This is a genomic window from Kitasatospora sp. NPDC101801 (assembly GCF_044766665.1).
Taxonomy (GTDB): Bacteria; Actinomycetota; Actinomycetes; order Streptomycetales; family Streptomycetaceae; genus Kitasatospora.
Genome location: NZ_JBIWML010000034.1, coordinates 1 through 57,671, shown reverse-complemented (window position 1 = coordinate 57,671; position 57,671 = coordinate 1). Strand labels below are relative to the sequence as shown.

The 57,671-nt window shown below is 72.1% G+C and carries 35 protein-coding genes, 1 tRNA gene, 1 other RNA gene and 1 riboswitch (1 of these 38 running past the window's edge); of the genes, 6 read left to right on the top strand and 31 right to left on the bottom strand.

The window, feature by feature from the left end; genetic code table 11:
- Positions 1-495, bottom strand: the start of a protein-coding gene (locus ACIRPK_RS28425; protein ID WP_403043367.1) for a phosphatidylglycerol lysyltransferase domain-containing protein. The gene continues 2,070 nt to the left of window position 1, outside the view; the window shows 495 of its 2,565 coding nt (coding positions 1-495); it begins with the start codon at positions 493-495; the stop codon falls past the left edge of the window.
- 266 nt (positions 496-761) lie between these two features.
- On the opposite strand from ACIRPK_RS28425, the gene ACIRPK_RS28420 reads away from it, so the two are divergent.
- Positions 762-2,039 (top strand): hypothetical protein, encoded by a 1,278-nt coding sequence (locus ACIRPK_RS28420; protein WP_403043438.1) that lies wholly within the window; start codon positions 762-764, stop codon positions 2,037-2,039.
- 87 nt (positions 2,040-2,126) lie between these two features.
- Here the strand turns inward: ACIRPK_RS28420 and ACIRPK_RS28415 are convergent, their stop codons facing one another.
- Positions 2,127-3,560 carry an MFS transporter gene (locus ACIRPK_RS28415; protein ID WP_403043362.1) on the bottom strand — a complete coding sequence of 478 codons (1,434 nt, stop codon included), beginning with the start codon at positions 3,558-3,560 and terminating at the stop codon, positions 2,127-2,129.
- Between the two features lie 91 nt (positions 3,561-3,651).
- Positions 3,652-3,966 (bottom strand): DMT family transporter, encoded by a 315-nt coding sequence (locus ACIRPK_RS28410; RefSeq protein WP_403043360.1) that lies wholly within the window; start codon positions 3,964-3,966, stop codon positions 3,652-3,654.
- A 35-nt stretch (positions 3,967-4,001) separates the two neighbouring features.
- A riboswitch (guanidine-III (ykkC-III) riboswitch) is annotated at positions 4,002-4,062 on the bottom strand.
- 249 nt (positions 4,063-4,311) lie between these two features.
- Here ACIRPK_RS28410 and ACIRPK_RS28405 point away from each other — a divergent pair.
- Positions 4,312-4,383, top strand: a tRNA-Cys gene (locus tag ACIRPK_RS28405).
- Between the two features lie 179 nt (positions 4,384-4,562).
- On the opposite strand, the gene ACIRPK_RS28400 is transcribed toward ACIRPK_RS28405, so the two are convergent.
- The 9 genes from ACIRPK_RS28400 to ACIRPK_RS28360 all read right to left on the bottom strand — a co-directional run bounded on the left by ACIRPK_RS28400 (position 4,563) and on the right by ACIRPK_RS28360 (position 15,989).
- Positions 4,563-6,056, bottom strand: coding sequence for a WXG100 family type VII secretion target (locus ACIRPK_RS28400; RefSeq protein ID WP_403043358.1), 1,494 nt, complete (start codon positions 6,054-6,056; stop codon positions 4,563-4,565).
- Position 6,057: 1 nt separating this feature from the next.
- On the bottom strand, positions 6,058-6,387 hold the full coding sequence (locus ACIRPK_RS28395; protein ID WP_403043356.1) for a hypothetical protein: 330 nt from the start codon (positions 6,385-6,387) through the stop codon (positions 6,058-6,060).
- Positions 6,388-6,535: 148 nt separating this feature from the next.
- A complete protein-coding gene (locus tag ACIRPK_RS28390; protein ID WP_403043354.1) occupies positions 6,536-7,912 on the bottom strand; it encodes a S8 family serine peptidase in 1,377 nt (458 codons plus the stop codon).
- 1,054 nt (positions 7,913-8,966) lie between these two features.
- Entirely contained in the window at positions 8,967-11,297 is a 2,331-nt protein-coding gene (locus ACIRPK_RS28385) for a xanthine dehydrogenase family protein molybdopterin-binding subunit (protein ID WP_403043351.1), read from the bottom strand.
- Positions 11,294-12,301, bottom strand: coding sequence for a (2Fe-2S)-binding protein (locus ACIRPK_RS28380; protein ID WP_403043350.1), 1,008 nt, complete (start codon positions 12,299-12,301; stop codon positions 11,294-11,296). The genes ACIRPK_RS28385 and ACIRPK_RS28380 overlap by 4 nt, the downstream gene beginning before the upstream one ends.
- Positions 12,298-13,164, bottom strand: a complete 867-nt coding sequence (locus tag ACIRPK_RS28375; protein WP_403043435.1) for an FAD binding domain-containing protein — start codon at positions 13,162-13,164, stop codon at positions 12,298-12,300. Before ACIRPK_RS28375 ends, ACIRPK_RS28380 begins: the two co-directional genes overlap by 4 nt.
- 252 nt (positions 13,165-13,416) lie before the next feature.
- The gene (locus ACIRPK_RS28370) at positions 13,417-15,033 is read right to left on the bottom strand and encodes a beta-N-acetylhexosaminidase (protein ID WP_403043347.1); all 1,617 of its coding nucleotides are present in this window, start codon (positions 15,031-15,033) and stop codon (positions 13,417-13,419) included.
- 51 nt (positions 15,034-15,084) lie between these two features.
- Entirely contained in the window at positions 15,085-15,366 is a 282-nt protein-coding gene (locus ACIRPK_RS28365; protein ID WP_403043345.1) for a DUF3039 domain-containing protein, read from the bottom strand.
- A gap of 44 nt (positions 15,367-15,410) precedes the next feature.
- On the bottom strand, positions 15,411-15,989 hold the full coding sequence (locus tag ACIRPK_RS28360; protein WP_403043433.1) for a YqgE/AlgH family protein: 579 nt from the start codon (positions 15,987-15,989) through the stop codon (positions 15,411-15,413).
- A gap of 263 nt (positions 15,990-16,252) precedes the next feature.
- Here ACIRPK_RS28360 and murA point away from each other — a divergent pair, with 263 nt between their 5' ends.
- Entirely contained in the window at positions 16,253-17,593 is a 1,341-nt protein-coding gene (gene murA / locus ACIRPK_RS28355) for a UDP-N-acetylglucosamine 1-carboxyvinyltransferase (RefSeq protein WP_403043343.1), read from the top strand.
- A gap of 72 nt (positions 17,594-17,665) precedes the next feature.
- Here murA and ACIRPK_RS28350 read toward each other — a convergent pair whose 3' ends face one another.
- The 10 genes from ACIRPK_RS28350 to ftsE form a co-directional block, all read right to left on the bottom strand.
- Complete coding sequence (locus ACIRPK_RS28350; protein WP_057237508.1) at positions 17,666-17,947, bottom strand: HU family DNA-binding protein; 282 nt, start codon at positions 17,945-17,947, stop codon at positions 17,666-17,668.
- 513 nt (positions 17,948-18,460) lie between these two features.
- Positions 18,461-19,936 carry an NAD-dependent malic enzyme gene (locus ACIRPK_RS28345; RefSeq protein ID WP_403043340.1) on the bottom strand — a complete coding sequence of 492 codons (1,476 nt, stop codon included), beginning with the start codon at positions 19,934-19,936 and terminating at the stop codon, positions 18,461-18,463.
- Positions 19,937-20,244: 308 nt separating this feature from the next.
- Positions 20,245-22,527: a HelD family protein gene (locus ACIRPK_RS28340; RefSeq protein ID WP_403043337.1), complete on the bottom strand. Its 2,283-nt coding sequence runs from the start codon at positions 22,525-22,527 to the stop codon at positions 20,245-20,247.
- A gap of 517 nt (positions 22,528-23,044) precedes the next feature.
- Positions 23,045-24,220, bottom strand: a complete 1,176-nt coding sequence (locus ACIRPK_RS28335) for a uroporphyrinogen-III synthase (protein ID WP_403043335.1) — start codon at positions 24,218-24,220, stop codon at positions 23,045-23,047.
- 166 nt (positions 24,221-24,386) lie between these two features.
- Positions 24,387-25,766, bottom strand: coding sequence for a nitrate/nitrite transporter (locus ACIRPK_RS28330; protein WP_403043332.1), 1,380 nt, complete (start codon positions 25,764-25,766; stop codon positions 24,387-24,389).
- Positions 25,767-25,955: 189 nt separating this feature from the next.
- Positions 25,956-26,332, bottom strand: a transfer-messenger RNA (tmRNA) gene (ssrA, locus tag ACIRPK_RS28325).
- Between the two features lie 90 nt (positions 26,333-26,422).
- Complete coding sequence (smpB, locus tag ACIRPK_RS28320) at positions 26,423-26,902, bottom strand: SsrA-binding protein SmpB (RefSeq protein ID WP_403043329.1); 480 nt, start codon at positions 26,900-26,902, stop codon at positions 26,423-26,425.
- Positions 26,903-26,947: 45 nt separating this feature from the next.
- Complete coding sequence (locus ACIRPK_RS28315; RefSeq protein ID WP_403043326.1) at positions 26,948-28,054, bottom strand: S41 family peptidase; 1,107 nt, start codon at positions 28,052-28,054, stop codon at positions 26,948-26,950.
- Between the two features lie 35 nt (positions 28,055-28,089).
- Entirely contained in the window at positions 28,090-28,995 is a 906-nt protein-coding gene (gene ftsX, locus ACIRPK_RS28310) for a permease-like cell division protein FtsX (protein ID WP_403043323.1), read from the bottom strand.
- 64 nt (positions 28,996-29,059) lie between these two features.
- Complete coding sequence (gene ftsE / locus ACIRPK_RS28305) at positions 29,060-29,749, bottom strand: cell division ATP-binding protein FtsE (RefSeq protein ID WP_184919059.1); 690 nt, start codon at positions 29,747-29,749, stop codon at positions 29,060-29,062.
- Between the two features lie 441 nt (positions 29,750-30,190).
- Between ftsE and ACIRPK_RS28300 the strand changes: the two genes are divergently transcribed.
- Complete coding sequence (locus tag ACIRPK_RS28300; protein ID WP_057237482.1) at positions 30,191-30,385, top strand: hypothetical protein; 195 nt, start codon at positions 30,191-30,193, stop codon at positions 30,383-30,385.
- Between the two features lie 76 nt (positions 30,386-30,461).
- Here the strand turns inward: ACIRPK_RS28300 and prfB are convergent, their stop codons facing one another.
- From prfB to ACIRPK_RS28285, 3 genes are all read right to left on the bottom strand, one after another.
- On the bottom strand, positions 30,462-31,571 hold the full coding sequence (gene prfB / locus ACIRPK_RS28295; protein WP_403043319.1) for a peptide chain release factor 2: 1,110 nt from the start codon (positions 31,569-31,571) through the stop codon (positions 30,462-30,464).
- A gap of 9 nt (positions 31,572-31,580) precedes the next feature.
- Positions 31,581-32,870 carry a serine/threonine-protein kinase gene (locus tag ACIRPK_RS28290; protein ID WP_403043316.1) on the bottom strand — a complete coding sequence of 430 codons (1,290 nt, stop codon included), beginning with the start codon at positions 32,868-32,870 and terminating at the stop codon, positions 31,581-31,583.
- A 162-nt stretch (positions 32,871-33,032) separates the two neighbouring features.
- Positions 33,033-34,844 carry a serine/threonine-protein kinase gene (locus ACIRPK_RS28285; RefSeq protein ID WP_403043314.1) on the bottom strand — a complete coding sequence of 604 codons (1,812 nt, stop codon included), beginning with the start codon at positions 34,842-34,844 and terminating at the stop codon, positions 33,033-33,035.
- Positions 34,845-35,106: 262 nt separating this feature from the next.
- On the opposite strand from ACIRPK_RS28285, the gene ACIRPK_RS28280 reads away from it, so the two are divergent.
- Positions 35,107-37,845, top strand: coding sequence for an FHA domain-containing protein (locus ACIRPK_RS28280; protein WP_403043312.1), 2,739 nt, complete (start codon positions 35,107-35,109; stop codon positions 37,843-37,845).
- A 278-nt stretch (positions 37,846-38,123) separates the two neighbouring features.
- Here the strand turns inward: ACIRPK_RS28280 and ACIRPK_RS28275 are convergent, their stop codons facing one another.
- From ACIRPK_RS28275 to ACIRPK_RS28265, 3 genes are all read right to left on the bottom strand, one after another.
- Entirely contained in the window at positions 38,124-43,064 is a 4,941-nt protein-coding gene (locus ACIRPK_RS28275; RefSeq protein ID WP_403043309.1) for an NAD-glutamate dehydrogenase, read from the bottom strand.
- 273 nt (positions 43,065-43,337) lie between these two features.
- Positions 43,338-44,963, bottom strand: coding sequence for an L-glutamate gamma-semialdehyde dehydrogenase (pruA, locus tag ACIRPK_RS28270; protein ID WP_403043430.1), 1,626 nt, complete (start codon positions 44,961-44,963; stop codon positions 43,338-43,340).
- A gap of 92 nt (positions 44,964-45,055) precedes the next feature.
- On the bottom strand, positions 45,056-45,709 hold the full coding sequence (locus ACIRPK_RS28265; RefSeq protein ID WP_403043307.1) for an HAD family hydrolase: 654 nt from the start codon (positions 45,707-45,709) through the stop codon (positions 45,056-45,058).
- 267 nt (positions 45,710-45,976) lie between these two features.
- Between ACIRPK_RS28265 and ACIRPK_RS28260 the strand changes: the two genes are divergently transcribed.
- Positions 45,977-54,910 carry a SpaA isopeptide-forming pilin-related protein gene (locus ACIRPK_RS28260; RefSeq protein ID WP_403043304.1) on the top strand — a complete coding sequence of 2,978 codons (8,934 nt, stop codon included), beginning with the start codon at positions 45,977-45,979 and terminating at the stop codon, positions 54,908-54,910.
- A 96-nt stretch (positions 54,911-55,006) separates the two neighbouring features.
- Here ACIRPK_RS28260 and ACIRPK_RS28255 read toward each other — a convergent pair whose 3' ends face one another.
- The 3 genes from ACIRPK_RS28255 to ACIRPK_RS28245 all read right to left on the bottom strand — a co-directional run bounded on the left by ACIRPK_RS28255 (position 55,007) and on the right by ACIRPK_RS28245 (position 57,524).
- Positions 55,007-55,735, bottom strand: a complete 729-nt coding sequence (locus ACIRPK_RS28255; RefSeq protein WP_403043301.1) for a hypothetical protein — start codon at positions 55,733-55,735, stop codon at positions 55,007-55,009.
- A gap of 119 nt (positions 55,736-55,854) precedes the next feature.
- Complete coding sequence (locus ACIRPK_RS28250) at positions 55,855-56,364, bottom strand: DUF6912 family protein (protein ID WP_403043298.1); 510 nt, start codon at positions 56,362-56,364, stop codon at positions 55,855-55,857.
- A gap of 158 nt (positions 56,365-56,522) precedes the next feature.
- Positions 56,523-57,524, bottom strand: a complete 1,002-nt coding sequence (locus ACIRPK_RS28245; RefSeq protein ID WP_403043295.1) for a patatin-like phospholipase family protein — start codon at positions 57,522-57,524, stop codon at positions 56,523-56,525.
- Positions 57,525-57,671 lie beyond the last annotated feature (147 nt).

Genomic DNA, 57,671 nt, shown 5'->3' with positions numbered 1-57,671 from the left:
GATCAGCAGCAGCCCGGCGCCCAGCAGCTGACTGCCGGTCACCCCGCCGACGAAGCCGCCCAGCGGCACCTCGCCGATCAGCAGCAGGCCGATCAGCGCCACGGTGAGGATCACCGCGTCCACCGAGGTCCGGCCCTGCTCGCTCCAGTAGACGTCCTCCAGGTGCAGCACCAGCGCGAACTCGTCCAGCACCAGCCCGCAGCCGATCCCGAAACCGGTCGCCAGCACCTCGCGCAGCGCCCCGCCGTCGCCCCGGACGGCGAACGCGCCGACCCCGCAGATCACCATCAGCCCCTGGCCGAACACCACGTGGTGGATGTGCAGCCCGCCAGGCGTGACGTTGCCGGGCCACCAGGACGTGCCGCGCCGGATCATCCGGACGCTGAACCGGATGAACAGGAAGGAGCCGATCAGTCCGAGCAGCAGCAGGAAGAGCGGCTGCCGACCGGTGTCGACGATCCGCTCGTGATAGGCGTCGAGCACCGACTGCCACATGGACGGCCAAGCCTCCGTGAGTCCGGGGCTCCCATCCGACGCCGGGTCAGGGCCGGTCGCCAGCCGGGTACTCCGAACGGGCGAGCCGCGCCGTCACGCCGCCAGGATCACCCGCGCCACCGCCCCGCCTTACCCGTCGGACGGCGCGCACCGTGGCAGGCTGTGGCCCATTAGCCGCATCCGTGCACTTATCGGACTAATCACCGGCCGACTCCCGACAGCCTCGGCTCAGTCACACGCACGGCCCTCCAGGAACGGACGTGACCATGGACGCACTCTCCCGCCGCACACTGCTGGCCGCCGGAGCCGCCACCGCCGCCACCCTCGCGGCCGGCTGCGGCAGCTCGACCGGCAGTGACGGCGAGCAGGCCGCCCCGGCCGCCGCCGGAAGCAGCCCGGGAGCCCACCCCAGCGTCCCGGCCAAGCCCCCGGCCACCCTGATCGGCGACGGCTCCACCTCGGACACCGGCCCGCAGCCCCACCAGCCCGTCCCCGAGAAGCTCAAGGCCGGCGAGCGGCCGCCGCAGTTCGTGGTCTTCTCCTGGGACGGCGCGGGCGAGCTGGACAACCGCCTGTTCACCCGGTTCCGGCAGCTGGCCAAGGACAACAACGCCTCGATGACCTTCTTCCTCTCCGGCATCTACACCCTGCCGGAGGCCAAGAAGGACCTCTACCACCCGCCGCAGCACCGGGTCGGCGCCAGCGACATCGGGTACCTGACGGACCAGCACATCCACGACACCATCGAGCAGATCGGCGCCTCCTGGCTGGAGGGGCACGAGATCGGCACCCACTTCAACGGCCACTTCTGCGGCGCCAACGGCGGCGGCCGGTGGTCGCCCGAGGAGTGGGACAGCGAGATCGAGCAGGCGATGTCCTTCGTGATGAACTGGAAGACCAACACCGGCTTCACCGACCTGCCCGCGCTGCCCTTCGACTACCGCAAGGAGCTGATCGGCGGCCGCACCCCGTGCCTGGAGGGCCAGCGCGGCCTGCTGCCGACCGCGGCCAAGCGGAACTGGAAGTACGACAGCAGCGGCCCCGGCGGCACCCAGGTCTGGCCGCAGAAGTTCCAGGGCGGGGCGCTCTGGGACATGCCGTTGCAGTCCGTCCCGTTCCCCGGGCACAGCTTCCAGGTGCTCTCGATGGACTACAACATCATGTACAACCAGTCCGGCAACAACACCAAGGGCAGCGCGGGTTCGTACGACGCCTGGCGCACCCAGGCGGCCGGCTCGTACCTGGCCGGCTTCGAGCGGGCGTACAACTCCAACCGGGCGCCGCTCTACATCGGCAACCACTTCGAGCAGTGGAACGGCGGCATCTACATGGACGCCGTCGAGCAGACCATCAAGACCATCGCGGGCAAGCCCGAGGTCCGGCTGGTGTCGTTCCGTCAGCTGGTCGACTGGCTGGAGGTGCAGGACCCGGCCGTGCTCCGCAAGCTGCAGACGCTCAACCCGGGGCAGGCGCCGACCGGGGGCTGGGAGACCTTCCTCGGCACCCCGGCGGCGCCGGCGGCCGCGAGCCCGGCGGCGGGCTGACCGACCTGCGGCGGCCCGGCCGGTGGTGGACCGGCCGGTGGTGGACCGGCCGGTGGTGAACCGGCCGGACCACCTCCGTACGGGCCGTCAGGTCCGTACCCGGCCGGTGAGGGCGGCGCCGATCAGGGCCACCGCGGCCATCACCGCGAAGATCAGCGCGAACGGGGCGACCGGCGCCCCCGCCCCGTGGGCCGCCACCTCCGTCACGGCCATCGAGCCACCGCCGAGGGCGGCGAACAGCACGCCGGCCAGACCGGCCATCGCGACGTTCCCGAGCGCGTCGCTGAGCTGGAGCGCGGCCGAGTTGACCCCCGCCTCCTCCGGCGTCGAGAGCTGCATCATCAGCACGCTCACGCTGGCCACCGCCAGCCCCATCCCGATCCCGCCGACCGCCCAGGCCGCCGCCGTCACCCAGACCGGCACCGCCGGGATCAGCACCAGCGACGCCCCCGCGATCGACACCGCCGTCAGCACGAAGCCCAGCCGGATCAGCGCCTCCCGGTGCCGGTCAGCCGCCGGCCGTCCCTGCAGCCAGGAGCCCAGCGCCCAGGACAGTCCGCCGCTGGTCAGCGTCAGCCCCGCCATGGTCAACGACAGGTGGCGCTGCGTCACCATCATCAGCGGGATGAACAGTTCGGCGGTGAAGAACGCCCCCGCCGCCACCCCGCGCAGCACGATCACCGTCGGCAGCCCCCTGGCCGCCCGCAGCGCACCGGGCGGCAGCAGCCGCAGCACGGCCGGCACCAGCAGCGCCGCCCCCGCCACCGCCGGGAGCAGGCCGAGCAGGTCGCGCCGCTGCCCCGCGTACTGCAGCAGGGCCGCACCGACCGCGGCCATCGCCGCCAGCCCCGTCCGCCGGAGGTCGAACTCCACGCCCTGCGCCGGCGGTTGGGCCCGCTCGGCACGCCGCAGGGCCGGGCCCATCACCGCCAGCGGGAGCAGGATCAGCACCGGCACCGCCAGGAAGACCCAGCGCCAGCCGAAGTGCTCGGTCACCGCGCCGGAGATCAGCGGGCCGAGGATCGAGGGCAGCACCCAGGCGGCCGAGAACGCCGCGAACACGGCCGGCCGCAGCCGCTCCGGGAAGGCCCGGCCGACCACCACGTACAGCGCCACGATCACCAGTCCGCCACCGAGGCCCTGCACCGCCCGGCCCGCCAGGAACATCCACATGTTCGTCGCCGCCCCGGCCACCACCAGACCCACTCCGAACACCGCGATCCCGGTGAACAGCGGCCCCATCGGCCCGCGCCGGTCCGACCACTGCCCGGAGACCACCAGCGCGAACAGCGTGGTGGTGAAGTACCCCGAGTACGCGAAGGCGTACAGCCCGACGCCGTCCAACTGCCTGGCCGCCTCCGGCATCGCGGTGTTCACCGCGGTCGCCTCGAACGCGAGCAGCAGGACGACCGAGACTATGCCGAGGGTGAGCGCGCGGTACGGACCGCTGAGCACGCCCCCGGTCTCCGCCGCCGGGAGCGGGCGGGCGGTGTCGACCGAGGTGGTGGAGGTGGTGGTCATGACCGCCATCGTAAGTCCCGTGGCCGCCTTTTACTCCTGACCTGCGGTCCCGGCCCGCTCGGCCGCTGGTCCTAGGACCGGCCACCGTGCGTCAGTGCAGCACCTTCAGCCCGACCACGCCGCCGAGGATCAGCACCAGGCAGGTGATCCGGGCCGCCGTCACCGCGTCCCCCATCACCGCCATGCCGTACAGGGCCGTGCCGATCGCACCGATCCCGACCCAGATCGCGTACCCCGTGCCGAGCGGGATCGACTTCATCGCGTACGCCAGCCCGCCCATGCTGAGCACCAGCGCGACCCCGAACACCACGCTCGGCACCAGCCGCGAGAACCCCTTCGACGCCTCCAGGGCGACCGCCCACACCGTCTCCAGCACACCGGCGATGATCAGAACGAACCAGGCCATGACGAGCACTCCCTCGCAGTAGGTGTCACTTCACCACTGCGCCGTCTTGTCAGACCGGGTACGACGCGCCTCGTCCGGGGCGATCACTCGCCTGCCGTCGAGGCTAGCACGCCCGACACACGGAATTCATATTCGGATATTGACGCGGGCCCGCGCATTCGGGCACTATGAATTCACGAACAGCGCGCCCGGTCGATCCGGGTCACGACGACAGGAGCAGGCCATGAGCAGGAAGACGGTGGCGATCACGATGCCCCGCACCTGTGCCGCTCCCTGTTGTCGGTCCTGTCGCTGACGTTCTCCCCCTTGCTGGCCGTGGGCTCCCGCCCGCCGTCATGCAGTCACGGCCGTGTGCCCGAGTGGCTTAGGGAACCGCCTGCAAAGCGGTTTACACGGGTTCGATTCCCGTCATGGCCTCTTTACCCAGTGCGTCGAATTCCCCTGCGCGGGGGGAATTCGACGCACTGTTTTTTGCGTCGTAATTCCCTTCTCCACCGGCTTCCGCCGGGAACGGGAACGGGAACGGCCCGGCCACGGGGTCTCCCCCATGGCCGGGCCGCCGCTCCGTCACACGGTCACCAGGACCGGGCCACCCGCTACTCGATCACCGGCGGGTTGGCCTTGCCGCCGGAACGCCAGGTGTCCTCGTCCTCGACCAGGTAGTCGGGGCGGTTACCGTTCTTGTCCTTCTTCTTGCCGGCGCCGTGGCCCCCGGGCATACCGCCCGCACCCGGCGCACCGCCCCGGGCCTGGCCGCCCTGGCCGAGACCGGAACCGCCCTGGGTGAAGGCCCGGCCGCTCGCGCCGCCCGCCTTCGCACCACCGACCGCACCGCCCTCGCGCCGGACCAGGCTCGGCTTGCCGGCCCCGGCCTTGCCGCCGGCCGCACCGCCACTGGGCATGCCACCCATACCGGGCGCACCACCCCGGCCCTGACCCGCAGCCCCACCGGCCGTACCGGCCGCACCACCGCGCGCACCGCCGGCCGCGCCGGCACCCGCGCCACCGGCCCGGCCGCCCGCACCGCCACCGGCCAGCCCGCCACCGGTCTTACCGCCACCGGCACCACCGATGCCACCACCACGGCCGCCACCGATACCGCCACCGCCGCCACCCGGCAGCCCACCGATGCCACCACCGGGGAAGCCCCCGATGCCGCCACCACCGTGACCACCGCCCCCGGTCCCCCCGGTACCCGGCAGGTCGATCCCGGGCCGCGGCAACGTCGTCCCGGGCGTCGGCAGGGTCACCCCACCGTCGATCCCGGTCCCGGGCACCCAGCCCGGCGGCTTGCCGTCACCCGTCCCGACCGGCGGCGTGGGAACCACCGGCTGGTGCGGCACGTACGGCTGGTCATTGCGCGGAGGGATCCCGGGGCCCGGGGGAGGCGTCGGCAGCTGGTACTCCTTGCCCTGCGGACCGCCGGGGTTCTCCGGCGGGACGACCTTCGGATGCGGCCGCGGCGACACCGGCGGATACGGCTTGGTCGGGGCCGGCGGGTACGGCTTGCTGCCGTCGTCGGTCACGTCCGCCGCCGGCGGATCGAGGTATCCGGCGGCCTCCGTGTAGTGCGGCGCCAGGTGCTCCATGACGATGATCGCCCGCTGGTGCGCGATCTCCATCGCCGAGAGCTCGTCGTAGTTCTTGTTGACGGCCGCAGTCCGGTCCATCTTCGAGGCCAGGTCGGCCCGGAACTGAGCATCCGACCGCTCACCGAGGTCACCGATCAGCTTGAGAGCGCTGTCGGTACGACTCGGGATGTCGATGTCGTCCATCGCAGATTTGCTCTGCTCGAGCGCCAGGCCGGCGTACCGGATAGCTCCCGACGTCTGGACGGCGTGCGCCGCCGTGTTCGTCAGGTTGGTGTGGAGCACCCCAGCGCGGGTGGCGAAGCCCTGCGAGGCCGTGCCCGTCCAGCTCTGGGTGGCGTGCTCGACCGCCGCCTTCAACTCGTCCGCCGCGGCACGGAGCTCGACGTCCACATTCTGCCAGTGGTCGGCGACCTCCTTCAGACGGTCGGGGTTCGAGCTCTTCAACATGTTCTTGAGCGGCACCAGGCCGTGCGGCTCAAAGTCTGTCTTGTCTGTCATGTCAGACCGCCTTCGGCTGCTGGCTGTTGAGGGCGGATGTGTGATCCGCCTCGATGCCGGTGTAGCTGTCGGTGACCATCTTGGTCTTGTCGCCGAACTCGTTGATCAGCTCGTTCAGCTTGGCAATGGTCTGGGACAGGAAGTTCTGCATGCTGCCGTGAGCCGCGTAGAGCGAGTGCGCCTCAAGGAAGTTGCCACCGAAGTCGTTCGGACCGACGACGGTGTTGTACTTGCTCTTGTCCGCGGTCTGACCGATGTTCTGCTGGAGCGTCCGCAGTCGCTTGACGACTGCCTCCAACTCGTCGGTGTTGACCTCGTATCCGTCCGACATTCGGCTCCTCCCCCTGGAGTTTCGCTGCTTCCCCGTCGGGCACTGGCTTCGGCGGGCTGTGAACTAGCGCTAGCCGGCCAGCTGCTCATGGCGGGCTAGGGCGTTCGATCGTATCGCTTACTGGCGGAGCTCTGACACACCCTCAGCGTTACTGGTTACCACCGGAACCGTACGGATTCTGTTGCGGCGGCTGCGGCGGCTGCTGACCTCCGTATGACTGGTGCCCGTAAGGCGGGGGCTGGTGTCCGTAGGGCTGGTTCGGGTACGGCGACTGGGCCTGCGGATACCCGTACGGGGCCGGAGCAGCCGACGCCGCAGCAGCGGCCCGGCGGCGCTTGGACCCCTTCACCAGGACCACGATCAACACAACGAACAGGCCAGCGAGCACCAACAGGACGACGGCGGCCACGGCAAGGCCCTTCCCGACGATGGAGAAATCCTCCGACTTCACACCGTCGCCCGCCCCGGTCCCGGCAACGCTACTGTCAGGAGCCGTACCGCCGGACGTTGTGGCGGCAGGAGCGCTGGCGGAGCCGCCCGGAGCTGCGATCTTCCCCAAGGGGCCCTGCTCCGGTCCTGCCGGGATGTCCTGGGTGAGGGCTTCGTAGGGACGGATGAGCCCGTAGCCGTACCGTTCGTCCGGCAGCTTCGCCCCGCCCAGTGCGGCCGGAGCCTTTGCCGACTTCACCAGGCGGTTCGCGATCTGCCCGGCCGTCAGATTCGGGAACTTCGCGCGCAGCAGGGCAGCCGTACCGGACACGTACGCCGTCGCCGGCGAAGTCCCGTTGACGGAGCAGTACTTGCTCCCCGAGCAGTCACCCGCCACGACGATCTCGCTACCAGGCGCGGTGAGCATCACCTCAGGCCCGTAGTTGGACTTGGCCCAGATCTTGCCGGTCTTGTCGAACGCCCCGACGGCCAGCACGCCCGGCACGTTCGCCGGATTGCCGATTGGTGTACTCCCGTCGTTGCCCACGCCCGCGATGATCAGCACGTCCTTCGCCGCAGCGTAGGCGATCGCATCGTTCATTCGAGGGCTGGCCGCGCCGGGGCTAGTCTGCGAGAGATTGATAACCCTCGCACCATTGTCGGCGGCCCACCGGATGCCCTCAGGGATACCGTCGGAATTGGCTGCAGTGTTCTTGAAGATGGGCAGGATCTTTGCGCCGGGCGCCATTCCGACCACACCCGCGTTGCCCCCATGGCCCTTCGCCGCGATGATGGCCGCCATCGAAGTGCCGTGGTCCACCGTGGGCTTCTTCTCACGACCCTGGCCACCCGGGTCATACCCGGGCAGCACTTGCCCGGCCAGGTCGGGGTGAGTGGTGTCCACTCCCTGGTCGATGACCGCGACGATGACCCCGTCACCCCTGCTCACCGACCAGACCTTGTCGAGGTCGAACTGCTGGTTCGGCCACTGCCCGTCCCGCACCTCGTCCGCCGAGGCGAGCGGCGCCGAGCTCAGCAGCAACCCGGCGGCCAGCGTGGTGGCGCCGAGCGCGCGCATGGTCCTGGTCAGCGTCATCCCTACCCCGTTACCCCGTCAGTTGGAGACTGCGGTGCACGCCTTGGAGGCATGCACCGCTCGATCGTATCGCCCGACTACCTGACATGGGCAGAACCCCACGCCTCTGCACGCCTTCGCCACAGCTGACGTCCTCGACCGGTGAACACCGAGCACATCTGCAGCGGCTGCGTCCGCTTCTGCACCGCCAGCGCAAGGGTGCCGACGAGCCGTCGGGTACGCCTGTCGTGAGACCTCATTCCGAGTTCTGTGCCGAACGGACGTCGAAGGCCGGCGGCGCGGCGCCGGAGCACAACCGCCGCCCGAGCCCTGGCCGAGTGTGTCGGTGACCAGGAACACACCCGTGCCCACCAGTGCCAGGCCGGCCACCAGTGCGAGGACGGGCAGCAGCCCCAGCCGGGCCTGACCCAGCAGGCGCAGGGCCAGGGGCAGCAGGACGGCCGGCACGCCGAACCCGAGTGCACCCCAAGCCCCCACCCGCATAACGGTGTTGGCCGGCAGGTCCAGGCAGCTCGCCAGCGCCGCGCGGCGCCGCTCGTCGTACGCCGTGCTGAACCACCACACCGAGAGCCCTCCCAGCACGACCGCCCGGGTCGGACTCGTACGTCTTGCCCATCAGGGTGCGCAGCTCCGGCTCGGCGAGCGCGTCCGCCTCGCGGGCCTGGCGGAGCGCCTCCCGGATGAGGTCGGAGACGTCTCCGGGCGTCGGCCTCGGCGTCCGCCGCGTCGTACTCGTCGGCCGAGCTGTGCAGCTGCTCGGAGAGCCGCTGCAGCCGGTCGGCCAGCCACCATGTGCCGCTCCCAGTCCCCCGGCGTACTCCCGCAGGGTCGCGGGGGAGGACCAGCCCGCGTCCAGTGCGCCCCCGGTCTCGCTGGAGTCCAGCGCGCCGGAGAGCCGGCTCCTGGTCTGCCCGTTCAGCTCCCCCATGCTGTCGCCCGCCCTGCGCACCCCGCTGGTGGTGACGTTCACGTCCTGCATCCGGACCCCCGCCCGTGCCCCGCCGAAAGATCAGCTGTACCGGGGAACACCCCAACCGCGCGGTCCGACGGCCCCTCAGCCGACCGTCGCGTCCTCGGGCAGGATCGGCAGCCGCCCGACCGGCAGGCCGGTGGCGGCGCGGACGGCGGCGGCCACGGCGGCCGGGGCGACCACGGCGGGGACGGCGCTGACCGCCTTGGCGCCGAAGGTGGCGACCACGTCGCGGTCCTCGATCAGGGCGGCGATCCGGACCTCGGGGGTGTCCAGGGCGGTGGGCAGGCGGTAGCCGGTGAGCGAGGGGTTGACCAGGCGGCCGCCCTCGGTGCGGAGGTCCTCCAGCAGGGCGATGCCGACGCCCTGGGCGACCGCGGCCTCGATCCGGTCCTCGATCTGACGGGGGTTCAGGGCACGGCCGACGTCCTGGGCGACCGTCATCTCGACCACCCGGACGGCGCCGAGCTCGATGTCGACGTCCACCACGGCCCGCATCGCGCAGAACGCGATCGAGACGAAGGCGTCGCCCTGGCCGGCCTCGTCGAGCGGCTCGGTGGGGTGCGGCCGGCACTGGGCGGTGGCCCAGAGCTCCTTGCCCTCCAGCGCCTCGGTGACCGGCATGCCGAGCACGCCGTCGTACGAGGTGATCTTGCCGTCGGCGATCGAGAGCAGCTCGACGGACATCCCGAAGTTGGCCGCGATCGGCTGCAGCAGCTGGTGCCGGACCATCAGCGCGGCCCGCTCCACCGCCCCGCCGGAGACCCAGGTGTGCCGGCCCCGGGCGGAGGGACCGGCCGAGGACTGGTCGCTGTCGGCGGGGGCGATGTAGACCTCGGAGACTCCGAGCACGGACTGCACGATCTGCCGGGCCAGGGTTGCGAAACCCTGCCCCGAGTCGACCGCCGGACAGATCACGGTGGCGTGGTCGCCGCTGACCCGGACGGTGGCGGTGGACACCTCGTCCTCGCCCTCCGCGCCGAGCATGTGCACCATGCCGACCGCGTAGCCGATCCCCCGGCGGACGGCGGCCGGGTCGCCGGCGCCGCCCGGGCCACCGGGCAGCAGCCACTCGCTGTCCGGGTCGTCCAGCGGGAGCGGCGGCAGCGGTGCGGTGGCCACCGCGTCGAGCAGCGCGGCCACCGGGGCGGGGCAGGTGACGGCCTGTCCGGTCGGCATCGGGTCGCCGGTGGCGAGCGCGTTGCGGCGCCGGATCTCCAGCGGGTCGATGCCCAACTGTGCGGCCAGCTGGTCGAGTTGGGATTCGTAGGCGAAGCAGGTCTGCAGTGCGCCCTCGCCCCGCATCCGCCCGGCGGGCGGGTTGTTGGTGCGCACCGCCCAGGCGTCCACGAAGACGTTCGGGCAGACATAGGGGCCGACCGAGAAGGCCGCGGCGGCGGCCAGCGCCTCGGCGGAGACCTCCGCGTAGGCCCCGCCGTCCAGCAGGATCTGCGCCTCCACCTTCACCAACTTGCCCTCGGCGTCGGCGTGGTGGCGGTAGCGCAGCAGGGCGGGGTGCCGGGAGGGGTGGCTCTGGAAGGACTCCTCCCGGGTGAGGGTCATCTTCACCGGGCGGCCGGTGCGCAGCGCGAGCAGCGCCAGGGTGACCTGGAACGAGCGGTCCTCGCGGTCGGCGGTCGCGCCGGGCACACCGGTGACCACCAGCCGGACCCGGTCCGGGTCCAGGCCGAGACCGGCCGCGGTGCGGTCCCGGTCGCCGTGCGGGTCGGTGGAGGAGAGGTGCAGCTCGACGCCGCCGTCGGGGCGCGGGACGGCCAGGCCGGCCTCGGCGCCGATCGGGGCCGGGTCCTGCCGGCCGACCTGGTACAGGCCCTCGACGATCACCTCGCCGACCGCCTCCGGGTCACCGCTGCGCAGCGGCAGGTGCCGGAACAGGTTGCCGTCGGGGTGCAACGGTGGTGCGTTGAAGGACTGTTCGGGGTCGGTGACGGCCTCCAGCGGCTCGTACTCGACCACGATCGAGGCGGCTGCCAGCCGGGCGGTGTCCGGGTGGTCGGCGGCCACCGCGGCGACCGGTTCGCCGTGGTGCCGGACCACGCCGGAGGCCAGCACCGGACGGTCCGCGCTCCCCCGGCCGTCCGGGGCGGCCTCGGGGGCGCCCTCCGGGACCGGCGGCAGGTCAGCGGCGGTGATCACGGCGTGCACACCCGGCAAGGCCAGCGCGGCGGCGGTGTCGATCGAGACGATCCGGGCGGACGGGTGCGGCGAGCGCAGCACCGCGCCCCAGAGCAGCCCCTCGGCCCACAGGTCGGCGGCGTACGGGTAGATGCCGAGCGCCTTGGGCAGCGCGTCGGTCCGCGGGGCGGAGCTGCCCAGGCCGAACGGCTCTGCGCCGTCCGGCAGTTCGTCGGCCGACGGGGCGAGCGGGCCGGTGAGGTCGGTGGGCGAGCTCATGCGCGATCGTCCTCGGGGAGCCGGATGCCGTGGGGCGGGGTGTTGCCGTCGTACACCGTGCCGTCGTAGGCCGGAGCGTCGTAGACCGGCGGCGCGTCGTAGTCCGGCCCGTCGAAGGACGTGCCGTGCGCGGGGGTCGGGTAGTACGGGGTGCCGTGCGCGGGCGTGCCCACCGGGCCGTCGGCGGCGGTGCCGTGGGCCGGGGTGGCCTCGTGCCGGCCGGTCTCGTACGGGGCCTCGAAGCCCGGGTCGTACGGCGCAGGGTCGTAGTACGGGGTGCTGTAGTCCGGCTCGTAGACGCCGGTCTGGTGGGTGGTGGCGGCGTACTCGCGGGCGGCCGGCTGCGGCTCGGCCTCGACCCAGACCTCGGAGTCGGCGTACAGCGGGTGCTCCCCGGCCAGCGGCAGGTCGGCGGCGGACTGGGCGGGCAGCACCGGGACGGGCTGCGCGACCGGTACGGCGGCCTCGGCCGACGGGTCGGCGGCGACGGGCTCCTCGACCACCCCGCGCGCCTCGGCGACGGTCTGCACGGCGGCCAGCACGCCCTGGTAGCCGGTGCAGCGGCAGAGGTTGCCGCAGAGCGCCTGCCTGGTCTCCACCTCGCTGGGCCGGTGGTTGCGCTGGAGCAGGTCGTGGACGGCCATCGCCATCCCGGGGGTGCAGTAACCGCACTGCACGGCACCGGAGTCGGCGAGCGCCTGCTGCACGTCGCTGGCGGCGCCACCGGCGGACAGCCCCTCGACGGTGGCGATCTCGCTGTCCGAGGCGAGCGCCGCGGGCACCAGGCAGCCGGCCACCAACTGGCCGTCCACCTGCACCGAGCAGGCCCCGCACTCGCCCTGCTCGCAGCCGTCCTTGGCACCGGCCAGACCGAGCCGCTCGCGCAGCACGTAGAGCAGGCTCTCGCCGATCCACGCGTCACTGACCGGCCGTTCGAAGCCGTTGACCCGCAGGGTGTACGAGGCGGTCGGACGCACGTCGGCGCCCATGAGGTCGTCCGTCACTTCAGCGCCCTTCCCAGTGCCCGGCGGGCCAGCACGGCTACCGTACGCCGGAGCCTCAACGCGGCCGCGTGCGCCCCCCCGGGGCCGCTCTCGGTCATGCCGTCGGGCACGCAGGCGGCGGCCACGTACTCGCCGAACGCGGCGGCCGCAGCCGGGTCGATGGCACTGGCGGCCTGGTCGCCGCGGGCGTCCCAGTCGATGCAGCCGGCCACCCAGGACTCGGCCTCCAGCGGGCGCAGCGGTACGGGGGCGACGGCGCCGACGGCGCACCGGACGGCCCGCCGGGCCGGGTCCAGCACCAGGGCGACCGAGGCGGTGGCCCGGGACGGGCCGCTGCGGCCGGTGGCCTTCAGGAAGACCTGGGGGGCGTGCAGCAGCGGGACCCGCACCCAGGTCAGCAGCTCGCCGGGGCGGACCGGGTCCAGGCCGGTGAGCAGGTGACTGACCGGCACCTCGCGGGTGCTGCCGGCCCTGGCCAGCGTGACGGTGGCCTCCAGGGCGGCCAGCACCGGCAGGGTGTCCCCGGCGGGTGCGGCGGTGGCGATGTTGCCGCCGAGCGTGCCGACGTTGCGGATCTGCGGCGGTCCTGCGGTCCGGGCGGCGTCGGCCAGCGCGGGGATCAGCGCGGCGAAGTCCGGGCGGTCCATCCGGGCGTGGGTGAGTCCGGCGCCCAGGACGGCGGTGCCGCCGTCCTCGTAGCGCCAGCCCCGCAGTTCGGTGATCCGGCCGAGGCCGATCAGCGCGGCCGGGCGGAGCCGGCCCGCGTTGACCGCCTCCATCAGGTCGGTGGCACCGGCCACCGGCACCGCGCCGGGAGTGGCGGCGAGCGCCTCGACAGCCTCGTCGAGCGAGGCCGGCAGCATGATCGTCCGGTTCACCAGGAATCCACCGTGCTCCACTTGCTCATCAACTGCCCGCCGTCTCCCGGCGGTGCGGCCTGGCCCGTAGGGTACGGGCGATCGGGGCGGGTTGGGCAACTCTGGCACACAAAGCTTGGTGATCATTTCCCGGGGGACGGACAGGCGGGGAGAATCCCGGACGAATCCAGGCAGCGAACGATCCGATCCGGTCGGACCGGATCGGATCTTCACCTGTTGTTGACGTACGGACCGGGTTCAGAGGTTCCCGGGGCCCTCCTTCGGGCGGCCGAGCACTCCGGGGCGGCGCTGCCAGGGCAGCGGTCCGTCGGCGGGCCGGTACTCGACCCCGAGCGCGTCCAGCCGGGCGTAGTGGGTGGTCATCCGGCGCTCGAAGTCCGCCCAGTCCCGGGCCGCCGGGTCGCGCGGCAGGTCGGACCAGGCCACCTCGGCGAACGCGGCCAGCCGGGGGAAGGTCCGGAAGTCGACGTCCCGGGCGTCGTCGGCGAACTCGGTCCACAGGTTGGCCTGGGTGCCGATCACCCGGGCGGCCGCGGCGCCGTCGTCGTCCAGCGTGCTGAGCTCCGGCGGGACCGGCTCGAACCGGTAGACGTCCTCCAGGCTGCGGACGAAGCCGACCGGGATCGGCTCGTCCTCGCCGGGCCCCTGCCGGTGGTCCAGGTAGACGTGCTGCTCGGGGCACATCACCACGTCGTGGCCCGCCTTGGCGGCCGCCACCCCGCCCTCGTAGCCGCGCCAGGAGGAGACCGCCGCGCCGGGCGCGAGCCCGCCCTCCAGGATCTCGTCCCAGCCGATCAGCCGGCGGCCCCGGTCGGCCAGCCAGCGGTCGAAGTGCCGGATGAACCAGCTCTGCAGCTCGTCCTCGTCGGCCAGCCCGAGCTCCTTGATCCGGGCCTGCGCGGCCGGACTGGCCCGCCACTGGTCCTTGGGGCACTCGTCGCCGCCCAGGTGGACGAACTGCGACGGGAAGATCGCCAGCACCTCCTCCAGCACGCCCTCGTAGAACCGCAGGGTCTGCTCGGAGGCGTTCAGGATGTTCGCGCTGACCCCCCAGTCGGTCCACACCGAGAGTTCCGCGGTGTCCACCACGTCGGTGTTGCCGAGCTCGGGGTAGGCCGAGATGGCGGCCTGCGAGTGGCCCGGCAGGTCGATCTCCGGCACCACGGTGATGTGCCGGGCGTCCGCGTACGCGACGATCTCGCGCAGGTCGTCCTGGGTGTAGAAACCGCCGTGCGGCTCCTCGACGTGCCGCTGGGCGTCCCGGAAGCCGACCATCGAGCGGTCCCGCCAGGAGGCCACCTCGGTGAGCCGGGGGTAGCGCTCGATCTCGATCCGCCAGCCCTGGTCGTCCGTCAGGTGCAGGTGCAGCACGTTGAGCTTGTGCGCGGCGATCAGGTCCAGGAAGCGCAGCACGTCCGCCTTGGGCAGGAAGTGCCGGGAGACGTCCAGCAGCGCCCCGCGCCAGCCGAACCGGGGCGCGTCCGCGATCTCGACGTACGGCAGCGCCCAGCCGGTGCGGCGCACCGGGGCACGGCGGTAGGCGTCCGGGCCGAGCAGCTGACGGAGCGTCTGGGCGGCACGGAAGGCGCCGGCCGGGGCCCCCGCGGCCAGCCGGGCGCCGTCGGCGCCGACCGAGAGCCGGTACTCCTCCGGGGCCAGCGACCCGTCGAGCCGCAGCTCGATCCCGCCCGGGCCGGGTCGCAGCGGCAGACCGGTGGCGGCACCGAGCGCGGCGCGGAGCCAGAACTCGACTCCCTCCAGCCCGGGTTCGGCGGTCAGCGGGGTACTGGCGTCCAGCGCGAACTCGCCGGTCTCGGGACGGGTGACACTCAGCGGGGCCGGGATGAGATCCATGAACTCATCCTGCCCCGCCCGACCACGATTGGCATAGACCAATAGGCAGGATTACTGCTTGTTGTCGCCGTCGCCGTCCTGCGGCTTGCCGATGCCGTCGAAGATCTCCTTGCACATCGGGCAGACCGGGTACTTCTTCGGGTCGCGCCCGGGGACCCAGACCTTGCCGCAGAGCGCGACCACCGGGGAGCCGGAGAGCGCGCTCTCCATGATCTTGTCCTTCTGGACATAGTGCGCGAAGCGCTCGTGGTCGCCGTCGCCGTTGGACACCTGGGGGACGGGCTCGACCAGGGTGCCGGTACCGAGACCGCGCTCGGGCTCAAGAGTGCTCATGGGGGCCAAGTCTATGGGGCCCGGGGCCGCTGCGGGAGCCCGTGTCAGTTCAGTGTCGGGTCGTCCGGGTACGTCGCGAGCACCGCGAGCGGGCCGCGCTGGCGGCGCAGCACCGCGCGCCAGAGCCGTTCCGGCTCCGGACAGAAAATGTCGCCTGGCTCACAGTCCAGCAGGTACCAGGCACCCTCGGCGAGCTCCGCCTCCAGCTGCCCGGGCGACCAGCCCGCGTACCCGGCGAAGACCCGCAGCCCGCCCAGTTCGCCGGCCAGCAGCTCGGGCGGAGCCTCCAGGTCGACCAGCCCGATCGCGCCGTGCAGCCGGCGCCAGCCGAGCGGCTCGGCCTGCCCGGGCTCGCCGGGGACCACGGCCACCGCGAGCGCCGAGTCCAGGCCGACGGGGCCGCCCTGGAAGAGCACCGAGGGGCGGGCCGCCAGCGCTGACCAGCCGTCCAGCACCGCCGCCACCTCGATCGGGGTGGGGTGGTTGAGCACCACGCCGAGCGCGCCCTGCTCGTCGTGGTCCAGCAGCAGCACCACGGAGCGGGCGAAGTTCGGGTCGGTCAGCATCGGCGTGGCGACCAGGAGTCGGCCGGTGTGCGAGGAGGCCGGGGTCATACCCCACATGATCCCGCAGTCCGGCCCGGCAGGAGTGCCCAACACGAAAGCGGGCAGACGGCTCCTCGCCACCCGAACGGCCGAACCGGCCCGCCGTGTCGGCTCCCGGCGGAGCATGATCACCAATAGGGCGCAAGGGAACCAATCGTCCGCCCCTTACCATCTATAGGTGGTGGAAGGGCCTTCTACTCCGGTGGAAGATCCTTCCACTTGCGTCTGCCCTGCTCCGCAGCCGACTCACCCCCCATTTGGCATCCCGGATTGCGAGAACGATGACCGACGACGTCCTGCTGGTCCACGGCGGAAACCCGCTCGAAGGCGAGATCCGGGTCCGTGGTGCGAAGAACCTGGTCCCCAAGGCCATGGTCGCCGCCCTGCTCGGCACGGGCCCCAGCAGACTGCGCAACGTCCCGGACATCCGCGACGTCAAGGTGGTCCGCGGGCTGCTGCAGCTGCACGGCGTGACGGTGCGCACCGGTGACGAGGAGGGCGAGCTGATCCTCGACCCCTCGCACGTGGAGAGCGCCAACGTCGCCGACATCGACGCGCACGCGGGCTCCTCGCGGATCCCGATCCTGTTCTGCGGCCCGCTGCTGCACCGGCTCGGCCACGCCTTCATCCCGGGCCTGGGCGGCTGCGACATCGGCGGCCGGCCGGTGGACTTCCACTTCGAGGTGCTCCGCCAGTTCGGCGCCACCATCGAGAAGCACCCGCAGGGCACCTACCTGGTGGCGGCCCAGCGGCTGCAGGGCACCAAGATCGAGCTGCCCTACCCCTCGGTCGGCGCGACCGAGCAGGTACTGCTCACCGCAGTGCTCGCGGAGGGTGTCACCGAGCTGCGCAACGCGGCCGTCGAGCCGGAGATCGTCGACCTGATCTGCGTGCTGCAGAAGATGGGCGCGATCATCTCGCTGGGCACCGACCGGACCATCCTGATCACCGGCGTGGACGAGCTCTCCGGCTACAACCACCGCGCCCTGCCGGACCGCCTCGAGGCGGCCTCCTGGGCCTGCGCGGCGCTGGCCACCAAGGGCGACATCTACGTCCGGGGCGCCGACCAGATCCCGATGATGACCTTCCTGAACACCTTCCGGAAGGTCGGCGGCGCCTTCGAGATCGACGACGAGGGCATCCGGTTCTGGCACCCGGGCGGCGAGCTCAAGGCGATCGCCCTGGAGACCGACGTGCACCCGGGCTTCCAGACCGACTGGCAGCAGCCGCTGGTGGTCGCGCTGACCCAGGCCGACGGCCTCTCGATCGTGCACGAGACGGTGTACGAGTCCCGGCTCGGCTTCACCGGCGCGCTGAACCAGATGGGCGCGCACATCCAGCTCTACAGCGAGTGCCTGGGCGGGACCCCCTGCCGCTTCGGCGCCCGGAACTTCCAGCACTCCGCGGTGGTCTCCGGCCCGTCCAAGCTGATCGGCGGCGAGCTGGTCATCCCCGACCTGCGCGGCGGCTTCTCGTACCTGATCGCGGCGCTGGCGGCCGAGGGCACCTCGACCGTGCACGGCATCGACCTGATCAACCGGGGCTACGAGAACTTCATGGCGAAGCTCCGGGACCTCGGCGCCCAGGTGGAGCTGCCCAGCGAGGAGCTCCAGCCCGCCTGATCCGCACGCAGGAACGACCGTGGCCGGTCCCCCCTCGGGGGGACCGGCCACGGTCGTTTCAGCTGCTGCGGGTCACTTGCCCTTGGCGGCTTCCTTCAGCTTCGAACCGGCGCTGACCTTGGCGCTGAAGCCGGCCGGGATCTGGATCGGGTCGCCGGTCTGCGGGTTACGGGCCGTACGAGCGGCACGGTGGGTGCGCTCGAAGGTCAGGAAGCCGGGGATGGTGACCTTCTCGTCGCCCTTGGCGACGACCTCGCCGACAACCTCGGCGAAGGCGGCCAGAACAGCGTCGGCGTCCTTGCGGGTCACCTCGGCGCGCTCCGACAGAGCGGCCACCAGCTCACTGCGGTTCATGTGTACTCCTGTGGTCTGTTCGCGTTGCGGTGTGCGGGGGCCCATCGGTCGATCCCTCCCGGGCCCCCACGTTCTGGAGGTGGCCGGACGGGCCGCTGGTCCGCACACTGTGCTCATTCAGGCGAGGGTTGGTCAGGGGTCGGGCTTGCACCCCGAAGCGCCTCAAACCGCACGTCCTGGGTACGAATCCTGCCCCGACCGGCACTGAGAAAGCCAATCGGACCCCGGCGCGGTTGACCCGAACAGTGCCCGCCCACCGGAGTTGTGACGCTCCGTCGGCTCCGGCGGACCGGATCGGGCGACGGTCCGGAGGACACGCCGGGAGCCCAGGGGGACGTTCCGTACTTGTCGGACACGCCTGCCCCGTGCAGGGCTACCGTACGCCCTGGCACCGACAAGCCCAAACACGCCCCTTCCCCTTGTGTCGCAAGGGTTCGGGGCGTGTGGGGATGGGTAGGGCCGCCGACCGGGCATTTGCCCGAGCCCGCGGGCGCTCCCGGGCAGCCGTGCGACCTAGAGCCGAACGGCCGGGAAAGCCGCGGTGTCGAGCGTGCCGACGATCCCGTGGGTGGGCTTCGACGGGGCGGGCTCCGCGCCGCCACGGGCCGCCAGGGCGGCCTCCCGGACGGCTGCGGCCACCGTCTTGGCCACGTCGGGGTGGAAGACGCTCGGGATGATGTAGTTGGCGTTCAGCTGGTCGTCGGCGACCGTGGTGGCCAGCGCCCGGGCGGCGGCGATCATCATCTCGGTGTTGACGGTGTGGCTCTGCGCGTCCAGCAGGCCGCGGAACACGCCGGGGAAGACCAGCACGTTGTTGATCTGGTTCGGGAAGTCGCTGCGGCCGGTGGCCACCACCGCGGCGGTCTGCCGGGCCACCGCCGGGTCGACCTCCGGGTCCGGGTTGGCCAGCGCGAAGACGATCGAGTTCTCGGCCATGGTGGCCAGGTCGTCCCCGTCCAGCACGTTCGGGGCCGAGACGCCGATGAAGACGTCGGCGCCCGCCACGGCCTCCTTGAGGGTGCCGGTGCGGCCCGAGCGGTTGGTGTGCTCGGCGATCCAGCGCAGCGAGTCGTTCAGGTCCTCCCGGCCGCTGTGCACCACGCCGCTGACGTCGGCCACGGTGGCGTGCTCGACACCGGCCGCCAGCAGCAGCTTGAGGATCGCGGTACCGGCCGCGCCGGCGCCCGACATCACGATCCGGATCTCGGAGATCTCCTTGCCGACCACCCGCAGCGCGTTGGTCAGCGCGGCCAGCACCACGATCGCGGTGCCGTGCTGGTCGTCGTGGAAGACCGGGATGTCCAGCGCCTCGCGCAGCCGGGCCTCGATCTCGAAGCAGCGCGGCGCGGAGATGTCCTCCAGGTTGATGCCCGCGAAGCCGGGGGCGATCGCCTTCACGATCGCGACGATCTCGTCGGCGTCCTGGGTGTCCAGGCAGATCGGCCAGGCGTCGATGTTGGCGAACCGCTTGAACAGCGCGGCCTTGCCCTCCATCACCGGCAGCGCGGCCATCGGGCCGATGTTGCCCAGGCCCAGCACGGCGGAGCCGTCGGTGACCACCGCGACGCTGTTGCGCTTGATGGTCAGCCGCCGGGCGTCCTCGGGGTTCTCGGCGATCGCCATGCAGACCCGGGCCACACCGGGGGTGTAGATCATCGAGAGGTCGTCACGGTTGCGGATCGGCAGCTTGGAGGACATCTCGATCTTGCCGCCGAGGTGCATCAGGAAGGTCCGGTCCGAGACCCGGCCGATCGCCACCCCGTCGATCGCCCGCAGCTTCTCGACGATCTCCTCGCCGTGCGCCACCGAGGAGGCCGCCACCGTCACGTCGATCCGGAGCGCCTCCAGGCCCGAGGCGGTGACGTCGAGACCGGTGACCGAACCGCCGGAGGACTCGACCGCCGTGGTGATCGAGCTCACCGCGTTTCCGGTGGCCGGGACCTCCAGCCGCACCGTGATCGAGTTCGAGACACTGGGCACCGTCGCCATCGACGTCCTTCTTCCTGGATCAACACTTTGTTGAAAATCTCATGCCTTGGGCATGCTAGACCTCGATCGTCGCACCAACCAAGGGCCTGCCAGAAATAACGTTCATTGAGTGTCCGGACCCGACAAGGCTTCTTGCCCTCCACGGACGATGCGTTACATTGGACAAGACACCGGCTCGATCCAAGCCCCCGGGCCCAACCTTCGTCGCTACGAGCGACCACTTGCCGCGAGGCGAGCATGGCGGGTCGGTGTCACTAACGTCGGAAGGCCCCTCACCAGTGGTGAGGGGCCTTCGCCGTGTCGGACCGTCAGCGCAGCAGCGCCGGCACCCCGTCCGCGTCCGGCAGGTCGTCCGGGCCCGAGAGCACGGTCAGCCGCTGGGTCGCCCGGGTCAGCGCGACGTACAGCACCCGCAGCCCCGCCTCCGACTCCCCCGCGATGCCGACCGGGTCGGCCACCACCGTGGCGTCGTACTCCAGGCCCTTGGCCTCCAGGCTGCCGAGCGCCACCGCGCGCTCGCCGAGACCCTCGATCCAGCCCGCCGCCTCGGCCCTGCGGTCCATCGGGACCACCACCGCGACGGTGCCGTCCACCTCGGCCAGCAGCCGGGTCAGCTCGGCCCGGGCGGCGGCCGCGAAGACCGCCGGGTCGGCCGAGGCCGCCGCCGCGAAGCGCGGCGCAAGCCCGGTCGAGCGGACCGCCGTCGGCGAGGGGGTGCCGGGCGCGGCCAGCGCCAGCACCTTGGCCGCCACGTCGGCGATCTCGGACGGGTTGCGGTAGTTCACCGTCAGCGTGTGCCGACGGCGCGGCTTGCCCGCCAGCACCTCGTCCATCGCCGCCTGCGCCTCCTGCGGGAACGGCCAGGAGGACTGCGCCGGGTCGCCGACGATGGTCCAGGTCGCCATCCGGGAGCGCCGGCCGATCATCCGCCACTGCATCGGGGTGAGGTCCTGCGCCTCGTCCACGATCACGTGCGCGTACTCGACCCGCTCGACCGGCACCCGGTCGCGCTGCCTGGCCGACCGGTCGGCGTACGTGGTGACCTCCTCCAGGCCGGTCAGCAGGTCGACCGCGTCGACCTCGCGGACCACCCGCCTGGCCGCCTCGCCGAGCAGTAGCTGCAGCTCGTCCACCAGCGCCACGTCGTGCGCCGAGAGCGGGCCCTCACCGCGGTCGGTGAGCTCGTGCCAGGAGGCGGCCAGCAGGCGCGCCTCGTCCGGCGTGACGGCCCGGCGGGCGATCCGGTTGGTGTGCCGGGTCTGCTTGAGGGTGGCCAGCACCCGGCGGGGGGTCAGGGACGGCCACCAGGCGTCCAGGAAGTCCAGGAAGACCGCCTCGTCGGAGACGTACTCGTCGAACGACTCCTTCTCCTCCTGGCGCTGCTCCCTGGCGTAGTGGTCGGACGGACGCGGCTGGTGCCTGATCGCCTCCTGCCAGAGCGCGTCCAGCAGCAGCCTGCGGGCCCGCGGACGGAGCAGGTTCAGCGGCGTGCCGCCGCTGCCGATCACGTTGCCGCGCACCGCCCGGAGCTTGTTGGCGTCCAACCGGAGCGCCTCGCCCCGGGCGAACACCTTCAGCTCGGTCGGCGCGCCCAGCTCCAGCGCGGCCTTGGCCGCCCGGCGCATCAGCGTCACCATCCGGGCCGAGCCCTTCACGTGCGCGGCCTCCGGGGTGTCGTACCGGCCCGCCTCGATGCCGTCCACCAGGCTGCCGACGGCCCGGATCGCGACCTGGCCCTCCTCGCCCAGCGAGGGCAGCACGCCCTCGGTGTACGAGACCAGCAGCGCGGTCGGGCTGACCACCAGGATGCCGCCCGCGTACCGGCGGCGGTCCTGGTAGAGCAGGAAAGCGGCCCGGTGCAGCGCGACCGCGGTCTTCCCGGTGCCGGGGCCGCCGGTCACCAGGGTGGCGCCCGGCGCGGGGGCCCGGATCACCTCGTCCTGCTCGCGCTGGATCGAGGAGACGATGTCGCGCATCGAGTGGCTGCGGGCCCGGCCGAGCGAGGCCATCAGCGCACCGTCGCCGACCACCGCGAGCTCCTGGCCGGCCAGGGTCGGGGTCAGGTCGGGGCGCAGCAGGTCGTCCTCGACCCCGAGCACCTTGCGACCCTTCGACCGGATCACCCGTCGGCGGATCACCCGGCCGGGCTCCAGCGGGGTGGACCGGTAGAACGGCGCGGCGGCCGGTGCCCGCCAGTCGATCACCAGCGGCCCGAACTCGGCGTCGAGCACGCCGAGCCGCCCGATGTGCAGCGTCTCCGCCACCGCCGGGTCGGCCGGATCGAGCGGGGTCTGCGACGGGATGCCGTGCTCCTCCGGCGCATCGGCCTCCTGGAGGTCGATCCGGCCGAACAGGAAGTCCTCGAACTCCGCGTTCAACCGGTGCAGGTGCGCGCCCGCGCGGTACACCTGGGCGTCCCGCTCGGCGAGCGCGCCGGGCGTGCCGACCTGTACGCGCTTGGCGGCGTCCTCCAGGATGTACTCGGCCTCGGCGAGCTTCTCCTCCAGCCGGTGGTACACCGTGTCGAGATGGCGCTGTTCGCCCGCGATCTCGCGGGCGCGGATGGTGTCTGAGTCAGAGCTGCTGTGCATGGCCTCGGGGGGTGCGGCGAAGGACCTCGGAAAAGAGACGGACGGATGATCCTACGCCCGAAGCCCCCCGAAGAACCACCGCCTGTGCCACCAGGGGCTCGGGGCTCCGCTGATGTGCGGCTCCGCCGCGCGGGCGACGCCAACTTTTTTGCAGGTGGCTCAGCCCGCTACGGAGTCAGGGGCCCGGGGCTCCGCTGATGTGCGGCTCCGCCGCGTGGGCGACGCCAACTTTTTTGCAGGTGGCTCAGCCCGCTACGGAGTCAGGGGCTCGGGGAACTGCGACGCCGACCCGTGCAAGGTGACCGTTGCGTAGGTGGTCAGGCACTTTCGTCTGTGACCCGAACGCCAGACCTCCTCGCAGTTCCCCGAGCCCCTGACCGTAGATGCCCGATCGCCTGCCCAGAGCGCAGCCCCGAGCCCCTGGACCCTAGATGTTCGAGCGCTTGCCGAAGGTGTAGCCCCCGAGCACCTGGACCGTGGACCCGGAGCACCTGCCAGAAGCGCGGCCCCCGGCCGGTCAGGCCGTGCCGTACTTCTCGCCCGGGTCGGCGACCGGGTCGAGGGCCAATCGGTACCCCCGTTTGACGACGGTGGCCACCAGCCCGGGGGCGCCCAGCGCGGAGCGCAGCCGCGTCATCGCCGTCTCCACCGCATGCTCGTCGTTCCCGCTCCCCGGCAGCACCCGCAGCAGCTCGGCCCTCGGCACCACCCACCCCGGCCGCCGCGCCAGCGCCCGGAGCAGCGCCATCCCGGCCGGCGGCACCGGCCGCAACTCGCCGTCCACCAGCACCGCCTGGCCCCGCAGTTCGACCGCGTGCCCGGCCACCGAGAGCCGTCGCGCCCGCTCCGGCAGCTGGGCGGTGAGCAACTGGACCATCGCGCCGAGTCGCATCCGCTCCGGCCAGACCGTGGCGACGTCCAGTTCCTCCAGCGGGGCCGCCGTCACCGGGCCGACGCAGACCGGTAGAACGTCCCGGCGCAGCGCGTGCAGCAACTCGGCGGTCAGTCCGCGCTGTTCGGCCCGGTCGAGCAGGCTGATCGCGGCGGGGGCGCTGGTGAAGGTGACCGCGTCCAGGGCGCCCGCGCAGCAGGCGTCCAGCAGTCGGTCCAGCGGGGCCAGGTCGGCGGGCGGCAGCCAGCGGTAGACCGGGACCTCGACCACCTCGGCGCCGGCCGCCGTCAGCGAGTCGACGAAGTCCCGCAGCGGGGCGCCGTGCAGCTGGACCGCGATCCGGCGGCCGTCCACGCCCTGGTCCAGCAGCCGGGCCAGCACCTCGACCGAGGACTCCGACTCGGGCGACCACTCCTCGCGCAGCCCGGCGGCCCGGATCGCCCCCTTGGCCTTGGGGCCGCGCGCGAGCACCACGGCCTTGCCCAGCCGGTCGATCAGGTCGTCGCCGAGGCCCCAGCCCTCGGCTGCCTCAATCCAGCCCCGGAAGCCGATGCCGGTGGTGGCCACCGCGATGTCCGGCGGGTCGGCGACCAACGCCCGGGTGGCGGCGAGCAGTTCGGTGTCGTCGGTGAGCGGCACGATCCGCAGGGCGGGGGCCCGCAGGACGGCGGCACCCCGGCGCTGGAGCAGTGCGGCGAGCTCCTCGGCCCGCCGGGCGGCGGTGATGCCGATGGTGAACCCGGCCAGTGGCGGCACCGGTTCGGCACGGTCGGTGGGGCGACTGCTCGTCAGATCGTCCATGGTTCGCGGTCCTTCGGTGGTGCGCCTTCCGGCTGCGGCGGGCCGGAAGGGGGGTGGACGGGAAATCCTGCCTCCCGGCGGTTCCACGGCGGGGTCGGTCCGATTTCCGGCTCGTTTCGCAGGTCGGACCGGCCGTCCAGGGGCTGGACGGCCGGTCGCGACCGGGTCAGGCCCGGACCAGCGCCGGGTCCGGCACGGTCTCACCTGCGCCGGCCCTCGGACGGCGCAGGTACACCGCCCAGGTGAGCGCGAAGCAGATCCCGTACGCCCCCAGGAAGGAGGCGAAGGCCGGGGTGCCGGTCTTCGCCACCAGGAAGGACTGCCGGAACGCCAGGTTGATGAAGAGTCCGCCGAGCGCACCGACCGCGCCGATCACGCCGACCGCCGCGCCGGACATCCGGCGGGACCAGGCGGCCGCCTGCTCGACCGTGTCGCCGAGTTGGGCGATCCGGTCCTGCGCCTTGGCCTCGAAGATCACCGGGATCATCTTGTAGGTGGAGCCGTTGCCGAGACCGGCGAAGACGAACAGCGCGATGAAGCCGGTCAGGAAGACCGGCAGCGACCTGATCGAGGACGCGTAGGTGACCAGCGCGGCGGCGGCGGCCATCGCGGCGAAGTTCCACAGCGTGATCCGGGCCCCGCCGAGCCGGTCCGCCAGCCGGCCGCCGACCGGTCGGATCAGCGAGCCCAGCAGCGGGCCGACGAAGGTCAGTTGGGCGGCCTGCAGCGGAGTGCGGCCGAACTGGTTCTGCAGCACCAGGCCGAAGGCGAAGCTGAAGCCGATGAAGGAGCCGAAGGTGCCGATGTAGAGCACGGACATCAGCCAGGTGTGCTTCTGCCGGACGATCTCGGCCAGCGCCCCGGTGTCGCTCCGCACCGGCGCCAGGTTGTCCATGAAGAGCGCCGCGCAGGTCGCCGCGATCACGATCAGCGGCAGGTAGATGCCCAGCACCAGTCTCGGGTGGGTGGCCCCGGCCCAGGTGATCACGCCGAGCGCGACCAGCTGGATCACCGGCACCCCGATGTTGCCGCCACCCGCGTTCAGCCCGAGTGCCCAGCCCTTCCGGTGCTGCGGGAAGAAGGCGTTGATGTTGGTCATCGAGGACGCGAAGTTCCCGCCGCCGAGCCCGGTCAGGGCAGCGACCAGCATGAACGTGGTGTACGAGGTGCCGGGGTGCATCACGTAGGCGGCCGCCAGGGTCGGCAGCAGGAGCAGCAGCGCCGAGACGATCGTCCAGTTCCGCCCGCCGAACCGGGCCACCGCGACGGTGTACGGAATCCGGACGAACGCACCGACCAGCGTGGGCACCGCGACCAGGAAGAACTTGCCGGCCGGGTCCACGCCGTACTTCGGGCCCATGAAGAGGACCATCACCGACCAGAGGCTCCAGACCGAGAAGCCGATGTGCTCGGAGATGATCGAGAACAGCAGGTTCCGGTTGGCCACCTGCCGCCCGGTCCGCTCCCAGAAACCGGCGTCCTCCGGTCGCCAGTCCGCTATCCAGCGGCCACCCGCTCTGCCCTGCGCTGCCGTGTCGGTGCCCATCGCGCTCCCCTTGCCTGCCCGGTGCCCTGTACCAACTGACGTTAGGAGACGGTGATTTCGCCCTCGTTGTGGGCTGTGACACTCGAGGAACCGTCCTCTCACCCGACGGACCGTAGCGCTGTGAGGACGAGCCCGGGAAGCACGAAGGCCGCCCTCCGGTGTGGAGGGCGGCCTTCGATACACATGGGGTGGTGGAGATGCCGGGAATCGAACCCGGGTCCAGTGGAGTGGATTCAGGACTTCTCCGAGCGCAGTCCGCTGTGATTTTCTCGGCCCTGGCAGTCACGCGGACAAGCCGCCAACAGGCCCAGTCACTGTTTGGTTTCCCCGCCGACCCCCGTGACCGGGGTGGAAGGTTGAGTTCCCTAAATTATGCCAGGGTCCGGGTCGGGAACTCCCCGGTCTGACACCCGTTCACTTTCGCTTAGGCAGCGAGAGCGAACTGCTGGGCATCGCGCTTAGAGTTGGCGATTATTGTTTTGCGGCAGATGGTTAACGAGATCATTGCCGCGTTCCTCGGCTCGCTTCTCCTGTTTCGACTTCCCCTGTCGAAACCGATCATCCCCATGTTTTGTTGAGAAACAGCTCCCGGTGGGCGGACCCTCCGGTTGGTGCTGCGCCCATACTACGCGCAGCGACCGGCCTGGCCAAGCAGATTAACCCTGCTGGCGGCGGCGGACCGCCGCGACCGCCCGGTCCGTCTCCCGACGGTCCTGCTTCTCGCGCAGGGTCTGCCGCTTGTCGTGCAGCTTCTTGCCGACCGCGAGGGCCAGTTCGAGCTTCACCCGGCCGTCCTTGAAGTACAGCGAGAGCGGCACCAGGGTGTGGCCGGTCTCCTTGGTCTTCGCCTCGATCTTGTGGATCTCCATCCGGTGCAGCAGCAGCTTGCGCTTCCGCCGCGCCGAGTGGTTGGTCCAGGTCCCCTGGGTGTACTCGGGGATGAAGATGTTGTCGATCCACACCTCGTGCCCCTGGACGTAGGCGTAGCCGTCCACCAGGTTGGCCCGTCCCTCGCGGAGCGACTTGACCTCGGTGCCGGTCAGCACCAGACCGCATTCGTACGTGTCGAGGATGGTGTACTCGTGTCGCGCCTTCTTGTTCTGCGCGATCAGCTTCTTTCCGGTTTCTTTAGCCATAGCGCCGATCATTCTCGCATCCCGGCCGGGCCCCCGGCAGCCCCTTTACCTGCGGCCGAGGCCGGAGAGCACGGTGCCGGCCAGTCGGACGGTGTCGGCCGGGGTGGCGCCGGGCGGGCGCGGGACGTCCGGGGTCAGGCCGGTGCCGTCCGGGGAGCGGCCGGCCGGGGTGAAGTAGCGCCCCACCGTCAGTTCGAGGACGGCGCCGTCGGCCAGTCGGCTGGGCTGCTGGACGGTGCCCTTGCCGAAGGTGCGGGACCCGACCAGGACGGCCCGGCTGCGGTCCTGGAGCGCTCCGGCCAGCAGCTCGGCGGCGCTCATGGTGCCGCCGTCGACCAGCACCACCAACGGGGTGACGGTGTCACCGCCGGGCCCGGCGGTGAGCTCGCGCCGCTCGCCGTGTTCGAGGTACGAGCCGACCGGACCGCCGTCCAGGAACAGCGCCGCGGTGGCGGCGGCCTCGTCGACCAGCCCGCCGGAGTTGCCGCGCAGGTCGAGCAGCACCCCGCTCGCCCCCCGGGCGGCCGCCTTGACCTGCCCGGCCACCCCGGCGGTGAAGCCGTGCACCGCGATCCGGACCACCCCGGGCGCCGGGTGGTCCACCGTCACGTCACGGGCCACCAGTTCGGCCCGCTTCAGGGTGAGTTCGCGCTCCTCGCCGCCGGGGCCGCGCAGCGCCAGGGCGACGGTCGAACCGGCCGCGCCGCGCAGCCCGGCCACCACCTCGGTGACCGGCAGCCGGTCGGCGGGGGCGCCGTCGATCCGCAACAGCCGCTCCCCGACCACGATCCCGGCCTGCTCGGCCGGCCCGGCCGGGGTCACCTGGGCCACCGTGGTGACCCCGTCCGACGCCCGGCGGACCGACAGGCCGACACCGTCGTACCGGCCCTGGGTGAGGCCGGTGTACGCCTCGGGGCTGTAGTACGCGGCCCACGGGTCGCCGCCCCCGGCCAGCAGTTGCTCGGCCTGCTGCCGGGAGAGGACGGCCCCGGCCAGCGTCTGACCGTCCAGCACGTCCGCGGAGGTCGTGAGCCGGGCCGCCGCCGGGGGCTCGCTCCACGCGCCGGTCATCGCACCACCGAGCAGCACGGCGCCGAACACCAGCGAGAGCACGGCCCCCTGGCGTACCCCACTGCGCAGTGTCACCGGCATGGCACCGGAGTCTAGGCGCCGTCCTCGACCCGACGTCAGACCTTCAGGTACTTCCGAAGGGTGAAGAACGCCGCGATCGCCGCCATCCCCATGCCGACCACGACCAGCAGCGGGATCACCGACAGCACCGAGGAGAGCCCGATGAAGTGGATGAACTCCACCTTCTTGGCCAGGAAGCCCTGGACGAAGAAGTGCCCGCCCACCAGCAGCCCGGAGGCCAGCGCGGCCCCGAGCAGCGCGGCGAATGCGGCCTCCGCGATGAACGGCATCTGGACGTAGAAGTTCGAGGCACCGACCAGGCGCATGATGCCGGTCTCACGCCGTCGGCTGAACGCGGACACCCGGACGGTGTTCACGATCAGCAGCAGCGCAACGAACAGCATCAACACCATGATCACGAAGGCGGCCGTCTGTAGGCCGTTCAGGAGCCCGAACAGGTTCTCCAGGATCTTCTTCTGGTCCTGGACCGACTTGACGCCCGGCAGGCCCGCGAAGGCGCTCTGCATCACGTCGTACTTGGTCGGGTCGACCAGCTTCACCCGCCAGGACTGCGGCATCGCCTCCGCCCCCACCGCGACGATCAGCGGGTTGTCCGGGTTGAGGTCCTTCCAGTGCTTGAACGCCTCCTGCGAACTCTCGAAGGTGAAGTTCTGCACCAGCGGCATCTTCTCCAGCTTCGACTTCACGTCGGCGATCTGCTGGTCGGTGGCGGCACCGGCGGCACACTGGGCCGACTTGGCGTCGGCCTTGGTGCAGAAGTAGATGCTCACCTCGACCTTGTCGTACCAGAAGTCCTTCATCGAGTTGACCTGGTCACGCACCAGCAGGCTGGCTCCGGCCAGGGCGAGCGACAGCGCAACACTGACCACGACCGCGATGGTCATGGTCAGGTTGCGACGGAGACCGACGCCGATCTCCGACAGAACGAACTGGGCGCGCATGGCTTTGTCTCACTCCAGGGTCATTGCGGGTGGGGCGGGCAGGCGGACGGGGCGTCAGTCGGGCTCAGTGCTGGTAGCCGTAGACGCCACGGGCCTGGTCGCGGACCAGCAGCCCCTTGTCGAGCTCGATCACCCGCTTGCGCATCTGGTCGACGATGGCCTGGTCGTGAGTGGCCATCAGGACCGTGGTGCCGGTGCGGTTGATCCGGTCGAGCAGCTTCATGATGCCGACCGAGTTCTGCGGGTCGAGGTTTCCGGTCGGCTCGTCGGCGATCAGCAGCATCGGACGGTTCACGAAGGCGCGGGCGATCGCCACGCGCTGCTGCTCACCACCGGAGAGCTCGCCGGGCATCCGGTCCTCCTTGCCACCGAGGCCGACCAGGTCGAGCACCTCGGGGACGACCTTGTTGATGGCGCTCTTCGGCTTGCCGATCACCTCGAGGGCGAACGCGACGTTCTGCGCCACCGTCTTGTTCGGCAGCAGCCGGAAGTCCTGGAAGACGGTGCCCAGCTGACGCCGCATGTGCGGCACCTTCCAGTTGGACAGCTTGCCGAGGTCCTTGCCCAGCACGTGCACCTCGCCGACGCTCGGCCGCTCCTCGCGCAGGCAGAGCCGGAGGAAGGTCGACTTGCCCGAGCCGGAGGACCCGACCAGGAAGACGAACTCACCCTTCTCGATCTCCAGCGAGACGTTGTCCAGGGCCGGACGGTTCTGCTTGGGATAGGTTTTGGAGACGTTGTCGAATCTGATCACGGCTGCATCACGGGGGCCATCCTAGGTGGAATGGCGACCGCTTCGGCCGAACTTCCGTGACCCGATCGTTACTTCGGGCCCCGGAGGGCTGGCCGGACGGCACCGTTCCTCGGTCGGTTCCGCTCCCGTGGCAGTCCGGGAGCGGCGGCAGAAGAGGCCGACTGCCGCTTCTCCGGTTTCGGACCATACGCGAAGGGCATCAGGGCTCGCAGGCCCGACCGGCCCGGCGGCCTGAGAATTGGTGGCAAATGTTCTGTTTTGCCCGGATAAATGCGAGCCATGTCACAGCCCGGCCCACGGTTGAGCGGCCGGCCCCCACCACGCACGGGCCGGATCGACCGGAACCTGGCACAGTGGTAGCCAGAGAGCGGCCGTATGGGGCAGCCGAAGGAACCGAAAGCCCTCCCGGCGCGTTGCTGTAAGCAGCAAGGAGGAGATCGCATGACGTGCGACCATCTGGTGTGCGCCAACTGCAACGGCCGCGTGAGTGACGGCCGCTGCCCCGTCTGCCGCGCCAACCGGGCCCGGCTCGAGGGTGAGCAGGGCCCGTTCGCCGCACTGACGCCCGCCACGCTGCTGGCGTTGCTGGTCGGCCTGCTGGCCGTGGCACTGATCGCCCGACAGGCCCTGGCCTGACCGGACCGAAGAACGACGAGAGGGCCCCGGGACGTCGTCCCGGGGCCCTCTCTCCTGTCCGAACCCGCGAAACGCCTTACGCGGCGGCCTCGCGCTGCTTGCGCCAGCGGATGCCCGCCTCGATGAAGCCGTCGATGTCCCCGTCCAGCACGGACTGCGGGTTGCCGACCTCGAACTCCGTCCGGAGGTCCTTGACCATCTGGTACGGGTGCAGGACGTAGGACCGCATCTGGTTGCCCCAGGAGCTGCCGCCGTCCTTGAGCGCGTTCATCGCGGCCTTCTCCTCCTGCCGGCGCAGCTCGAGCAGCTTGGCCTGGAGGACGTTCATCGCCGAGGCCTTGTTCTGGATCTGCGAGCGCTCGTTCTGGCAGGACACCACCGTGCCGGTCGGCAGGTGGGTGATCCGGACGGCCGAGTCGGTGGTGTTGACGCCCTGGCCGCCGGGGCCGGAGGCGCGGTACACGTCGATCCGCAGCTCGCCCTCGTCGATGTCGACGTGGTCGGACTGCTCGACCACGGGGAGCACCTCGACGCCCGCGAACGAGGTCTGCCGGCGGCCCTGGTTGTCGAACGGCGAGATCCGGACCAGGCGGTGGGTGCCCTGCTCGACCGAGAGCGTGCCGTACGCGTACGGCACCTTCACGGTGAAGGTCGCGGACTTGATGCCGGCCTCTTCGGCGTACGAGGTGTCGTAGACCTCGGTCGGGTACCCGTGCCGCTCGGCCCAGCGGAGGTACATCCGCATCAGCTGCTCGGCGAAGTCGGCGGCGTCCACGCCACCGGCCTCGGCCCGGATGTTGACCAGGGCCTCGCGGGAGTCGTACTCGCCGGAGAGCAGGGTGCGGACCTCGAGCTCCTCGACCGCCTTCTGCACCGAGGTGAGCTCGGCCAGTGCCTCGGTGAGGGCGTCCGCGTCGTCCTCGTCCGCCGCCAGCTCGAACAGGATGGAGAGGTCGTTCACCCGGCCGCGCAGGGTCTGCACCTTGCGCAGCTCGCCCTGGAGGAAGGACAGCCGGCTGGTGACCAGCTGCGCGTTGGCCAGGTCGTCCCACAGGTTGGGGGCGGCTGCCTCCTCCTCGAGGACGGCGATGTCGGCCCGGATCTTGTCCAGGTCGAGGACTGCCTCGATGGACCCCATGGTCGTTTCGAGGGACTTGAGCTCTTCGGAAGGATCGACGGCTGCCACGCCACCAGCCTAATGGCTCCGGGCCGCCGACCGTGCATGGGTGTCCGCAGCCGGGTCGGTCGACCACGGAGCGGCGGCGCCGGGCCGGGTGCCGGGGGAGGTCGCGGCGAAGGCCGAGTAGGCGGCCGCCGCCCCGGCCAGCAGCAGCACCACCGCGAGCAGCACCGCGTACAGCCGGCGGCGTCGGACCAGCGCCCGCCGCCCCTTCCGGTGGCCGCTCGCCGGGGCCGCCTCGCGGCGCTGGGCCTGCGACTCGGCCGCGTACGAGGCCAGCTCCTGGGCGGACGGGCGGCGCAGGCTGGTGTGGGTGTCCCGGGTGGAGTCGGGTGAGGGGGTCGGCACCAGCGGGACGGCCGGGCCCCGGCGGCGGCGGTGGGTGCCGGCGCCGGCGTCCACCTCGGCGTAGACCGCCTCGCCCGGGGTGAGCAGTTCCTCGGCCGGGGCCTTGCCCTGCGGCGGGACGTGCGCGGGCAGCCCGGTCAGGTACGGCAGCTGCCCGCGCAGCCGCTCGGCCAGCTCGGCGGCGCGCAGCCGGGAGGCCGGGGCCTTGGCCAGGCACTCGCCGATGATCCGGGACAGCCCCTCGGGGAGCCCGGCGATCGGCGGGACGGTCTCGGTGACGTGCCGCCGCAGCACCGCGCCGGTGTGGCCGCCGCCGAACGGGGTGAAGCCGGTCAGCAGCTCGTACAGCACGGTGGCCAGCGCGTAGATGTCGACGGCGGCGCGCGGCTCCAGCCCCTCGATGATCTCGGGGGCCAGGTAGTCGGGGGTGCCGATGATCCTGGTCGCCCTGGTCCGGCGCGGGGCGTCCACCAGGCGGGCGATGCCGAAGTCGGCGAGCTTGGCGCGCGGGGCGCCGCCGGGCCCGGCCGGGGCGGCCAGGTCGAGCATCACGTTCTCCGGCTTCACGTCCCGGTGGACGATCCCGGCGGCGTGCGCGGCGGCCAGGCCGTCGGCCACGTCCGCGATCACCGAGACGGCGGCCAGCGGGGTCAGCGGGCCGTCCCGGTCCAGCCGGGAGCGCAGGTCGGCGCCCTGCACCAGCTCCATCACCAGGGCCAGGTCGTCGCCGTCCACCACCATGTCGCGGACCCCGACCACCCGGGGGTGGTCCAGGCTCATCAGTGCGGTGCGCTCCTGGATGAACCGCCCCACGAGCACCTGATCGGACGCCAGGTCCTCACGCAGCAGCTTGACTGCCACCGGTCCGTCCGGGCCCTCGCCGAGCCAGACGGTCCCGGCGGACCCCCGCCCGATCACCTGGTGGACGGTGTACCGGCTGCCGATCTTGCGTGCCAATGCTGGTGCTCCGTAGGCGGCGGGAGCGCGCGGTGGTGCTGCGCACTCGGTAGGTCCGTGCTTCAGCCCACCAACCTACGCGCCCGACGGCCGTTCGGGGGACGCCGAACGGCCCTGTGAGCCCTCCGGGGACAGGAAAAATTCTGAAGTGTCGACAAATGCCTATTGCTGACTGCCGGTCAGATCGTTGAACCAGTCCCGGACTCCGCCGAACCAGTCCTGGGTGTTCTGCCACCAGACCGGCAGGTCGGTGAAGTTCCACAGCGCCACGGCGGCCACCGCCAGCACCACCAGGACCATCAGGCAGCCCTTGAGGCAGCCCAGGCCGGGGATGTACATCCGGTTCCGGCTGCGGCGGCGCGGCTCCCGGCCGGGCTCCGGCTCGCGCTGCTGCGGGGCCGGCGGCTCCTGGCGGCGCGGCGGGGCGGGCTCGGGGCGGCGGGCCGGGGTCGGGGCGGGGGCCTGCTGGTACGGCTGCGGCGGCGGGGCCTGCTGGGGGTAGCCCTGCTGCTGGTACCCCTGCGGCGGCTGCTGCGCCTGGTACGGCGGCGGGGCCACCGGCGGGCGGGCGGTGTAGCCGCCGGGCGGCTGCGGGCGCTGCTGCTGGGGGCGCGGCGGCTGCTGCTGCCCCTGCTGCGGGCGGTAGGGCTGGTACGGCTGCGGCGGGGGCGCCTGCTGGTACCCCTGCGGCGGACGCTGCTGCTGCGGCCTGGCCTGGTAGGGCTGCGGCGCGACCTGCGGGTCGCCGAAGTCGGCCGGGTCGAAGTAGCTGACCTCGGTCTGCTGGTTGCGGTCCCGGGCGGCCCGGAGCTGGGTCTGCCAGGGGTGCGGCTGCTCCGGTGCGGCGGGGCCGGCGGGCGGGGCGGCCGGCGGCACCGGCGGCAGCACCGACGTCCGGTCGGCGGCGCCCTGAGGGGTCATCAACTGGGTGGCGGCGGCCGCGTCGTACTGCCCCGAGGGCAGCACCTGGGTCGGGTCGGCGCCACCGAAGGCGGAGTCGGCGAACTGGGCCGAGACCGGCACCCCCGGCTCGGTCGGCGCGACGTACGCGGGCGTCGGCCGCGGGTCGGGCACCAGCAGGGCGGCCACCTCGAAGGCCGCCTCGGCCTGGACCGGCGAGGCGTGCACCCCGACCCCGGCCGCGACCACCCGCAGCGCGCGGGCCAGCGCCACCGCGCCGGGCCGCTCGGCCGGGTCCTTGCGCAGGCAGCGCTCGACCACCGTCCAGAGCGGCTCGGGCATGGTGCGCGGGCGCTCCGGGTCCTGCTGGAGGTGCGCCTGGAGGATCGCGATCGGGCTGTCGCCCTGGAACGGCGCCCGGCCGGTGACCAGCTCGTACAGCATGATCCCGGCGCCGTAGACGTCCACCGCGGAGGTCTGCGGGCGGCCGTCGGCGGACTCGGGGGCGACGTACGCGGGGGTGCCGACGAACTCGTGGGTCCGGGTGATGCCCGGGGAGTCGGCCAGCCGGGCGATGCCGAAGTCGGTGAGCATCGGGTGCATCTGCTCGGCACCGTCCACGGTGCTGCTGGCGAGCAGCACGTTGGCCGGCTTGAGGTCGCGGTGCACGATGCCGTCGGCGTGGCTGACCGCCAGCGCGTCGGCGATCTGGGCCATCAGCAGGGATCCGGCGATCGGGCTGAACGGGCCGTTGCCGCGCAGGTAGTGGAACAGGTCGGGACCGTCCACCAGGTCCATCACCAGGGCCAGCAGCTCGCCCTCGACCACCAGGTCGCGGACCCGGACGATGTTCGGGTGGGACAGCCGGAGCAGCACCGAGCGCTCGCGCAGGAAGCGCATCACCACGTCCGGGTCGGCGGCCAGTTCCTCGCGCAGTATCTTGATCGCCACCGGCCGCCCGGGCTCGATCCCGGGCACCACGACGTCCTCGCGCACCCGGGCCCGCCAGACGGTGCCGGTGGCTCCGCGCCCGAGGGCTTCCTCAAGCAGATACTTGCTGCCGACTGGCCGCACCTACGACTCCTCGCGCCGCCGTGTTTTCGGCAACTCTAACGGTGCCCGCTCAGGTTTCCGAGGCGCCCGGACCGCGTCCCGCGAGGGTCGGTCCCACCAGCGGCGGAGCCGAGGTTGACCTGACGGTTCGTCGGCTCCACCATGGCGATCATCGCAAGATCGTCAAATCCGGTGCCGGGCGCGCGGTGTCGGTCCGGGGTGGCAGGATGACAGGCACCACTCTTGTGGCCCAACGGCATCACTGAAGGGGAGTGCGGGGGCGATGCAGATCCGGCTCACTGTCCTCCGACCGCGCAGCGGCCCGGCAGCCGTCGGAACGGCCACCGACGTCCTGGTCACCGCCCCGGTCGGCACGGCGCTCGGCGCAGTCGCGGGGGCGCTCGCAGGCGCCGTGGGCGTGCGCGGCCCGCGGTCCGCCACCCATGTGCACCTGTACGCCGGTGCCGAGCGGATCGACGAGCAGACCCTGCTCGGCCACCCGCCACTGCTGGACGGCGCCGTGCTCTCGCTCAACGAGCCCGACCCGGACGCGGACGAGGACGGCCCGCCCGCCCCCGCCGAGCTCCGGATCACCGGCGGCCCCGACGCGGGCGGCGTGCACCGTCTGCTCGGCGACCGGATCCACGTCGGCCGCTCCAGCGCCGCGGACGTCCCGCTCGACGACCCCGACGTCTCCCGGCTGCACCTCTCGCTCAACCTGGGCGCGGACGGCCGGGTGACGGTCCGCGACCTCAACTCGACCAACGGCACCGGGCTGGACGGCCGGTTCCTCCACGACGAGGCGGTCGAGCTGGCCGACGGCGGGCTGGTCCGGATCGGTGAGTCCACCCTCCAGGTGGTCCGCACCGATCCCCGGGACACCACCGGCTCGCCCGCCCGGACCACACCGGACGGCCAGGGCCGGCTCCAGCTCACCGTCACCCCCTCGCTCCGGCAGGCCACCGCCCCCGAGCCGGAGCCGGCCGCCCCCGAAGCACCGGCCCCCGGCGGCCTGGCCCGGGCCCTGCTGTCCCGCCGCCGGGCCCGCCCCGAGCCGGCCACGCCGAGCCCCGCCCAGCAGCACGCCGCCGTCCGGCTGCGGCAGGCCGCCGCCCAGCGCGAGCGCTGGCCCGACCTGGCCTCCCTGCTGCTCACCGCGCTCGGCCCCGGGCCCCGGCTCTGGGAGCGCGGCCCGGCCCACCCCGACTCGCTCACCCTCCGGCTCGGCACCGCCGACCGGCCCGGCGGCCCCGGCACCACCCCGGGCACCGTGCTGCCCGCCGTGCCGGTCACCGTCGACCTGCAGACCGCCGGCAGCCTCGGCCTGGCCGGCCCCCGGGCCCGGCTGACCTCGCTGGCCCGCGCCGTGCTGGCCCAGCTCGCCGTGCTGCACCCGCCGAGCGCGCTCAGCCTGGTGGTGGTCGGCACCGCCGAGGAGCAGGCCGCCGACTGGTCCTGGTCGTTCTGGCTGCCCCAGCTCCAGCCGACGCACGGTCAGGCCTGCCGCCTGCTGGTCGGGTTCGGGCCCGAGCAGACCGAGGCCAGGCTCACCGAGCTGACCCACGGGCCCGCCGACGGCCTGCCGGGCCCGCCCGCCACCGTGCTGCTGCTGGACGGCACGCCCGGCACCCCCGAGGGCCGGGCCGCGCTGGCCGTCCTGCTGGAGCAGGGCCCCGCCCTCGGCGTCTTCCCGATCTGCCTGGCCGAGCAGGCCGCCGACCTGCCCGCCGGGCTCGGCGCCACCGCCGTGCTCACCGGCGAGGTCGCCACCCAGCTCACCCTGGACCGCCCGCTCGGCGGCGGCGGCCGCGAGCGGGTCGAGGAGATCGCCCTGGACGCGGTCTCCCCCGCCTGGGCCGAACGCCTCGCCCGGGCCCTCGCCCCGCTCACCGAGGCCACCCCGGTGGCCCGCGGCCCGCTGCCCGACCAGCTCCGGCTGCTCGACCTGCTCCGGCTCGACACCGTCACCCCCGCCAAGCTGTCGGCCCGCTGGGCCGCCCTGCCCTCCGGCCCGGGCACCGCCACCGCCCTGCTCGGCACCACCCGGGACGAGCCCTGCCTGATCGACCTCGCCGACCCGGACGAGCCGAACGGCCCGCACGTCCTGGTCGGCGGCGCCCGGGGCACCGGCAAGACCGAGCTGCTCCGTACCCTGGTCGCCTCGCTCGCCGTCTCCGAGCAGCCCGACCGGCTCCGGATCACCATCGTCGAAGGCCGCGGCGCCGCTCCCGACGCCCCGTCCAGCCTGCGCGGCTGCACCGACCTCCCCCAGGTCACCGAGCACATCGACGCCGGGGCCGAGCCCCGCCGGGCGATGCTCGCCGCCGAGACCCTGCTGGACGAACTGGCGCACCGCGAAGCGCTCTTCGGCGATCAGGACTTCACCGGCTGGCACACCGCCCGGGCTCTCGGCTCCCCCGCCCCCGCCCTGGTGACGGCCGGCGGCGGCGCCCCGCCCGGCACCACCGCCCGGGTCACCGCACCCCGCAAGGCACCCGACGTCCTCACCGCCGCCCCCGCCCGGCTGGTCGTGGTGGTCGACGACTTCGACGCCCTGCTCGCCCCCACCTCCCCGGCCGGCCGGCCGCTCGGCCGCGCCCTGGCCGCCGTCGCCGAGCGCGGCGGCCGGCTCGGCATCCACCTGGTGGCCGCCACCGGCTCACCCGAACAGACCGCCGGCACCGAGCTGGACGAGGTCGCCCAGCTCCGGATCGCCCTGCGGACGGCCGACCCAGCCGACTCCGACCAGCTGATCCACCTCGCCGACGCGGCGGCCCTCTCCGAGGACACCCCAGGCCGGGCCTACCTCCGCCGCCCCGACGGCGGGGTGACGGCCTTTCAGTCCGCCCGGGTCAGCGGCCGGATCCCCCGCACCGCCACCCTCCGCCCCACCGTCGTCGCCGTCGACCCCACCCAGCTCGGCGCACCACCGACCCGCCGCCCCGTCCGCGAGCTGGGCAACGGCCCCACCGACCTCGCCCTCCTCGCCAGCGCCCTCCAGCGGGCTGCCGCCCAGCCCTAGGCACACGGTGCACCACCAGGGGCCCGGGGAACTGCTTTCGGCAGACGCTTCGGAAGAATCAGGGGCTCGGGGAACTGCGACGCCGACCCTCGCAAGGTGATCGTCGCGTGGATGGTCAGGCACTTTCGCGGTGACCCGACCGCCAGATCTCCTCGCCCCCGCGGCGGAGCCGCACGTCAGCAGAGCCCCGAGCCCCCGGACCGTAGATCCGTACGCCCTGGAAAGGGAACGCCGCAGGGGCGGTACCCGGGTCGGGTACCGCCCCTGCGGCGTTGCGGTCAGCGCGTGGCGCGGAGCAGCGTCCGGATCACCCGCATCGCGACCGACAGGCTGGACAGCTCGTACTTGTCCGAACCCCTTATGTCGTCGAGCGTGGTCTTGGCCCGGCTCAGCAGGGTGGAGTTGAGCTCCGCCCAGGCCGCGTACCGCTCCTCCGGCGAGGCGCCCTCGGGGCCGCAGGAGAGGATGTCGGCGGTGAGCGCCGCGTGGGCCGCGAACAGGTCCTCGCGGATCGCCGCCCGGGCCATTGAGGACCACCGGTCGGTACGCGGCAGTTCGATGATCCGGTCCAGCAGGTGGGTGATCTGGAGCCGGTCGGCGAGGTCGTAGTAGAGCTCGGCGACCTCGGTGACCTCGGCCGCGTTGCGGTCGGCGACCCCGACGATGTCCAGGGTCGGGAAGGCGGAGGAGAGCCCGGCGATCCGGCCGGCCAGCTCGTCCGGCACGCCGGCCGCGGCCAGCTCCTGCTGGATCGACTCGTACCAAGCCAGGTCCTCGCCGCGGAGCGGCTTGGGCAGGCTGTCCCAGACCTGGTTGACCCGGCCCTGGAAGAACGCGATGTTCTCCGCGATGTCCAGCGGCTGGCGGCGGTTGTTGAGCATCCACCGGGTGGCCCGCTCGACCAGGCGTCGGCTGTGCAGCCGCATCTTGGTCTGCACCCGGGCCGGCACCGCGTTGTCCAGGCCCTCGATCTCGCCCCAGATCCGCTCCAGGCCGAAGACCGCGCGGGCCGCCGCGTGGGTCCGGGCGATCTCCTCCATGGTGGCCCCGGTCTCCTCGCGGAGCCGGAACGCGAAGGTGCAACCGCCGCGGTTGATCGTGTCGTTGACGATCAGGGTGGTGATGATCTCGCGGCGCAGCGGGTGGTTGTCGATCGCCTCGGCGAACTTCGCCCGGAGCGCGGACGGGAAGTACTCGTGCAGCGCGCTGCGGAAGTACGGGTCGTCCGGGAGCTCGGTGGCGAGCAGCTCGTCGGCCAGGGTGATCTTGGTGTAGGCGAGCAGCACCGAGAGCTCGGGCTGCGAGAGCCCGCGCCCGGCCTGCTGGCGCTCGCGGATCTGACGGTCCGTCGGCAGGAACTCGATCGCCCGGTCGAGCTGCCCGCCGGCCTCCAGCCGGTTGATCATCCGGGCGTGCACGTCGACCATCGAGACGGCCTGGGCGACCGCGTTGGCCAGCACCACGTTCTGCGCGTAGTTGTTGCGCAGCACCAGGTGGCCGACCTCGTCGGTCATCTCGGCGAGCAGCTTGTTGCGCTGCTTGACCGTCATGTCGCCGTCGGCGACCACCTGGTTGAGCAGGATCTTGATGTTGACCTCATGGTCCGAGGTGTCCACCCCGGCCGAGTTGTCGATCGCGTCGGTGTTGATCCAGCCGCCGGTGCCCTCGGGGCCGCCGGTCGCCGCGTACTCGATCCGGCCGAGCTGGGTGCAGCCGAGGTTGCCGCCCTCGCCGACCACCCGGGCGCGGACCTGGCCGCCGTTCACCCGGATCGCGTCGTTGGCCTTGTCGCCGACCTCGGCGTTGGTCTCGGCGGTGGCCTTGATGTAGGTGCCGATGCCGCCGTTCCAGAACAGGTCCACCGGGGCCTGCAGGATCGCCTTCATCAGCTCGGCCGGGGTCAGCTTGGTCTCGGTGATGCCGAGCCGCTCGCGGACCTGGGCGGTCAGCTGGATCGACTTGGCGGTCCGCGGGAAGATCCCGCCGCCGGCCGAGATCAGCGACTTGTCGTAGTCGTCCCAGGAGCTGCGCGGGACGTCGAACAGCCGACGGCGCTCGGCGTAGGAGACCGCCGCGTCCGGGTTCGGGTCGAGGAAGATGTGCCGGTGGTCGAAGGCGGCCACCAGCCGGATGTGCTCGCTGAGCAGCATGCCGTTGCCGAACACGTCACCGGACATGTCGCCGATGCCGACCACGGTGAAGTCCTCGGTCTGGGTGTCGACGCCCAGCTCGCGGAAGTTCCGCTTGACGGACTCCCAGGCGCCGCGCGCCGTGATGCCCATGCCCTTGTGGTCGTACCCGGCCGAGCCGCCGGAGGCGAACGCGTCGCCGAGCCAGAAGCCGTAGGACTCGGCCACGCCGTTGGCGATGTCGGAGAAGGTCGCGGTGCCCTTGTCGGCGGCCACCACCAGGTAGGTGTCGTCCTCGTCGTGCCGGACCACGTCCACCGGGTGGACGACGTCGCCGGCCTTCAGGTTGTCGGTGATGTCCAGCAGCGCCGAGATGAAGGTCTTGTACGAGGCGATGCCCTCGGCGAACCAGGCGTCCCGGTCCACCGACGGGTCGGGCAGCTGCTTGGCGACGAAGCCGCCCTTGGCGCCGACCGGCACGATCACGGTGTTCTTGACCATCTGGGCCTTGACCAGGCCGAGGATCTCGGTCCGGAAGTCCTCGCGCCGGTCGGACCAGCGCAGACCGCCGCGGGCGACCTTGCCGAAGCGCAGGTGCACGCCCTCGACCCGGGGCGAGTAGACCCAGATCTCGAAGGCCGGGCGGGGCGCCGGCAGGTCCGGGATGGCCTTCGGGTCGAACTTCATCGACACGTAGGAGTGCCAGTCGCCGTCCGCGGCGCGCTGGAAGAAGTTGGTCCGCAGGGTGGCCTTGATCAGGTGCAGGAAGGAGCGCAGGATGCGGTCCTCGTCCAGCGCGACGACCTCGTCCAGCGCACCGGACAGCTCCTCCAGGATGCCCTCGGTCAGCTCGGCCGAGCCGAGCTGGTGCGCCGGGCTGAGCCGGGCCTCGAAGAGGTTGACCAGCAGCCGGGTGGAGTGGATGTTGTTGCGGAGCGCGTCCTCCATGTAGTCCTGGGAGAAGGTGCTCCCGGCCTGCCGGAGGTACTTGGCGTAGGCGCGCAGCACCACGGCCTGACGCCAGGTCAGCCCGGCGGTGAGGATCAGCTCGTTGAAGCCGTCGTTCTCCGCCTTGCCGGTCCAGGTGGCCGAGAAGGTCTCCTGGAAGCGCTCGCGGGCCTCCTCGGTCAGCGTGGTCGCCTCGCGCAGCCGCAGGCCGAAGTCGTAGACCCAGGCCTTGGTGCCGTCCTCGCGGGTGAGCGCGTACGGCCGCTCGTCCAGCACCTCGACGCCCAGGCGCTGGAGCACCGGGAGCACCTCGGTCAGCGAGATCGGGCCGCCGACCCGGTAGATCTTGAAGCGGCGCTCGTCGTCGCCCGCGCCGACCGGCTGGTAGAGGTTCAGGCGGAAGTCGCCCTCGCCGCTCAGCGATTCGATCTGCTTGAGGTCGGCGACCGCGGTGCGCGGCGGGAAGTCGGCCCGGTAGCCGTCCGGGAAGGCGTTGCCGTAGCGGCGGCCGAGCTCGGCGGCGCGCTCCTCGCCCAGCTCGACGTGCAGCTGGTCGTTGAAGCCGTCCATCCAGAACCGGGCGGCCTCGGCCAGCTTGGCCTCGATCCGCTCGATCTCGGCGTCGGTCAGGCTGGGCAGCTCGCTGCCCTTGGCGACCCGGACCACGAAGTGCAGTCGGGTCAGCACCGACTCGGTGGACCACACCGAGTACTCGATGTTGTCGCCGTTCAGCTCCTGCTTGAGCAGCTCCATCAGGCGGAGCCGGATGCGCGTGGTGTAGCGGTCGCGCGGCAGGTAGATCAGCGCGGAGAAGTAGCGCCCGTACTCGTCCTGACGGAGGAACAGCCGCAGCCGGCGGCGCTCCTGCAGGTAGAGCACGCTGGTGGCGATGGAGAGCAGCTGCTCGGCCGGGGTCTGGAAGATCTCGTCCCGGGGGAAGGTCTCCAGGATCTGCAGCAGGTCGCGGCCGTCGTGGCTCTCGCCGGAGAAGCCCGAACCCGCCAGCACCTCCTGCACCTTGCGGCGGACCACCGGGATCCGGGTGACCGACTCGGTGTACGCGGCGGAGGAGAACAGGCCGAGGAAGCGGCGCTCGCCGATCACGTTGCCCTGGGCGTCGAACTTCTTCACGCCGACGTAGTCCAGGTACGCGGGGCGGTGCACGGTGGACTTGCTGTTGGCCTTGGTGAGGACCAGCAGCTTCTTCTCGTGCGCCTTGGCCCGGACCGGGGCGGTCAGCCGGCCGAACGCCTCGGAGACCGGGTGGTGGTCGGTGTCGTGGCTGAGCGGGTCGGAGCGCAGGATGCCGAGCCCGGTGCCGGGGACGGCCCGCAGCACCTCCTCGCCCTGGTGCTCGGCGAGGTCGTACTCGCGGTACCCGAGGAAGGTGAACTTGTCGTCGGCCAGCCAGCGCATCAGCTCCCAGGCCTCGCCGACCTCCTGCTCGGACAGGTGAGCCGGGGGCACCTCGGCGAGCTCGTCGGCCAGGCGCAGCGCGGAGTCGCGCATCTTGCCCCAGTCCTCGACCACCTCGCGGACGTCGCCCAGCACCCGGCGCAGACCGGTCTCGATCGCGCGCAGGTCCTCGCGGTCGGTCTCCCGGTCGATCTCGATGTGCATCCAGGACTCGACGGTGGCGTCGGCGGGCCACTCGGCGCCGGCCGCCTGGCTGCGCGAGCAGGCGTCCAGGTCGAGGATCTCCAGCAGCTTGCCGGTGATGTCACGGCGCACGGCGAGCTGGGGGTGGATCACCACGTGGATGCCGCGCTCCTGGCGGCTCAGCTCGTTGGTGACCGAGTCGACCAGGAAGGGCATGTCGTCGGTGACCACCTCGACCACGGTGTGGCCGCAGGACCAGCCGTTCTCCTCGACGGTCGGGGTGTGCACCCGGACCTCGGCGGTGCCCTGAGGGCGCTTGAGGCCCAGCCGGTACTGGGAGGCGGCGGCGCCGTAGACGTCGACCGGGTCCCGGTCCACCAGGTCCTCGGGGGCGGTGTGGAGGTAGTAGTGGTGCAGGTACGCGGCCAGAGCGCCGTTGCTCAGACCTTCCCCTGGCGCCGCTCCCCCCACCTGGCTGTTCTCAGCGGCGTGTGCTGCCTTGGTGAGCAGTTCGGCCTTGGCTGCGTCCAGCTTGGTCTGCATGGCTGTTTGGCTCCTGTCGCGCGCCGTTGCGTGACTCGGTGATGGTTCGGGTCCATCGCCGGGTCTGCCCGCAATCCTTCCGCATCCCGGGAAGAAAATCGGTCATGGCACGCATGACGCAACCTCCGTCCGGGTATCACGGAACATTGGCCTGCGGCCGAAACCCGACGACGCCAGTCAGCCTAACCGGATGAAACGAAGGTGTCAGGGGACAGGGAGGAGCAAACCCGTAGGAAGATCGGGCCGTCCTGGACACCTTGTCCAATCAGCACCTCATCCCATGTGCGGATGGCGGTGACCGGTCGGCGGGACGAACGTCTCCTTGATCGACCGGGCCGAGGTCCACCGCAGCAGGTTCTGCGCGGCCCCCGCCTTGTCGTTGGTGCCCGAGGCCCGGCCGCCGCCGAACGGCTGCTGCCCGACCACCGCGCCGGAGGGCTTGTCGTTGACGTAGAAGTTGCCCGCCGCGAACCGCAGCCGCTCGGTCGCCTGCGCGATCGCGTACCGGTCGGTGGCGATCACCGCGCCGGTCAGCCCGTACGGTGCGCCGGTGTCGACCCGCTTCAGCACGTCGTCCCAGCGCGAGTCCTCGTACACGTGCACGGCCAGGATCGGGCCGAAGTACTCCTGGCTGAAGATCTCGTTCCGGTGGTCCGAGCTGACCAGCACGGTCGGCCGGACGAACCAGCCGATCGCGTCGTCGTACTGGCCGCCGGCCGCCAGCTCCACCGTCGGGTCGGCCACCGCCCGGTCGATCGCGGCGGTCACCCGGGCGTACGCCCTGGCGTCGATCAGCGCGCCCATGAAGTTGGACAGGTCGCTCACGTCGCCGACGGTGAGCGCGTCGACCTCGGCCAGGAACTCGTCCTTGATCTTCTGCCAGAGGCTGCGCGGCAGGTAGGCCCGGGACAGCGCCGAGCACTTCTGGCCCTGGTACTCGAAGGCGCCCCGGAGCAGGGCGGTGCGCAGCACGTCCGGGTCGGCCGAGCGGTGCGCGACCAGGAAGTCCTTGCCGCCGGTCTCACCGACGATCCTCGGATAGCTCCGGTAGTTGGCGATGTTGGCGCCGATGGTGCGCCAGAGCGACTGGAAGGTGGCGGTCGAGCCGGTGAAGTGCAGCCCGGCCAGCGCCGGGTCGGCCAGCGCCACCTGGGAGAGCGCCTGGCCGTCGCCGGTCACCAGGTTGATCACCCCCGGCGGCAGGCCGGCCGCCTCCAGCAGCCGCATCAGGTGATGGGCCGCCAGGGTCTGGGTGGGCGCGGGCTTCCACACCACCGTGTTGCCCATCAGCGCGGGCGCGGTCGGCAGGTTGCCCGCGATGGCCGTGAAGTTGAACGGGGTAACCGCGTAGACGAAGCCCTCCAGCGGGCGGTGGTCGGTGCGGTTCCACACCCCCGGCGAGGACCTCGGCTGCTCGGCCAGGATCTGCCGGGCGAAGTGCACGTTGAACCGCCAGAAGTCGACCAGCTCGCAGGGCGCGTCGATCTCCGCCTGCTGGGCGGTCTTGGACTGGCCGAGCATGGTGGCCGCCGCCACCGTCTCCCGCCACGGCCCGGCCAGCAGGTCGGCGGCCCGCAGGAAGACCGCGGCGCGGTCGTCGAAGGACAGCGCCCGCCAGTCGGCCGCCGCCGCCAGCGCGGCGTCCACCGCGAGCCGGGCGTCCTCCCGGGTGGCGTTGCCCAGCAGGCCGAGCTTGGCGGCGTGGTGGTGCGGCTGCACCACGTCGATCCGCTCGCCGGAGCCGAACCGCTGCTCGCCGCCGATGGTCATCGGCAGTGGCAGCTGCTCCGCCGCGACGGCGTCCAGGCTGCGCTCCAGCCGGGCCCGTTCGGGACTGCCGGGGGCGTAGCCGTGCACCGGCTCGTTGACCGGCTCGGGCACCTGGGTGACTGCGTCGATGGGCATGGCTGACTCCCTCTCTTCGGCTCAGCCCCCAGCCTGACCACCCGTCAACCGAATCGGCGCAGCTGACACGCGGTGACCGACGTGGCTCACGCCACGATCCGCCCGGCCAGCTCCACGGCCTCGGCCAGCGAGTCCACCACCGGCACGCCGAGCGGCTCCAGCTTCTCCCGGGTGTGCGAACCGCCGGTGTACAGCACGGCGTGCGCCCCGGCGTTCCGGGCCGCCACCGCATCGTCCGCCGCGTCACCGATCAGCACCGTGTGCGCGGGGTCCGTGCCGAGCGCCACCAGGTGCTGCCGCAGGTACTCGGTCTTACCGGTCCCGTACGACTCGCCGACCCGGCCGTCCACCCGGAGGAAGTGCTGTTCGATCCCCCGGGCCCTGACCTGCGGCACCAGCCGGTGGTGCTCGTGCATGGACAGCAGCGACTGGCTGCGGCCGGCCGTCTGCCACTCCGTCAGCAATGCGGCCGCGCCCTCGGTCAGGCCGCAGGCGTCACTGAGTTCCTGGTAGCGGTCCTGGAAGGCGGCATCCAGCACCAGCCACTCGTCCGTGCTCGGCTCCCGGCCGAGCAGCAGCTCGTAGAACTTCGGTATCGGGAAGCAGTACAGCTCCCGGTACCGCTGCACGGTGATCGGGGCCACCCCGAGGGTCGCGAAGGCCGCGTTGCTGGCCTCGACCACTGCTGCCATGTCGTGCAGCAGGGTGCCGTTCCAGTCCCAGACGATGTGAGTACGCACCCGGGAACGGTACCCGAGGCGCGGGTGGGCAAAAAGATTAGGCCATCTGCAGTCATTCCGTTCATCTTCTTTATTCACGCACGTGCGCTGAGCGGATGAAATATCCGGGGCGCCCCGTCGATTCCGAGGCGTATCCGACTAACGCCAGTCATGAAAGTCGTAGAAATCGTTCCGGGGGTAGTCGAACGGAGCGATGTGAGAATCATGCCGCAGAGGCCGCCCGGCCTCGGGAGACCGACCCCCCGCCGGTGGCGACCGCTGGCCGCGGTGACCGCCTTCGCGATGACCGCCTCGGTCGGCGTCGCGGTGTTCGGACCGGCCTCCCGGGCCGCGACGGGCGACGGAGCGGTGACCGTCCAAGTGGTCCGTGAGGTCAACGCGGACGGCACCTGGAACGGTGCCGCGCTGGAACCGGGCATGAGCGGCGTCACGGTCACCCTGACCGACGACGCGGGCGCGAGAATCAGCGGCACCACGGCCGCCGACGGCACGGTCACCCTGCGGCCGGCCGCCACCGCGCTGACCGGCGGCAAGTACCGGGTCCAGGTGATCAACCCCAAACCCGGCATCCTGTACTCGGCCTTCGCCGCCCGCGACACCTTCACCGCCACGGCGAACCGACTGAGCAGCACCGAGGAGTTCGTCGACCTCTCCGGCGGCAGGAACGTCTCGTACACGACCGCATTCTGGAATCCGGCCGACTACTGCCAGAAGAACGCCCCGCTGGTCACCGCCTGCATCAGGAGCGACACCGAGGCGGCCACGCTGCGGACCCTGGTGCAGTTCCCGTACAACGCGCGCGGTGTCGACAACCAGACCACCGACCTGGCCACCAAGGCACAGACCGGCGCGGTCTACGGGATCGGCTACAGCAGGCAGAAGAAGTGGATCTTCAGCGGCGCACACGCCCACCGGGGCTCCCCGTACGGCCCGTCCGGACAGGGCGCCGTCTACCTCACCGACCAGGCGACCGGCGTCACCACGCTCTTCACCACGGTGCCCTCCGCCGGGACCACGGCGCACGCCTTCGCCACCAACACCGACGTCGGCTTCACCCCCGTGGTGGCCAAGGAGTCACTGGGCGACGTCGAGGTGTCGGAGGACGGCAACGACCTCTACGTGGTCAATCTGGCAGACCGTCAGCTGTACCGCTACGACGCGACCGCGAAGACCTCGACCGCCGCGAAGGCGGTCTACCCGATCCCCGGCCCGACCACCGCCTGCCCGGCGGCCGGCGACTGGCGGCCCTACGGCCTCGGCTTCCAGGACGGTGTGCTCTACGTCGGCGGCGTCTGCTCCGGCGAGTCGACCCAGCTGAAGTCCGACCTGCGCGCGATCGTGCGGACCTTCGACCCGGTGACCGGCGCCTTCGGGTCCGTGGTGATGGACCAGAAGCTGGACTACCCGCGCGACATCTCCTTCGAGTCGGCCATCTGTAAGGGCGCCTCCTGGTATCCCTGGAACGACCAGATCCCCGCCACCCAGGACGGCAAGGCCTGTCCTGCGGGGTACTACGCGAACCCCGAGCCGATTCTCGCCGACATCATCGTGGACACCGACGGCTCACTGATCCTCGGCTTCCGCGACCGCTTCACCGACCAGGTCGGCCACCTGCAGACCATCGCCGTCGGCAGCGGGCTCTACCAGCCGGCCTCGGGCGGCTCGCTGAGCCGGGCCTGCCTCGGCACCGGCAGCACCTTCGTGATGGCCGAGAACGGCGGTTGCGGCGAGACCGGCCGCGGCAACGGCGCCTACTACAACCGGACGTACTGGGAGCACGGCAACGGCCTCTTCGCAGGCAACGCCCTCTCCAAAGTCGAGAGCACCATCGCCAGTTCGGCGGTCGACCCGACCGGGACCATCTTCAGCGGCGGCACCGCGTTCGCCAACCGCGACGGCTCCGAGAGCCCGCGCGACGCCACCCACGGGAACCGGCTGACCACCACCTTCGGCAAGGGCGGCTCGATGGCCGACCTGGAGGTGCTGTGCGACGAGGCACCGCTGCAGATCGGCAACCGGGTCTGGTACGACGTCGACAAGGACGGCATCCAGGACCCGGGCGAGAAGCCGGTGGTGGGTGCCACCGTCCGGCTGTACAACGCGGCCGGTGTGGTGGTCGGCACCATGAGGACCACCGCGCGCGGTGAGTACTACTTCGACGACTCCAACGTCACCGGCGGGCTGAAGCCCCGGACGCAGTACACCATCAAGGTCGACAACGCGGCCGACTACGCCTCCGGCGGCCCGCTGTTCCAATGGATCGTCACCAAGAACGACGCCGGCAGCGACGACACCATCGACAGCGACGGGAAGGTACCGCCCGGCGGGACCTTCCCCGAGTACACGGTCACCACCGGCGGGCCGGGCCAGGACAACCACACCTACGACTTCGGCTACACCCAGCCGGAGGGCCAGGTGTCGGTCCTCAAGCAGTCCAAGGAGAACGCCGCACCGCTGCCCGGCGCGGTCTTCCAACTCTGGCAGGACACCAACGGCACCACCGGGCTCCAGACCACCGGCGCCACCCCGGACACCAAGGTCGGCACGCCCTGCACCACCACGGCCGACGGCAAGTGCACCGCCACGGTCCAACTCGGCACGTACTACTGGCAGGAGACCCAGGCCCCCGACGGCTACCTGCTGCCCACCACGCCCGTCTTCGGACCGCTGACCCTGACCATGGCCAACTACACCCAGGGCGTCAGCACCACCGCCGTCAACGAGCTCGCCACCGGCGCGGTGAGCGTCCTCAAGCAGGACGCCGCTGCCAAACCCCTTGCGGGGGCGGTGTTCCAGCTCTGGCGGGACACCAACGGCACCGCCGGACTCCAGGCCGACGACACCAAGGTCGGCACCCCGTGCACCACGCCCGCCACGGGTGTGTGCACCGCCACCGTGCCGCTCGGCACGTACTACTGGCAGGAGACCCAGGCCCCGGCGGGTTATGTACTCCCCGATCCCGCCGCCTTCGGTCCGGCCGTCCTGACCATGGCCAACCGGACCCAGGGCGTCAGCGTCACCGCCGTCAACCAGCTCGCCACCGGCGCCGTCACCGTGCTGAAGCGGGACGAGACCGGCGGCGCACTGGCGGGCGCGGTGTTCCAGCTCTGGCAGGACACCAACGGCACCGCCGGACTCCAGACCGACGGCGCCACCCCCGACACCAAGGTCGGCACCACCTGCACCACCCCGGCCACCGGGGCCTGCACCGCCACCGTTCCGCTCGGCACGTACTACTGGCAGGAGACCCAGGCCCCCGACGGCTACCTGCTGCCCTCGCCGGCCGCCTTCGGACCGCTCGTCCTGACCATGGCGAACCGCACCCAGGGCGTCAGCGCGACGGCCGTCAACGTCCTGGCCACCGGTGCCGTCACCGTCCTCAAGCAGGACGGCTCTGGCAACGCCCTCGCGGGCGCGGTGTTCCAGCTCTGGCGGGACACCAACGGCACCCCCGGCCTCCAGGCCGACGACACCAAGGTCGGCACCCCGTGCACCACCCCGGCCACGGGTGTGTGCACCGCCACCGTGCCGCTCGGCACCTACTACTGGCAGGAGACCCAGGCGCCCCCGGGCTTCCTGACGCCCAGTCCGGCGGTCTTCGGTCCTGCCGTGCTGACCATGGCCAACCGGATGTTCGGCGTCAGCGTCACGGCGGTCAACCAGCAGATCACGGGCGCGGTCCGGGTCCTCAAGCAGGACACGGCGGGCAACCCGCTCGCGGGTGCGGTGTTCCAGCTCTGGCGGGACACCAACGGCACCGCCGGACTCCAGACCGACGACACCAAGGTCGGCGCCACCTGCACCACGGCGGCGAACGGCTACTGCTCCGTCACGGCGCCGCTGGGGACGTACTACTGGGAGGAGACCCAGGCACCCGCCGGCTACCTGCTCCCCTCGCCGGCCGTCTTCGGACCGCTGACCCTCACCACCGCCAACAACGTGCTGGGCACCAGCGTGACGGCCGTCAACGAGCTCGCGACGGGCGCGGTGAGCGTCCTGAAGCAGAACAGCGCCGCAACTCCCTTGGCAGGCGCGGTCTTCCAGCTCTGGCGGGACACCAACGGCACCGCCGGACTCCAGACCGACGGCGCCACCCCCGACACCGCCGTGGGCACCCCGTGCACCACCCCGGCCACGGGCGTCTGCACCGCCACCGTGCCGCTCGGCACGTACTACTGGCAGGAGACCCAGGCACCCCCGGACCACCTGATGCCCACCCCGGCGGTCTTCGGACCGCTGGTGCTGACGATGGCCAACCGCACCCAGGGCGTCACCACCACCGCCGTCAACGACCTCGCGATGGGCAGCGTCAGCGTGCTCAAGCAGGACCAGAACGGCGCAGCCCTCCCCGGCGCGGTGTTCCAGCTCTGGCAGGACACCAACGGCACCCCCGGCCTCCAGGCCGACGACACCAAGGTCGGCGCCACCTGCACCACCCCGGTGAACGGCACCTGCAGCCGGACGGTCCCCCCGGGCACCTACTACTGGGAGGAGACCCAGGCCCCCGACGGCTACCTGCTCCCCTCCCCGGCCGTCTTCGGACCGCTGACCCTCACCACCGCCAACTACGCGCAGGGCGTGACGGCCACCGCCGTCAACGAACTGGCGACCGGCGCGGTGACCGTGCTCAAGCAGGACGCCACCGGCAAGGCCCTGGCGGGCGCAGTGTTCCAGCTCTGGCAGGACACCAACGGCACCCCCGGCCTCCAGGCCGACGACACCAAGGTCGGCAGCACCTGCACCACCCCCGCCGACGGCCGCTGCTCGACCGTCGTGCCCCTCGGTACGTACTACTGGGAGGAGACCCAGGCGCCGACCGGCTACCTGCTCCCCTCCCCGGCCGCCTTCGGACCGCTCGTCCTGACCATGGCGAACCGCACCCAGGGCGTCAGCACCACCGCCGTCAACGTCCTCGCCACCGGCGCCGTCAGCGTCCTCAAGCAGGACACCACCGGCACCGCGCTGGCGGGAGCCGTCTTCCAACTCTGGCACGAGACCAACGACACCCCGGGCCTCCAGACGGACGGGGCCACCCCTGACACGACGGTGGGGGCGACCTGCACCACCCCGGCCACCGGCCTCTGCTCGACCGTCGTCCCGCTGGGGACGTACTACTGGCAGGAGACCCAAGCCCCGGTCGGATATCTGATGCCCAGTCCGGCGGTCTTCGGACCGGTGGTCCTGACGATGGACAACCGGGTCCAGGGTGTCAGCGTCACCGCCGTCAACGAACTGGCGACCGGCGCGGTGACCGTGCTCAAGCAGGACACCACCGGCAAGGCCCTGGCGGGCGCGGTGTTCCAGCTCTGGCGGGACACCAACGGCACCCCCGGACTCCAAGCGGACGACACCAGCGTCGGCAGCACCTGCACCACCCCGGCCACCGGCCTCTGCTCGGCCACCGTGCCCCTCGGTACGTACTACTGGCAGGAGACCCAGGCGCCCGTCGGGTATCTGATGCCGGATCCGGCCGTCTTCGGACCGCTGGTCCTGACCATGGAGAACCGCACCCAGGGCGTCAGCACCACCGCCGTCAACGTCCTCGCCACCGGCGCCGTCAGCGTCCTCAAGCAGGACGCCGCCACCACCAACGCCCTGGCGGGCGCGGTCTTCCAGCTCTGGCGGGACACCAACGGCACCCCCGGCCTCCAGGCCGACGACACCAAGGTCGGCAGCACCTGCACCACCCCCGCCGACGGCCGCTGCTCGACCGTCGTGCCGCTCGGCACGTACTACTGGGAGGAGACCCAGGCACCGACCGGCTACCTGCTCCCCGGCACGCCCGTCTTCGGACCCCTGGACCTGACCATGGCGAACCGCACCCAAGGCGTCAGCGTCACCGCCGCCAACCAGCTCGCCACCGGCGCCGTCACCGTCCTCAAGCAGGACACCGGCGGCAACCCGCTCGCCGGAGCCGTCTTCCAGCTCTGGCAGGAGACCAACAACACGCCGGGCCTCCAGATCGACGGGGCCGTTCCTGACACTGCGTCAGGCGCGCCCTGCACCACCCCCGCGACGGGCCTCTGCTCGGCCACCGTCCCGCTCGGCACGTACTACTGGCAGGAGACCCAGGCACCCGACGCCTACCTGCTCCCCGGCACGCCCGTCTTCGGACCCCTGGTCCTGACCATGGCGAACCGCACCCAGGGCGTCAGCGTCACCGCCGTCAACGAACTCGCCACCGGCGCGGTGACCCTGCTCAAGCAGGACACCACCGGCAAGGCCCTGGCAGGCGCGGTGTTCCAGCTCTGGCGCGACACCAACGGCACCGCCGGACTCCAGGTCGACGGGGCCACCCCGGACACCAAGGTCGGTACCCCCTGCACCACGCCGGCCGACGGCAAGTGCAGCTCCACCGTCCCCCTGGGGACGTACTACTGGCAGGAGACCCAGGCGCCCGACGGCTACCTGCTGCCCGACCCGGCGGTCTTCGGACCGCTCGTCCTCACCATGGCCAACCGGACCCAGGGGGTCAGCACCACCGCCGTCAACCAGCTCGCCACCGGCGCCGTCAGCATCCTCAAGCAGGACGCCACCACTACCAACCCCCTGGCGGGCGCGGTGTTCCAGCTCTGGCGCGAGACCAACGGCACCGCCGGACTCCAGGCCGACGACACCAAGGTCGGTGCGACCTGCACCACGCCCGCCACGGGTGTGTGCACCGCCACCGTCCCGCTCGGCACGTACTACTGGCAGGAGACCCAGGCACCCGACGGCTACCTGCTGCCCGACCCGGCGGTCTTCGGACCGCTCGTCCTCACCATGGCCAACCGCATCCAGGGGGTCAGCACCACCGCCGTCAACCAGCTCGCCACCGGCGCCGTCAGCATCCTCAAGCAGGACAACACGGGCAACGCCCTGGCGGGCGCGGTCTTCCAGCTCTGGCACGAGACCAACGGCACCCCCGGCCTCCAGGCCGACGACACCAAGGTCGGCACCACCTGCACCACGCCGGCCACCGGCCTCTGCTCGACCGTCGTGCCCCTCGGCACCTACTACTGGGAGGAGACCCAGGCACCCGACGGCTACCTGCTCCCCAACCCGGTCATCTTCGGACCGCTCGTCCTCACGATGGCGAACCGCACCCAGGGCGTCAGCATCACCGCCGTCAACGAACTCGCCATGGGCAGTGTCAGCGTGCTCAAGCGGGACCAGAACGGCACCGCGCTGCCCGGTGCGGTGTTCCAGCTCTGGCGGGACACCAACGGCACCGCCGGACTCCAGGTCGACGGGGCCACCCCGGACACCAAGGTCGACGGGCCGTGCACCACCTCGACGGGCGGGCTGTGCAGCAGGCAGACCACCGTCGGCACGTACTACTGGCAGGAGACCCAGGCCCCCGACGGCTACCTGCTGCCCGACCCGGCCGTCTTCGGACCGCTGACCCTCACCACCGCCAACTACGCCCAGGGGGTCAGCACCACCGCCGCCAACGAGCAGGCGACGGGCGCGGTCACCGTGCTCAAGCAGGACGCCACGGGCAACGCCCTGGCGGGCGCGGTGTTCCAGCTCTGGCACGAGACCAACGGCACCCCCGGCTACCAGACCGACGACACCAAGGTCGGCACCCCGTGCACCACGCCCGCCACGGGTGTGTGCACCGCCACCGTCCCGCTCGGCACCTACTACTGGCAGGAGACCCAGGCACCCGACGGGTACGTCGTACCGACCCCGGCCGTGTTCGGGCCGCTGGTCCTCACCATGGCGAACCGTACCCAGGGCGTCAGCACCACCGCCGTCAACCAGCCCGCCACCGGCGCCGTGACCGTCCTCAAGCAGGACGCCACCACCGCCAACCCGCTGGCCGGAGCCGTCTTCCAGCTCTGGCGCGAGACCAACAGCACCCCGGGCCTCCAGACCGACGGCGCCACCCCCGACACCCAGGTCGGCACACCCTGCACCACGCCGGCCGACGGCAAGTGCAGCGCCACCGTCCCGCTCGGGACGTACCACTGGCAGGAGACCCGGGTTCCCGACGGGTATCTGATGCCCGACCCGGCCGTCTTCGGACCGCTGACCCTGACCATGGCCAACTACACCCAGGGCGTCAGCACCACCGCCGCCAACCAGCTCGCCACCGGCGCCGTGACCGTCCTCAAGCGGAATCCCACGGGCAGTTCGCTCGCGGGCGCGGTGTTCCAGCTCTGGCGCGAGACCAACGGCACCGCCGGCTACCAGACCGACGACACCAAGGTCGGCACCACCTGCACCACCCAGCTCGACGGGCTCTGCTCCGCCACCGTCCCGCTCGGCACCTACTACTGGCAGGAGACCCAGGCCCCGCCCGGCCACCGCCTGCCCCCGGTACCGGTGTTCGGACCGCTCGTCCTCACCATGGCCAACCGGACCCAGGGCGTCAGCGTCACCGCCGTCAACGAACTCGCCCCCGGCGCGGTGACCGTGCTCAAGCAGGACGCCGCCGGCAAGGCCCTGGCGGGCGCGGTGTTCCAGCTCTGGCGCGAGACCAACGGCACCGCCGGCTACCAGGCCGACGACACCAAGGTCGGCGACACCTGCACCACCCCGGCCACCGGCCTCTGCTCGGCCACCGTGCCGCTCGGCACGTACTACTGGCAGGAGATCCAGGCACCCGACGGCTACCTGCTGCCCGACCCGGCCGTCTTCGGACCGCTGGTCCTGAGCATGGCCAACCTGACCGAGGGAGTGAGCGTCACCGTGGTCAACCAGCCCAAGGTGGCCGACCTCCGTCTGGTCAAGCGGAGCGAGCAGGACGGCCGCCCGCTCCAGGGCGCGGTGTTCCGGCTCTGGCGGGAGAGCAACGGCGTCGACGGACTCCAGCGGGACGGGGCCGCCGACCAGGTGGTCGGGGTCGACTGCACGACCGACCGGCAGGGCCTCTGCGCCTTCCCGGCCCTGCTGCTCGGCGTGTACTACCTGGAGGAGACCCGGGCTCCCGACGGGTATCTGCTGCCGGCCGAGACCGTCAGCGGTCCGCACCGGCTCGGCGAGGGTGACGTCGGCAGGACGGTCGAGGTGGTCCGGCTGAACACGCCGAAGCCGCCGACGCCCAGCCCGAGTCCGTCGCCGTCCACGCCCCCGAAGCCGCCGACCCCGCTGCCCTCGACGGGTCTGGCCGTGATGGGTGCCTTCTCGCTCAGCCTGCTGGTGATCTGCGCGGGTGTGCTGCTGCTGACCCTCCGCAGCCACCGCCGGAAGGCGGGTGGCCGAGCCGGGAACTGACGGTCCGAACGGGGCCGGACCGGGCTTGCCCGGTCCGGCCCCTTCCACGTGCGAGCAGCGCCGGCACGGACCCGCCGCCCGGCGCCTGACGAGCCCTCAGCCGACCGTCCAGGGCGTGGCCGGAACCGCCTCGGCCCGCCCACCCGTGAAGTCGACCGTGACCGGACGCTCCAGCCCGGCCACCCGGACCGTCACCCGGCGCAGCCCGCCGTCACCGTCGATCCAGTACGTCAGCGGGGAGTCCCCCGGCTCGGCGGCCGAGCGCGGGCGGGGTCCGGCGAACACGTCGTAGGACCGGGCGTCGATCCGTTCGCTGCGCAGCCAGCGCGGGCCCTGCTCGGCGAGCAGTTGGACGTTGTCCGGCCGGTCGGCGGCCAGCCGCATGACCAGCTGCAGCCCGACGTCGAACGGGTCCGGGCTGAAGGCGCGCGGCGACCAGGCGGCACGTGGCATGGTCGCGGTGACCGACAGGTCGGACGACGCTCCGCCCGGGCCGGTGGCCGGGGCGACGCCGAGGCCCTCTTGGTCCCAGGCGAGCAGACCTGAGTCAGTGCCGGGCGCCCGGTAGCTGCCGACCGCGTGGTGGCTGCGGTAGTCCACCACGCCGTCCACCACCGTGTCGCCGTTCCGGCCCGGCACGGTGATCCGGACCCGGGCCGGGCTCGCCTCGTAGGTGGTGAAGCGGGCCAGCGCGAGCCGCCCGGCCTCGTCCCGGGTGACCGGTCTGGCCGTCGGGCCGTCAGCCGGCCACAGCCAGCCACCGATCCCGGCCACCAGGGCGGCCGTGAGCCCACCCGCCGCCCAACGCATCCGCCGACCGATCATGGCCGCCCTCTCTCCCGCCGGATCGGCCCATCATCCGGGCCGCGCCGCCCCGGACGGCCGACGCCGGACCGGACGTCAGGAAGGATCACCCGCACGGGCGGTCGGCCCCCGACGGGGTGTCAGGCCAGCAGTGCGGGAATCTCCTGGGTCGCGAACCACAGCAGCTCGTGGTCCTCCGCACCGTCCACGGTGAACTGCGCGTCGTCGTCGCCCTGGTCCGCCGCCCCGATCACGGCGGCCGCCGCCGCGATGTCCGCCACCACGTCGGTGTCGGCGACGTCCGCGTGCACCGCCGCCGCCTTCGCCAGCGGCAGCGGGCCCTTCAGCACCACCCGCCCCAACGAGGCCTGGTCCTGGTACTCGTCCCCGACGAACGGCCCCACCCCGGAGTCCGCCACCTCGACGGCCACCACCACCCGGCGCCGCGGCGCCTCCGGGTCGGCGGCCAGCAGCCGCAACGCGGCCTGCGCGGCGCGGTTCAGCGCGACGTACTCCAACTCCTCGATGTCGTCGCTGACATACCACTCCCGCAACGCGGGCGTCACCGCGTACGCCACCGACTGATCCAACGCCCCACCCGGATACACCGCCGCCAGTCCCGCCAGGGTCGTGGGCACGTACACACGCATCGGGAGCACTCCGGGGTTCGTCAGCCGACAGGGCCTCAAACAATACGGGCTCCGTTGATGTGCGGCTCCGCCGCGTGGGCGACGCCGACCTTTAGGCAGGTGCTTCGGGAGAGTCAGGGGCCGTGGACCCGGAGCACCTGCCAAGAGCCGAGCGCCGCTCACCCCACCCGCAGCGCCCGCCCCACCGTGTGCAGCGCCGTCTCCAGCGTCTCCCCCCGGCGGACCGGGTCCATCATGTTGGGCCCCATCGCCGCCAGGTCCGCCAGCGTCGGCGCGAGCAGCTGCACCCGCACCCCCTCCGCCCGCAACTGCCTGGCCTCCCGCATCAACTGACGGGTCACCGCCCGCCGGTACCGGCTGACCAGTTGCACCAGCACCCCCCGCGGGCGGTCCCGCCGCCGCCACTCCCGCAGCGCCGCCAGCGTCCCGGGCTCGGCCGCCCGCCGCCCGTCCGGCCAGGACGGTCGCAGGGCCATCGGCGCCAGCACGTACACCTCGTCCAGCCCCCGCCCCGCCATCAGGTCCGCGTTGGTGGCCGACCAGCAGCCACCGTCGACGTACCGGCTGCCGCCCACCTCGACCGGGGCGAACCAGCCGGGGATCGCGCAGGAGGCCATCACCGCCTGGTCGACCGTCGCCGCCGGTGCGCCGGGGTCGCCGAAGGTCACCCGCCGCCCGGTCCGGTGGTCCACCGCGGCGATCCGCAGGCCCGACCCGTCCGGCCAGCCGTCCCCGGCCAGCCCGCGCACCAGCTCGCCCACCGGGGCGACCGAGCCCCGTCCGGTCGGCACCAGGGCGGAGACCATGGTCAGGAAGGGGTAGTCGCCCGGGTGCCTGACCACGTCCCGCAGCAGGCCCGGTGAGCCGATCCCCGGGCGGGGGCGGGGCGGCAGCGCCCCGCCCAGCACGGTGTCGTAGTCGAAGTCGATGCCCGCCAGCGGGCCGGTGACGATCTCCAGGCCGCGCTGGTGGTCCCGCAGGTCGGCCGTCGGGACGCCGGTCGCCAGCAGGGCGCCCAGGATCGAACCGGCCGAGGTGCCGAGCAGCACGTCGGCCGAGCCGGGGCGCCAGCCGGTCGCCTCCTCCACCGCGCAGAGCGCGCCGATCGTCCAGGCGGCACCGAGCATCCCGCCCCCGCCGAGCACCAGTCCTCGCCGCACCCTGCCCACCTCCACCCTGATCCTGCCGCGGGGGGGCCCCCCCCGGGCCCCCCCCCCCCCGGGGGGCCCCCCCCGGGGCCCCGCGTCCACCGCACACCCCCGGCCGGACGCACCCGGGCCGGGGGGCAAGCGCCCACCCCCCCCCCC

Excerpts from the sequence above, each read along its gene's own strand:
- ACIRPK_RS28420 (WP_403043438.1), top strand. The coding sequence starts at position 762 with ATGGACGCACTCTCCCGCCGCACACTGCTGGCCGCCGGAGCCGCCACC.
- ACIRPK_RS28415 (WP_403043362.1), bottom strand. The coding sequence starts at position 3,560 with ATGACCACCACCTCCACCACCTCGGTCGACACCGCCCGCCCGCTCCCG.
- ACIRPK_RS28410 (WP_403043360.1), bottom strand. The coding sequence starts at position 3,966 with ATGGCCTGGTTCGTTCTGATCATCGCCGGTGTGCTGGAGACGGTGTGG.
- ACIRPK_RS28400 (WP_403043358.1), bottom strand. The coding sequence starts at position 6,056 with ATGACAGACAAGACAGACTTTGAGCCGCACGGCCTGGTGCCGCTCAAG.
- ACIRPK_RS28395 (WP_403043356.1), bottom strand. The coding sequence starts at position 6,387 with ATGTCGGACGGATACGAGGTCAACACCGACGAGTTGGAGGCAGTCGTC.
- ACIRPK_RS28390 (WP_403043354.1), bottom strand. The coding sequence starts at position 7,912 with ATGACGCTGACCAGGACCATGCGCGCGCTCGGCGCCACCACGCTGGCC.
- ACIRPK_RS28385 (WP_403043351.1), bottom strand. The coding sequence starts at position 11,297 with ATGAGCTCGCCCACCGACCTCACCGGCCCGCTCGCCCCGTCGGCCGAC.
- ACIRPK_RS28375 (WP_403043435.1), bottom strand. The coding sequence starts at position 13,164 with ATGCTGCCGGCCTCGCTCGACGAGGCTGTCGAGGCGCTCGCCGCCACT.
- ACIRPK_RS28370 (WP_403043347.1), bottom strand. The coding sequence starts at position 15,033 with ATGGATCTCATCCCGGCCCCGCTGAGTGTCACCCGTCCCGAGACCGGC.
- ACIRPK_RS28365 (WP_403043345.1), bottom strand. The coding sequence starts at position 15,366 with ATGAGCACTCTTGAGCCCGAGCGCGGTCTCGGTACCGGCACCCTGGTC.
- ACIRPK_RS28360 (WP_403043433.1), bottom strand. The coding sequence starts at position 15,989 with ATGTGGGGTATGACCCCGGCCTCCTCGCACACCGGCCGACTCCTGGTC.
- murA (WP_403043343.1), top strand. The coding sequence starts at position 16,253 with ATGACCGACGACGTCCTGCTGGTCCACGGCGGAAACCCGCTCGAAGGC.
- ACIRPK_RS28350 (WP_057237508.1), bottom strand. The coding sequence starts at position 17,947 with ATGAACCGCAGTGAGCTGGTGGCCGCTCTGTCGGAGCGCGCCGAGGTG.
- ACIRPK_RS28345 (WP_403043340.1), bottom strand. The coding sequence starts at position 19,936 with ATGGCGACGGTGCCCAGTGTCTCGAACTCGATCACGGTGCGGCTGGAG.
- ACIRPK_RS28340 (WP_403043337.1), bottom strand. The coding sequence starts at position 22,527 with ATGCACAGCAGCTCTGACTCAGACACCATCCGCGCCCGCGAGATCGCG.
- ACIRPK_RS28335 (WP_403043335.1), bottom strand. The coding sequence starts at position 24,220 with ATGGACGATCTGACGAGCAGTCGCCCCACCGACCGTGCCGAACCGGTG.
- ACIRPK_RS28330 (WP_403043332.1), bottom strand. The coding sequence starts at position 25,766 with ATGGGCACCGACACGGCAGCGCAGGGCAGAGCGGGTGGCCGCTGGATA.
- smpB (WP_403043329.1), bottom strand. The coding sequence starts at position 26,902 with ATGGCTAAAGAAACCGGAAAGAAGCTGATCGCGCAGAACAAGAAGGCG.
- ACIRPK_RS28315 (WP_403043326.1), bottom strand. The coding sequence starts at position 28,054 with ATGCCGGTGACACTGCGCAGTGGGGTACGCCAGGGGGCCGTGCTCTCG.
- ftsX (WP_403043323.1), bottom strand. The coding sequence starts at position 28,995 with ATGCGCGCCCAGTTCGTTCTGTCGGAGATCGGCGTCGGTCTCCGTCGC.
- ACIRPK_RS28300 (WP_057237482.1), top strand. The coding sequence starts at position 30,191 with ATGACGTGCGACCATCTGGTGTGCGCCAACTGCAACGGCCGCGTGAGT.
- ACIRPK_RS28280 (WP_403043312.1), top strand. The coding sequence starts at position 35,107 with ATGCAGATCCGGCTCACTGTCCTCCGACCGCGCAGCGGCCCGGCAGCC.
- ACIRPK_RS28275 (WP_403043309.1), bottom strand. The coding sequence starts at position 43,064 with ATGCAGACCAAGCTGGACGCAGCCAAGGCCGAACTGCTCACCAAGGCA.
- ACIRPK_RS28255 (WP_403043301.1), bottom strand. The coding sequence starts at position 55,735 with ATGATCGGTCGGCGGATGCGTTGGGCGGCGGGTGGGCTCACGGCCGCC.
- ACIRPK_RS28250 (WP_403043298.1), bottom strand. The coding sequence starts at position 56,364 with ATGCGTGTGTACGTGCCCACGACCCTGGCGGGACTGGCGGCGGTGTAT.